The sequence below is a fragment of the Paenibacillus kribbensis genome (assembly GCF_002240415.1).
Lineage (GTDB): Bacteria > Bacillota > Bacilli > Paenibacillales > Paenibacillaceae > Paenibacillus > Paenibacillus kribbensis.
The window spans coordinates 5,477,501-5,535,171 of the sequence record NZ_CP020028.1 but is presented as its reverse complement, the minus strand read 5'-3'; the positions used below and the strand labels follow the sequence as shown (position 1 = coordinate 5,535,171).

Below are 57,671 nucleotides of genomic sequence, written 5' to 3'. Positions count from 1 at the left end.
CAATAATATATTTTCAGAGAGCCTTGATTTGTCCATGTCGGACAGACAACAAGACTAATACAGACTAAACATTTGAAGGAGGATCATCTTGGTGTGGGAAGATAAATTTGGTAAGGAAGGCCTTACCTTTGACGATGTTTTGCTGGTACCTCGTAAGTCGGAGGTTCTACCTAAAGAAGTTAGCGTGGCGACTCGTTTGAGTGATAACGTGAAGCTGAATATTCCTTTGATGAGTGCTGGTATGGATACTGTTACTGAGGCAGTGCTGGCAATTGCGATGGCTCGTGAGGGTGGTATCGGTATTATTCATAAAAATATGTCGATTGAACAACAAGCGGAAGAGGTGGATCGGGTTAAACGCTCGGAGAGCGGTGTAATCACCAATCCATTTTCATTGAATCCAGATCACTTGGTATCCGATGCTGAGGCGGTTATGGGGAAATATCGGATTTCTGGTGTACCTATTGTAAACGAAGAAAACAAGCTGGTTGGTATTATTACTAACCGCGATCTTCGCTTTATTCATGATTTTAATCTTAAAATCAGTGAAGTTATGACGAAGGAAGAACTGGTAACTGCGCCTGTAGGAACGACTTTACAGGAAGCGGAAGTTATTTTGCAAAAGCATAAAATTGAAAAACTTCCTTTGGTCGATGATGAAAATTATCTCAAAGGTCTTATCACTATTAAGGATATTGAGAAGGCTATTCAATTTCCAAACGCAGCGAAAGATGTACAGGGGCGTCTTCTGGTCGGTGCGGCTGTCGGTATTTCCAAAGATACATTTGATCGCACTGAAGCACTTGTAAAAGCTGGCGTAGATGTGATTGTCGTGGATTCTGCTCACGGTCATCATATTAACATTATCGAGGCGGTTCGCAAGTTGCGTAGTGCTTACCCAGATCTGACCATTGTAGCGGGCAATGTAGCTACTGGTGACGGAACGCGTGAGTTGATCGAAGCAGGGGCTTCGGTCGTAAAAGTCGGAATTGGTCCAGGCTCTATCTGTACAACTCGCGTAATTGCAGGTATTGGTGTTCCACAAATAACAGCTATTTATGATTGTGCAACCGTAGCACGGGAGTATAATATTCCGATTATTGCAGACGGTGGTATTAAATACTCCGGCGAGATTACAAAGGCCATTGCGGCAGGAGCTTCCGCGGTAATGCTGGGAAGTCTTTTTGCAGGTACGGAAGAAAGCCCGGGCGAATCCGAAATCTATCAAGGACGCCGCTTTAAAGTATATCGGGGTATGGGCTCAATGGCTGCGATGAAGCAGGGTAGTAAAGATCGGTATTTCCAAGATGACGATAAGAAGCTGGTACCGGAAGGTATCGAAGGACGTGTTGCTTATAAAGGGCCACTATCCGACACTGTTCATCAACTGCTGGGCGGTCTACGTTCCGGTATGGGATATTGCGGTACAGCTAATATTGAGGAGCTTCGCAACGATACAAGCTTTATCCGTATTACTGGCGCAGGTCTGCGCGAAAGTCATCCGCATGATGTACAAATTACGAAAGAAGCACCAAACTACTCTTTATAGAGTTCAGCTTTGATAGACTTGACGACAGGCAGAGCGCATTTCGCTCTGCCTGTCTTTTTTTAGAGATACCCCTGTGATAGAATAGACAAGTGTACGCCATTTTATAGAGTTATTGATAAAGTAAAGACACACCAAGACTCTTGAATGAGTGCCTGCTGGATCAGAGATACGAGCATAGTATGCTCATGACAGATCCGAACTTAGAAGATGAAATCCAATGAACGATAAGACACTAAAACATTAATTACATTTGCCTAGTAGAGGCTATAACCACCGCCTCGTTATACGTAGCGGATCGGGTTGAGGTATGAGAGGAGTTTGTATTCATTTGAAAGCGAACAATCAAAAACAAAATAACAAACGCAGTATGATTAAGAAAAGCGTAACTGCTGTTATGGCGCTCAATTTGATGTATATGTCGGTGTTGCCTGTTGTAGGCCATTTCGATCCGACTGTGGCTACTTTTGCCGCGGGAGCGACAACAGAGGCTACTAAAATCACGGGGACAGGCTCCATTAACCCGCCAAGTCTGGCACTACGTTCCGCTATCCTGATTGAGCCTTCCACAGGGCAGGTGCTGCTGTCCATGAACCCGGATGAGCCGCTTCCGCCAGCCAGTATGACTAAAATGATGACCGAATACATCGTGGCTGAGCAGGTCAAGCAGGGTAAGCTCAAATGGACCGACAAGGTAACTGTTAATGAGAACGCTGCTAAGAGCATCGGATCGCGTATTTTTTTGGCTCAAGGTGATCAACATACGGTAGAAGAGCTTTATATTGCCATGGCGGTAGGTTCTGCTAATGATGCAACGGTAGCCCTTGCGGAGCGTGTATCTGGGACGGAGCAGGATTTTGTTAAATTAATGAATGAGACCGCCCAAAAAATGGGCATGAAAAACACGTATTTCATCAACTCTACAGGATTAGACCGTAAGGATATGCCGACAGCCTATCAGCCGAATACAGATCGGGAGACTGTGATGACAGCGAGAGATGCGGCAACACTAGCGAGCAACATTATTAAGGACCATCCGGATTACACACGATTTACGACGATTCAATCCTATAAATTCCGTCCGACGGACAAGGCACCGATTGTTAACTACAACTGGATGCTGGAAGCAAACAAAAATATCACCAACTTTAGAAAGTTTGCCTATCCGGGTCTGGATGGAATGAAAACCGGCCATACGACCAACGCGGGGAACTGCTTTACCGGAACAGCCGAGCGCAACGGAATGCGCCTTATTAGTGTAGTTATGGGAGCAGACTCTGAACCTCACCGTTTTACGGAGACGGCTAAAGTACTGAACTATGGTTTTGATAATTTTGAAGTGAAACAGGTTGTAGCACCAAAGACAGTAGTTAAGGGTATAGAGAATGTGCCTGTCACCAAAGGTAAAGAAACAGAAGTGTCTGTTGTGACCAAGGATGCAGTAAGTTTTATCGTGCCTAAGGGCGCGAGCAATCCTAAGGTAACTTTCACAACGAACATAACGCCGGCAAGCTCTCTCGTGGCGCCATTGAAGCAAGGGGCAAAAGTCGGAACAATCACGTATACGTACAAAACAGATGGCTCGGATAAAGGCCAGGTAAAAACTGTGGATTTGGTTACGACGACGGCAGTGGAAGAAGGCGGCTGGTTCCGGATGCTTTTCCGGGCAATCGGAGATTTCTTTGGTGATTTGTTCCAGAGTATTAAAAACCTCTTCTAATTAGCGAGAGAAACACAATGCACCTTCTTCATTGCTTATTTTGCAGCTAGAAATGATTGTGTATTTGGCGTCGGTGCGGTAAAATATTAAGTTAGAATCTAAACGTAACGCTTACAGGAGGCAACGATATGGAAACGGGAACTTCGCGTGTTAAAAGAGGTATGGCAGAGATGCAAAAAGGCGGCGTGATTATGGATGTCATGAACGCTGAACAGGCTAAAATTGCGGAGGCAGCAGGCGCTACAGCTGTAATGGCTCTTGAACGGGTGCCTTCAGATATCCGTGCAGCTGGTGGGGTCGCTCGTATGGCTGATCCGACGATTGTGGAAGAGGTTATGAAGGTTGTTTCTATTCCTGTTATGGCTAAGGCGCGTATCGGCCATTTTGTGGAGGCCAAGGTGCTGGAATCTCTCGGCGTTGACTATCTCGATGAGAGTGAAGTGCTGACACCTGCGGATGAAGTTTTCCATATCGATAAGCGGGAGTTCACCGTTCCATTTGTTTGTGGAGCCAAGGATCTGGGAGAAGCACTGCGTCGTATCGGCGAAGGCGCATCTATGATTCGTACAAAGGGTGAGCCTGGAACAGGAAATATTGTTGAAGCTGTTCGACATATGCGTTTTATCAACGGCCAAATTCGGAAGGTACAAAACCTGTCGAAGGACGAGCTGTATGCAGAAGCAAAAAACCTCGGCGTTGCTTACGAGCTGCTGCTGGAAGTGCATGAGCATGGTAAGCTGCCAGTGGTTAACTTTGCAGCGGGCGGCGTAGCAACACCTGCTGATGCCGCATTGATGATGCATCTGGGCGCTGATGGTGTCTTCGTGGGTTCTGGTATTTTCAAATCAGACAGCCCTGAGAAATTCGCTAGAGCAATCGTGGAAGCAACCACTCATTATACAGACTACAAGCTGATTGCAGAGGTATCAAAGAATTTGGGTACTCCTATGAAGGGCATTGAAATTTCCAAGCTGGCATCGCATGAGCGTATGCAGGATCGTGGTTGGTAAGGAAAGAAGGGACCGGCATGAAAATAGGAGTATTGTCGCTGCAAGGCGCTGTAGCTGAGCATATACGTAGTGTTGAATGTGCAGGTGCTGAAGGCGTGGCGGTGAAGAAGATCGAACAGCTCGATGAGCTGTCCGGTCTTATCATTCCCGGCGGCGAAAGCACAACCATAGGCAAGCTAATGCACAAGTATGAATTTATAGATGCTATACGTCAGTTTTCCACGCAAGGTAAGCCTATATTTGGTACCTGTGCAGGATTGATCGTGCTGGCCAAAACAATTCAAGGGCAGGAAGAAGCGCACTTGGGACTGATGGATATTACAGTATCGCGTAATGCTTTTGGTCGCCAACGGGAAAGCTTCGAAACAGACTTGAGTATTAAAGGGATTGAGCAGCCGGTTCGGGCTGTGTTTATACGCGCACCGTTAATCATGTCTGTTGGAACAGGAGTAGACGTACTGTCTGAGTACAACGGCGAGATCGTAGCCGCCCGTCAGGGGCATTTGCTGGCTTCATCCTTCCATCCGGAATTAACAGACGATTACCGGTTACATCAGTATTTTGTGGATATGGTCCGCGAATAGCGGAAAGTCAGGTTGTAGTGTAGGAGGGATTACCTGTGTTAGATATAAAGATTTTACGTAATGAGCTTGGTCGGGTTGAAAAAGCTTTACAGAACAGAGGCAAATCGCTGGATCTGATAAAGGGTTTTACAGATTTGGATGTAAGCCGTCGTGAGCTGCTTCAGGAAAGTGAAGCACTCAAAAATCGCCGGAATGTCGTATCTGGTGAAGTAGCCAAGCTGAAAAAGAACAAGGAAAATGCGGATGATCTTATTGCCGAAATGCGTCAGGTCTCCGATCGTATTAAAGAATTGGATGAGCAAGTACGCGAGCTGGAGGTTCAGATCGACGAACAAGTGATGTCCATTCCGAATATTCCCAATGACACAGTGCCTGTAGGTGCCTCGGAAGAGGATAATGTGGAAATCCGTCGCTGGTCGGAGCCGCGTGAGTTTTCATTTACGCCCAAAGCGCATTGGGAATTGGCACAGAACTTGGACATTCTTGATTTTGAAGCCGCAGCTAAGGTAACGGGTTCTCGTTTCACGTTTTACAAAGGGCTGGGAGCACGACTGGAGCGTGCGCTGATTAACTTTATGATGGATCTGCACAGCAGTGAGCATGGGTATGAAGAAATGCTTCCTCCATACATTGTGAATCGCGACAGTCTCTATGGAACAGGGCAACTTCCGAAGTTTGAAGAGGATTTGTTCAAGCTGCGCGACACCGAGTATTACCTCATTCCTACGGCTGAAGTTCCGGTAACGAACTACCACCGCGAAGAAATTATGAATGCGGAGCAGCTTCCAAAGTATTATGTGGCATACAGCTCTTGTTTCCGTTCAGAAGCAGGATCAGCAGGCCGGGACACACGTGGTTTGATTCGCCAGCATCAGTTCAATAAGGTAGAGATGCTCAAGCTGGTTCATCCGGATACCTCTTACGAGGAATTGGAGAAAATGACGAATGATGCTGAGCGTGTGCTGCAGCTGCTTGGTCTTCCATATCGCGTGCTGGCACTTTGCACCGGGGATATGGGATTTACTGCTGCCAAAACGTACGATTTGGAAGTGTGGCTGCCTGAGAGCGGCATGTACCGCGAAATTTCTTCGTGCTCTAACACCGAAGACTTCCAGGCACGTCGTGCGAACATCCGGTTCCGTCCAGATGCGAAGGCAAAGCCTGAATTTGTACATACGCTGAACGGCTCAGGATTGGCTGTAGGGCGTACGGTGGCCGCTATTTTGGAGAACTATCAGCAGGAAGACGGAAGTATTGTGGTCCCTGAAGTGCTGCGTCCATACATGCGAGGCGTCGAGGTTATAACTCCCAAACAGTAGGCATTGCATTTGTAGAAAGTCTGTGGTAAAATAATTTTGTTGCGCCTGAGTTAGTTTTAAAAGGAAGCAGCTTTATCCATTTACCACCTGGAGAGGTACCGAAGCGGTCATAACGGGGCGGTCTTGAAAACCGTTAGAGTGCAAGCTCACATGGGTTCGAATCCCATCCTCTCCGCCATTTTATAAATAATAACCAAGTCATTCAAATACGATAGCTGATGCATTGGCTTTAAACGCTAAGGATCAGGAATCGTGGAGAATGGCTTTTTTGTTGTATAAAAAGCCTGCTTTTTTCACACGTTATCAGATGTGGAGGTGCTGGCATGAATCGAGAAATGACAGTAGATCAGCAAAAGCTGGTAGAAGCTTGGCAGGAACAACTGCCGATTCTTTTGAATTCAGGAGATAAAGTACAGGTACAGACAGATGAAGCAGACAACCGGGCTATACGAATCCACATTAAGGTTGAGGGCCGACAAATGTACTCCTTTGACTTTGCATGCATCTATGTAGATTCCCGAGAAGTGCAGGTTAGCTTGGTCGATGTAGAACGGGATGGTAAGTCGGTGGATGAACGAACAGATATCATCCAACAGCTGGTATCTGATTATACTCGCCATATTCACCAATGTGCTCAGACGTTGCAGTCATTGACGCATTCGTAGTCATGAAGGAATAAGGGGGAAAAGGCTATATGACAAAAGCCAAAAACGGACTGGACAAGAACCTGTCCAATATTGTAGATGATTTGGAGCAGCGTCCTGTTAATAGTCATCAAGCACAGCAGGTTCAGCAGGATCGTAATGACCGCCGTCATCAGGATTCACTAAATCACGATAAAACGGAGGATCTGCACCATCTTTAGTCCTATTTTAAATGGTAATATACGGATTTTATGATGAATCAGCGTAAAGACTGAGAACGGAGGATGCATAAATGGGCAAATCTAAAGCCATTCCTGTTCCCGAGGCACAGGATTCCGGTGGAAGAAACGAAAAACGTGAGCGTAATCATCAGCAGGAGCCGCTGTCCGGTTCTAAAAAGGTGAAACAACGGAATCATGTCACTCACCATAACAGAGAAGGGTCATAAGCATATAGACTTTTTTCCTAAAAATATATTGCATAATACAGTACACCTTGGTTAAAGAACCAGGGTGTCTTTGTGCTTATTGTAAGAAATTTTTCCAATAAGTGTTTCGTTGTTTGAGAAAATGCGGTAAAATAAAGGGTGTGTATTTTTTGGTTAGTATTATAAAAGGGGTTAATTACGAGAGGAGAGAATTTACACAATGAGTAAAAAGTTATCCGTCTTGGTACTCACGATGGTGTTGCTTTTGACGGTAGCCCTGGTAGGTTGCAGCAAGAAGCTAGAACCGAAAGAAGCAGTTACGACTGGTACTGCAAATGCAATGAAGTTGAACTCTTATGAATTCAAAAGTCAATTCACAGTGAAGGATCTGACAATTTCACTCGCTACTCTACCAAGTGAACAAAGTGCAATGATGACCAATATGCTGAAAAATGCAGACATTACGCTGGACGGTGTGTATCAAAAAGAACCTTTGCAATCTGAAATGACGCTCGGCATTCATTTGAAAGGTGATCTCTCCACCAGCTTCACGATTCCAATGGTTATGACTAAGGATAAATTGTACGTTAAAGTTCCGAATATTCCGTTCTACCCGCTTCCACAGGACGTTGTAGGTAAATTCCTGGTTATCGATCCGCAAGAACTGGCTAAGCAATCCGGACAAGAATTCAACCCTGCAGTGATGGATCAGGAAAAATCGCAAAAATTTGCGAACGAAGTGATTGCCGCAATTATGGGCGAGTACGATCAAGCTACGTATTTCTTTGATATTGATCCTAAAGATGCTAAACTGCCACAAGGCGTTGAAGCTAAACAAGTGGTTCAATTCAAAATTACGAACGACAATGTGAAGCAAGCTACTGATACATTTATTACTAAGGCGCTTCCTAAATTATTTGATATCATGTCTAAAGACGAATATGCTGGCATGCTTCAAGTGAAGAAGGAAGAACTGGCTGAAGCAAAGAAAGAATTGCAATCCAATACCAGTGAAGTTAGCAAAAGTTTGGATGAGTTGAAAAATTATTTGACGGTGAAACAATTTGACATTAACACAGCTTTGAACAAGGATAACATTCCTGTGTATCAAGACCTGAATGCTAATGTGGAAGTAAATGATCCGGATACAAAAGACAATATAAAATTGTCTGTAACAGGCTACACGCAATCCAGCAAAATCAATGAAAAGGCAACATTTAAAGTAGGTATTCCAACAGGCGACCAAGTCCTGACAATCGAACAATTGCAACAAAAAATGCAAACTGTTGCTCCTTAACATTCACCATATGATGCAGGAAAACCGCTCGGCTTAACGCCGGGCGGTTTTTGTTTTAATGCTGTATGATCACCCTGTGCAGTCATTTAGGTCTGCCACACGTCATCCTCGGCTAAAAGTCCGAACATCTGGTGATCCTGCCAGGTTCCCTGGATTTGTACCAGCTTGCGGGCAATACCTTCTGGCTGGAAGCCGCATTTTTCCAATACGCGCTGTGAGCGGGCATTATGCAAGAGAGTACCCGCCTGGAGACGGTGAAGGGAGAGCGCACGGAAGGCATATTGTATGGTCAACTTCAAGGCAGCTGTCATATGACCTCGGCCCTGTTCATGCTGATCCAGCATGTAGCCGATATCGGCAAATTGTCCAACTCCACGCACCAGATTGGAAATGGAAATATATCCGATGAGCCGCTCTTCCTTTAAAAGAAAGATACCTAACATGTACCCTCGGTCCTCTTCGGCTTGACGCAGTCTCTGACGGATGTAGTCCTGCTGTTTCTCTAATCTAAAAAATGAATCCTCGTAAAGCGGCTCGTACAGCGCATGTGACTCCCTGTTTCGCATTCTAAGGGCGAGAAGGGATTCACTGTCCTCCAAGCCTAATGGCCGTAAAAAGATACCTTGAGGCGTATTATACAAGCTCATGGGCATGAGCTGATCTCCTTCCATAGGGAGTTTGCAATCAGATGTATAACGACTGACTACGGTTGTGTGGGAGTAAATGCTTCGGATTTCATCCTCAGGATGAAGACGGAGGAAAAGACAACTTTGCGGCGGCTCTCTTTTGCCGAAGATTTCGAAAGAAACTCGTTAGCAACGAGGCGCATTCCTCTTGAAGCACACCACTGGTTACCTCTGTGCAATGATTGAACCGGGGCTCCTGTAATAAATTCATCAGTGTGCCTGCGCAGCCAGCCTTGGGATCTGTGGTGCCATATATCAAGTGGGGAACCCGTGACTGCACAATAGCCCCGGCGCACATCGGGCACGGCTCCAAAGTGACATACAGCCTGCAATCCAGCAGTCGCCAAGCACCCAGATGTTCACTTGCTTGACGAATGGCAATAATCTCTGCATGTGCTGTCGGGTCTGCATCGGTCTCACGCAAATTATAGCCGCGGCCTATGATTTCATTATCTTTTACGATGACAGCTCCGATCGGTACCTCACCCAACGCTTCTGCCTTGTACGCTTCCTGAATGGCTTCTTTCATCCAATAGGCGTGATCCATAATGGTCACTGGGAAAATGCTCCTCTCAAACGCGGAATTATCCAACGAACAAATATTCCGTTGTTAACATGATGTGAATAAAATTGTGGATAACAATATACTTGTCCACAGATATATCCACAATCTATGATAAAACCTGTGTATTTGTGGATTACTTGTGGATGATTATCTTACTATATTGTAGGCAAACGACTCTATATTGACAACACTATACACATGGTGTGTATTTATGTATAACCGGGAAATGTAAATGCTGGTATCACGGCCGTTATTACGGTATCATTGAGTTAGCAATTGCCAGTAATCGCCAGCATACGGCAAGAGGTGAGAATTTAGTGTGTCAATAAAAATCAAAATAACGATTATTTTGTCGGGGTCAGTCCTGTTTATCCTTTTATTAAATATCGCACTTAATTATTACACGACCCACGAAAATCTAAGAAGTGACAGCGAAACGAAAATGGTTCTGACAGCTAAAATTATCGGAGAAGCCATCGAACAAACCCGGCATAGCTGGGAGGAGGTTGATAAACAGCTCGGATATAATCTGTGGCTTTCTGCCACGTTGGCTGCCAATCAGCTAGATCCTGACATCCAAAAAATACAGCAGGAACAACTTCAACAGATAGCCACACGCCATAGGGATATTAATATTTCTTTGATAGTTCGCGATGGGGAGGGATATAGGGTTGTCAAATCCTCAAATCCCAAAGAAGTAACGTCATCCGATCCATTGAATGGACATTGGAAAAATGCAGTCGACCAATTGTATGCGCATGGACAGGCTAGAATGGCGCAAGGACAGAATTTGGACCATTTTTGGACCGGATCATTTGATTACACAGGTTTAAACTCCTCACATATTAATAAATGGGGATTTTATTATGACCAAAAACGAAACTACTTAATTCGAATTTCCTTTCAGTATACTTCAGTACAAAATTTCGAATCCATCCTAAGCCCCGATGAGATCGTAAAGCAGACTCAGCAAGTGGATTATCGCATCATGGAGATTACAGGTATTAACCCTGCAACCTTTGGTGGCGCTACGATGGACAAGAACGGGAACGATTGGAAATACTATTATATGTACAACAAACCGATCCAATTCGGCACCTATCAACTAACTAGAGTGCAGGAGGATCGTTTGGCCGTGTCCAGGGCTATTCTCTCAGGGGAGAGTATTGTACAAGATTGTTATATTAAAGGCCAGCGGGTTCTCGTCAGTTACATACCTTTTTATCCGAGTAACCGTGAAGCCTATGTCATTCGCATTGTTATGAATTATGATACGATTACCTCTGTTATTTCCAAACAATTGATTAGCTTAATTGCCATTTCCATTGTCCTCCTGGAGGTTGTCATTATTGGGAGCTATGTGCTAGCCAGTCTGTTTGTCCGTCCTATTCAGTCCATTCTGGCGAAGGTGAATGAAATGGCCGATGGACATTTTGATACACGGCTAGAAATTAAGGGTGGCCATGAGCTGGCACGGCTGGGTGAGCGTATCAACGCGATGGCCTACAACCTGGGTATGTATACACGGAGACTCGAACAGATGTATGAGGAGAACCGTTCTGTAAAGGAGCATCTGGAATCGGTTATTAATCAGACAGCCGACGCGATTCTTGTGACCGATCAGGAAGATCGTGTCGTTCGGATTAATCATGCGTTTGAAGCCTTATACGGCTGGACCAAGAAAGAATTGGTTGGACGTACGCTGGAATTTGTACCTCCACAACAACAGGCGGAGTATGAACTGCAGAAGGAGAGCCTGCTTCAGGGTGAAAGCATCGTGTCCATTGAGACTCTTAGATTGCGCAAGGATGGAAGTACAGTAGAGATTAGTATGAGCACGTCGCCCATTCTGGATGAGGAAGGCGAAATTGTGGGATTTATCAGCGTCTCGCGTGATATTACAGGGCGCAACCGGATGGAGGAACTGCTGCGCAGATCAGAAAAACTGACAACAGTAGGACAACTGGCGGCAGGCGTGGCGCATGAGATTCGTAATCCGCTGACCACGCTACGGGGCTTTCTCCAGCTACAGCAGCAAAATCAAGTGCTGAATTTGAAGCACAACGATATTATGATGTCTGAACTGGATCGCATTAATTTGATTGTTGGCGAGTTTTTAATATTGGCGAAGCCACAGGCCGTGCATTTTCAGAAAAAAGATGTTCGTTATATTGTGAGCGATGTCATTTCGTTGCTTGATAGTCAGGCGCATCTGCTGGGTATTGTTTTTAACCTTCAGGTCACAGAGGAGCCTGCTCTTGTATACGCTGAAGAAAATCAGTTAAAACAGGTATTCATTAATTTACTTAAAAATAGTATGGAAGCTATGAGTAAAGGCGGTATGATCACGATTCATTTGTTCTTGGAGGGAGAAAGCGTTAAAATCATCATACAGGATCAGGGGACAGGTATTCCCGCAGAAATGCTGTCCAAGCTGGGAGAGCCTTTTTTCACCAACAAGGAAACAGGTACAGGACTCGGACTTATGGTCAGCCAGCGTATTATACAGAGTCATAAAGGCACACTGGATATTGAAAGCACAGAGGGAGAGGGAACGACAGCCCTTGTGCAGCTTCCGATTGCCAAGTCTGAGTAACGGGATGGACGCAGGAGGAAGCGTGACAGTAGAAATGGAGGGTACACAGGTTGCGCATTAACAAGTTTATCAGCGAAACCGGCTTTTGCTCGCGTCGTGAGGCGGACAAGCTGGTAGAGAGCGGCCGCGTGACGATTAATGGTGAAGTGGCAGTGCTGGGCAGCCAGGCGGAGGAAGGCGATGACGTTCGCGTGAACGGCAAGCCATTACGCGAGAAGTCCAATCATGTATATATTGCATTGAACAAGCCGGTTGGAATAACCAGCACAACAGAGAGTCACATTAGAGGCAACATTGTCGATTTTGTGGGACACCCACAGCGGATATTCCCAATCGGACGTCTGGACAAGGATTCAGAAGGTCTCATTTTACTTACCAATGATGGGGACATTGTGAATAAGATTTTACGGGCCGAAGGCAAGCATGAGAAGGAATATATCGTAACGGTGGATCGTCCCGTCACATTATCTTTTGTGCAGGGGATGTCCAGTGGTGTAAAAATACTCGGCCAGCGGACGCTGCCTTGTGAGGTGACGCGTGTATCAGAGTATGTATTCCGTATTATCCTGACGGAAGGGAAGAATCGTCAAATCCGGCGGATGTGTGCTGCTTTCGGCTATGAAGTCCAAAAGCTGCAGCGACTGCGGATCATGAACATTCGATTGGGATCGCTCCAGAAAGGCGCCTGGCGCGACCTGACAGAGGCTGAAAAGCAGGAGCTTGGTCAGATGCTCGATTATACGCTTAGCTAAGCCAGAGGGGCTTCTCGCAGCCTACAGCCCATGAGGACAGGGCAGCTACATGAATCGCTAAACCAAAAGGCACCAGCTGCATAGAAAATGCGGCGGTGCCTTTGCTCATATAACATATGCATGATCAACCTTCACTCGCACTTGAGGTAGGGCTAATAACTTGTGTACCGTTCTGATATTTGCGGAGAACGGAAATCTCAACACGGCGGTTTTTTGCGCGTCCTTGACCATCTTGGTTACTCGCTATTGGGCGATACTCGCCATAACCGATAGATACAAACTTGGTTGGGTCGAGCTGCGGATTGAGCAACAATATACGCAAGAAATTCAGTGAGCGCTTGGCGCTCAAATCAAAATTGGACGGAAACTGGCTGTTGGAGATGGGAACATTATCTGTATGACCCGATACGATCACATCATAGCCTGGAAACTGCTGGAGCATGTCGGAAATTGACTTGGCCAGCTTTCTCGCTTCCGGCTTAACTTCGGCCTGCCCTGATGAAAATAAGGCATTATCGCTAATAGTGATCATTAGCTGGGATTGGTTCAGCTTGGTGTTCAGCAGTGGAGACAGGCCGTTATCTTGAATATACTGATCCATTTGCTTTTTAAGCTTCTTTAATTCTTCCTCTTCCCGCTGGGCGAGCTGCTTTTGCAGTTCAGAGGTAGAAGTGGCTTTGGATTTTAGGGGTTGGGATACCTGTTCTTTATTTTTGCCCATATCCATGGATTGTGACGACGGATTGGCAGCCGATTGATCCAGCACGCCTGTGCCGCCGCTAAAAGCCGCACTCAGGGATTGAGCCATAGTTTCGAATTTTTTGGCATCCAGCGAGCTCATACCGAATAAGACGATGAATAGTGCCAGCAGAAGGGTCATTAAGTCGGAATATGGCAACAGCCAGCTTTCGTCTGCATGTTCTTCATGCGGTTCATGTCTTTTTTTACTCACTGGAATCGCCATCCTTCTGGGTCATACTAGCCCGTTCGGTAGGAGTTAAGAAGATCGCCAGCTTTTGGCTGATGGCAATGGTAGAGATACCCGATTGGATCGAGAGCAAGCCTTCGACCATCATCAGCTTCAACTCAACCTCTTTTTTGGAGAGTCGTTTCAGCTTATTTGACATTGGATGCCACAGGACATAACCAGTAAATATACCCAGCAACGTTGCGATAAAGGCTGCAGCGATGGCGTGAGACAGCTTTTCCATGTCACTAAGGTCGGCCAATGCCGCGATCAGACCTACGACCGCACCGAGAACCCCAAGGGTTGGAGCATACATACCAGCCTGGGAGAAAATCAGTGCGCCGGCGCGGTGTCTATCTTCGGTAGCGTTAATGTCTTCCATCAGAACATCGCGTACGAACTCCTGATCATTACCATCGATAATCATACGCATACCGCCGCGCATAAAGGGATCGTCGATCTCTTCGACCTTGGATTCCAACGCGAGCAGACCTTCACGACGGGTAATGGATGCCCATTCGGTAAATGTAGTGATAAGCTCCTTGCGATCCAGCAATTTCTGCTGGGTGAAAATAATTTTAAACAGCTTTGGCACCCGTTTCATGTCGTCCATCGGAAACGCCATGAATATACTTGCTGCTGTTCCGACAAAAATAATCATGTAAGCAGCGGGATTGTTGACCAAGTTGACGACTGGCGCGCCCTTCAGGATCATCCCGACGACCAGTGACAAAAGCCCGAGCACAAGTCCAATAATGGTTGTAATTTGCATGATACACCTCATCCATGAGAATAGATTTTGAATCCTTTCATGCCGCCGGGGTCGTCCTTGCCCCAAGCGTGTCATTATGAGACGGATTATAATATTTATCGACAAAACTCCCTTTTTTGTTAAGTACGAATTTCCGGTATAATAAGGTGATTATGTATTGCATGGCGGAACAATTGGAGGAAACGGCATGGGAGTGAAGCATGGGCGGGAGTATGAACAAATTTTGAACGAATTGACAGAGGCTGTAGGCCGCATTCCAGACAGCTATGAATTTTTCGAAATGGAAGCAGAAGATTGGGACAGGCTGGACCCGGCGGGACGTCAGGAGGTCAACGAGGCGTTGGCGGAGGATTTGTTTTATGCGCTGGGTACAGAGCCTGTCATTACTGTGGGCAGCGGCGTTGTGATCTATGAGCCAGAGCAGCACCGGATCTATGTTCTCATTGGAGATGAGGAGCTAACGTCGGTCCCTTTAATCTGAAGGCCATCTTATGGATTTATCAACGGGGCCGTGGTAATATGTACACCACTATATTGTAGTTTTGGCCGCATAAGCGGCTGAAAGGCTTCCGTATAAATGGGGAGGAGTCGTAATATGCCTTTTACACAAGAAGAGATTGAAGCACATCTGGAGAAATTGGAGGGCTGGGAACTGGAGGAAGGACGTTGGATCGTTCGGAAATATAATTTTTCCAGTTTTATGAAAGGGATTGCATTCGTGGATGAGGTTGCTGCTATATCTGAAGCATTCAATCATCATCCGTTTATTACGATTGATTACAAGACCGTGACTTTGCGTTTGACCTCATGGGATGATGGCGGTATTATGGCCGTGGATATTAAGGAAGCCCAACAATATAATGAAGCTTTTGAGAAAATGCGTAGCAGTCATTAAGCATGCAGTCATTAAGTCAGTAATGATCTGCTGGATGATGATAAAAGCGCCTTCGCTATACAACAGAGAAGTTGTATGCCGAAGGCGCTTTTATCATAGAGCCTGGCTCTGGTGGTCGGGCTGATATACCATACAATAAAATGGCTTTTTGCCATCCGGAGTCAGTCGTTCATAGGTATCTGTAAGCTCAAATCCAGCTGCCTTGTAGGCCCGGATGGCGCGCTCATTCCAGGTGAGCACCTCCAGATCAATTTCATTCTGCGGATTGCGCCGTCTGGCTTCCTCAGCAATCGCACGGACAAAATCGGAACCCCTGCCTTGTCCGCATCTGTCGGGATGCATTCCAAGACCCAGCCGGGTTACACCAACCATAGGGAAATATTGCGCAAATCCCGTCAGCTTGCCCTCCTCATCCAATACGGCAACATATTGCTCTTGGCGAAGTGTGGGATTCCCAAATTCGACTTCCAGCGCCTTCATTTGTTCCCAGGGCAGCCAGCCGTAGATATTGTAGGGTGGATCATAGCGCCATTCACAGATTGCAGCTGCCTGATGCTCGTCCATCGGTACGATCCGAAAGTTAGATATTGAGGCAGGCATGTCTTCACATCCTCCTTTTACAGGTACTTAAACTGTTAACAACAGATTGTAGACAAGTTACAGAGGAATGGCAAGCGTGTTTACTTTCTCGTTCGCTAAAATTGAAACCTTTTGAGATGTCAGTTCGTTAGTAATCATAATCATTGCTGATGTTGGGGACATAAAAAACCGCAATTCGATTCCGGCCAGAATCAAATTGCGGCTAAGGTTAGCTTGCTATGCGTCAGTTATTCTACATTGTCGTCATCAGGAGTTTCAGAAGCTACGGCGTGGTAAGCGTCAGTGCTCATGATTCTTTTTGCACCGACATAACGGTTAGCATAATAATTTTCGTTCAGTGAGCTAACTACTACACCACGTGAAGACGAGGAGTGAGCGAATTTCCCTTCACCTACGAAGATACCTACATGGGAAATGCCTCTTCCTGTTGTGTTAAAGAACACCAGATCTCCAGGTCTCATTTCATCGCGGGATACGGAAGATCCCATTTTGAATTGTGAACCAGATTGATGCGGCAGTTTAATTCCCAGTTTGTTAAATACATACATTGTGAAGCCGGAGCAATCGAATCCTTCGAGTGTAGTGCCTCCGCTTCTGTAGCTTGTTCCTTTGGCATCTTGGATGATCTGGTCCATCTTAGAGTCTGCATATGCACTGCCGCCACCGAATGTAAAAGATGTAAAGGCAATGGCAAGACCCATGGCTGCGATCGTTAGCTTCTTCTTCAAAAAAAATATACCCCTTCCAATGCCTGCGAGGTTAGCTTAAGGATTCGGTAGAAGGTTCCCCTATGACCACTCTGTTGCGAGATCAATTCACCCAAACTGGTTCCCCCGCTTCCCAGGTGCCAGGAATTAGGCTTAACTTATGATGTGCACCTTGGAGAGCGTATTCACTATAACGAGCTTTTGAGATAAAGGTTACAATAAAGATTACAAAGTTGTTACTATCAGTTCACTGCGACTATTGTAACAAAGTCCGCTGGCTTTGGCAAATGTTTCATCGCAAAAAGTTACAAAAAAAATCTGTCCCTGATATCTCAGGAACAGATTTTGTTAAAAGTATGCAGTTAGGTGCCGTTTGTGTAGGAATGAACAGAGATTTTTCGACAGAGCTCAGCTTCTGCTGGAAATATCGGTATGCCACAGCCGGTATTGAGAGCTGATGTGCCACAGTCTGACCAGACTGGTAACAAAATGATACGATTGCTGGAGAATGAGTGCCAGCATACCCGTCCAAATCATTGCTACGGTGCCGAATAGAGCGAAGACAAGCAGCACACAAGCACCCAGCAAAAATGATATGCCAATAGCTGGGACGATCTGGCGAAAAAAGGCGAGCAAGGACGACAGTATGGCGTGACCACCGACGGTGCCCAACTGCATGTACAGGATGCACTGCCGGATGAACCAGCCATATGCGATCCATCCGATGGCATATGGCAACATATGCAGAAGGTAAGAGGGAGATTGTAGCGCTCCTGCTACAATAGGGTAGAGCCTCGGCATCACCCAGATAGCGGGAAGCAGTAATAGTCCCAGCTCAATGATGTAATAAAGCAGCGATGACAAGCCATGGCGTTTCATTCCACGGAAGAAGGACAGGCTTTGCGGCTCGGTCGCATAGGTATGCAGACTTTGATATATTCCGGCTCTAATGAAGGGAGTGATCAGCATACGCAGCACCGTCGCTCCCAGTAGTACCCACAAGTATATATGCACTTCCCGGTTGTCCATGAGGGCAATTTGGCTTTCCATCCAGAACAAGGTCTTGCCCAACTCGTTATGCCCCTGATCGGGGTAGCGCAGCAGTAGCGGGATTACGGCGGATTGCACCAGCCTGTAGAGAAATATTCCCCACAGCAGCTGATACAGAAACAGAATAATGACAATATAAAATTGTATGCGCACAAGCGCCCAGCCTTCTTTTATAACCGTCCGCATCTATAGACACCTCACCATGACAGACTTCCAAGCAGTGTCTCCAACAGCTTGGTTACACTTATGCTCCAACGAGTTTGCTGCCTTTCGTTCAGTTCGGCCTTCAGGCTATTGTTGATATGCTTGTTCTCCAGCGCAATGGTATATAGCGGATCAACGGTCACGTATGAAACGGGAGAGGCGCTCTTGAGCCGATAAGTTGTGCTTTTACCCGCCCCGTCCCAGGCCTTGAATATCGTTGTCCCATCCTTGAAGGTAAATTGAACGGGGATTTTGGGATAATCCGCACCTTTTTTGCTCAGCGTCACGACCGCTTCATATCCTTTCTCCAGCTTGTGGTTCGTGATGCGATCCACCGAGAAGTCCGCCATCTGGCCGTCATATACATATTGTTCAAAATAGTGGCTCCATGAGCGTCCGGTGACTCTCTCAACGATACGTTGAAAATCCTGTGATGACGGATGTTTGAAACGGTACGTCTGGACGTAAGTGCGCATGATGCGATCCATTTTTTTTATTCCGACCTGACGTTCAATGCCCTGCAGTACCAGCTTTCCTCGAGAGTAGGCATTCTGCCCATACGCTGCAGAGGAGCCATACTTCCATGACTCGCGGTTTAGCGGTTGAGGAGATGCTATCTGGCCTGATTGTAGCGGCAAGTTGGGGGTGAGCCCGTATTCCTGCTCCATAAGTCGTTCCTCTGCATAGGAGGTGAAGCCTTCATCCAGCCACGGTTCCTCAAATTCATTATTGGCTACCATCCCGTAGAAATATTGATGTCCAATTTCGTGAACTAATGTCCGCTCCAGGTTATAGCCGGGGTTCAGGTTATCTGCGGCGGCGGCCGTGATCAGTGTCGGATATTCCATACCTCCGGCGCCATTGCCTGTTTTGGGTGGAACCACGATGGACAGGGTGGAGTATGGATAAGGCCCGTACCATTTGCTGTAATACGAAAGGGCGGCTTTGACTGCGCTCAAATAGCGTCCCTTGAGTTCCTTGTGCGACGGGTCGAGATACAGCTTGATTTTGACACCGGGGACTTCAGCAGAAGAAAAGGGTTCTTCTACGGTTACAAAGTTGGGTGAAGCGGCCCAGGCAAAATCGTGCACGTCATCGGCATAAAATTGATATATTTTCTGTCCATTTTGTCGGACTGCTCCGCGAGTGGGAAAACCGGTTGCGGCTACGATGTGCGTTTCAGGTACTCGAATCCGTATGCTGTAAATTCCAAAATCGGCATAAAACTCGGAGTTGCCATGATACTGATGGAGATTCCAGCCCTCCTCGGCACGCCCGCGCTGTCCTGCAGTCTCATAAACGCTGAGCTTGGGAAACCACTGTCCTGCCATTACAAAATCATCTGTCGCGCCCATCCGTGCGAAAATGGCAGGCAGCTTGACCTCAAACTTCATATATAGTGTAATTTCTTCGCCACCTCGTACCGGCTTGGGCAGACGTACCTTCATGAGCGAGCGGTCATTTGCGTTACCGTCATCCGGTTGTACATATTGAGTACGGTGCAGAAGGGATAAGCCGTCTTCCGTCTTGAGCTCAGTCAGCGTCATGGAGCCGAAGCCGTCCTTGGGCATGGTGTCTCCGCGCAGCTTGCCCCCGGATTCCTTCATAAAGGTGGTATCCATGGAAGAAAAGGCATTTGGGTATAGATGGAGATACAGATCGTTCACGGTTTTCTTCCCCGGATGCTTCCAGGTCATTGTCTCTGTACCTCGCAAAACCTGTCCTTCTTCCAAGGAAACATCAATGTGATACTCCACCACCCTTTTGCTGAGAATTTCTGAGGCAGGCTGTGGAGGATTCTTAGGCAGCTCAGCCAGGATGTTTGCCCCTGAAGGCTTGCCCGTATCTGGCGCAAGCGCAGACTCAGACTGGGAGCCACGTGCTGGTTGGCCTATGGATTGCGGATCGGATGACGATTGTGGCTGCCAGGCAAACCATAACGTCCCTGCGAGGAGACCGAGGGCTAGTGTAGACAATAAAACGATTTTGGTGCGTGCTGGGGTCATACAATGGATACCTCCCGTTGACAAGCATCTACAGCATGTATATGTTTGCTTTCACGAGATTATTAGTTAAAATATTTGTAGTGTAGAATAGAGTGTGAAGACGGAAAATGGAGGCCTAGTGACGCATGAGTGAAAATCAGCCGGACGGCAAAAAACAGATTGCACTGAACATTGTCAGTGGCAAGAGTAAACATAAGGGCTTCGGTGCAGGCTCAATCGATCTGAACAGCATGTCTCCTGTCATCATTGACCAGGGAGAGGCAAAAATTGATATTGGTGCCATGCATGCCAAAAGTAAAGTGGAGCGTGGAATCAAGTTCTCTACGAATAAAGAGGACGTACCGAACGGACGCCAGGTATGGCTGGTATGGGTAGCCGTGGATCGCACGCCCGAAGGACGTATGTATGGCGGCGCGACAGCTTGCGAGATGCTGATTGACGACGAAGCCAAACGCGGCTGGAAAATTCTCGCCGATCACGTCAACCGTATGGATTACGCGCTCAAGCGTCGTTTCATGCTGGAGGATCTCGGCAGTGAGGATAAAGCAGCGCTCAAAAGCCTGCTGATCTCCCATAACGAGGAATGGTGGGACGCTTCGCCTGAGGAATTGAAGCAGGCGCTGGAAGGGTAAGAAAAGCAAAATTGGAAACCTTATTTAAGCTTTGTGATGCTTTCAATTGTAAGCTTTCAGACCTCATAGAATATGTACCGGACAAGTAAAGTGGAAGGGGAAACCAGTAAAACTTTTGAAGAAAAAAACTGTATTTACGTTATAAAATGAGCTATACTGAGATAAGAATAGTAAAGGAGCCGTGCGTCAACACGACTCCAGTGTACAACCACTGCTTAAAGAGCAGTCGGCAGTAAGGTTCAGAAGTAGATCGATACCTTGTGGGGGGCGGTCTACTTCTTTTTCATGTAGGTAAGCAATGCCAGAATGAACATGCCAAACATGATCATTAGGGAAATTGTGTCTTTAACCTCCATGGGCATCACCTCCCTTCGGGGAGACTAGCCGACCGCCCTTTTAGCCGTATGTTGTACTAGCAAAGTATACCACAAAAAATACTTTTTTGAGAGTTATAATACTTAAATGCGTATTTTTTTAATGAGAAGAATAATGAATGGATATACTTAAAACAACCTGACTGAGATAAACGTTATCTTAGCTAGTCTATTTTTGCGGATCATATGAATAAGGGTTAGGCTCTCAAAGCAACAGCATTTTAATTGTCAAAAATATATGAACAGTAGCGCCTTGACATCCTGGACAGGCACTTACTATAATTCAAATAGAAATCGGTTCCAAAATCCGATTTTTATTTATTTTTCCTGTGGAACCGGTTCCTAAAAGAGTGCAGTTAAGTCCTATTTACTGTTTTTGAATATAATCTGTTAAAAAAGGTGGCATCGTTATGTTTAAATGGTTGAAAAAGAAGACGGTTCCTCGTATTGAAGAATTCGACATGATAGCGCCAGTTAAAGGACAAGTGGTTTCCCTTGAAGAGGTTCCAGACCCTGCTTTCTCTACGAAGGCTATGGGGGAAGGCATCGCGATTCACCCGACTGAAGGGAAGGTCATCGCTCCTTTTACAGGTAAGGTTGCTCATGTTATGGAGAAAAGCAAACACGCTCTGATCATTGAACATGAATCCGGAGTACAAATTTTGATACATGTCGGGATTAATACAGTCTCCCTCAAAGGACAGGGCTTTCATCCTCATGTGCAAACAGGGGATAGCATTAAAGCGGGTCAATTATTGATGGAGTTTGATCTGAATGCGATTCAACGGGATGGATTGCCGATCATTACTCCAGTAATCGTTCCAGACGGGCAAGAGATGATCAGTCATGTGGAAATATTGGAAGGTTCATCTACATCTCCAGATGTACCTGTATTAAGAGTTCATTTGAAAGCCTAGTTGGCATTTTTGCTTCCTGCTGCGCATGCTCATAGGGCGGATTTTTTAGGATTTAACGAGTAAAATATGTAGAAAAAAACTAACCAGGAATTCTTGGTTAGTTTTTTCTTTAGAGGAGTGCTATAGAATTAAATCTACTCTAACCAATGGTTTGGAATGCTTAAAGAAGGGGGTAATTTGGTTTTATGATTGCCTTTGGCCGAATTTAATTGCGCTTGTGTAAGAAAAATACTTCCCTCTAGATTAGCCCCACTTAAATCAGCGTCTCTAAAATCTGCACCGATCAGGTCGGTCCTTCTCAGATCGGCATCTCGCAGGTCAGCGGCAATAAGTAAAACTCCTCTTAAATTGGCACCTCTAAGATTAGTGGCTCTTAAATTAGCACCTATGAGGTCTCTGCTCCTAATTTTTTTACTATATTTATTGTGTTCCATGTTTTTCTTGAATTTTTCGCGCACTAACTCACTTGTTTGTAAAAGTAAATCATTAACTAGTGCCCTATGGGTTGGTACATGAAGATCTATAAGGGATTTTGGATCTTGATCCGTAAGTTGCTCGGTTTTTACCATAGCTTCTTGCAAGTCTGTATAGATGGGGTGAGTTTCTTCTAAACTAAGGGCTTCATTTAAGTAATAAAGCATTTCGTGAAGCTGTTGCATGATGGGAAATATATTGAACATTTCCTCGGCTATTGCCGGGTCGTCTCGCCAACTTTTTCCGTTGTATATAACTTGAGAAATTTTTTGGCCTGCCCCAAAGCAATCATATACAGTACAGCCTCGCAAGCCGCTATTTCTTAAATTCTTATGAATATCACAACGATAATCGGCATTCAGGTTCTGACAAGGAGTCCCTCCATCCTTGTTAAAAGCAAAATCAGCAGATTTTGCATAAGGTAAAGCTACACAGCATAGACCAAAACATTTTTCACAATCTGCACTATACAATGAACACACATCCTTTTACTAGCACCTACTAAATGTAATATTACCAAAAAAAGATGGGGCATAGTCTATTGTTTTTTGTATAAACTTCTCGAAGTCCATTAGATAGTTAGAAAAGAAATTGGAATGCATTCGATTGCAAGCTTTCGGACTTAATAGAATATGTACCTGACAAGTAAAAGAGTGAAGCAATAAGTAAAATTTTTGAAGAGAAAAGCTGTATTTACGTAATAAAATGAGCTATACTGAGGTAAGAATAGTAAAGGAGTCGTGCGCGAACACGACTCCAGTATACAACCAATGCTTAAAGAGCAGTCGGCAGTAGGGTCGAACAATAGACCGGTACCTTGGTTGGGGGCGGTCTATTTCTTTTTCACGTAGGTAAGCAATGCCAGAATCGGAAAAACTTAAATACGTATTTTTTGATAACGAATAACCCGTTTGAGACCAGAGTGGTCTTAATCGGGTTATTTTGCATAGAGCCTATAATAAATTAGCCAGGTTATGATTTTGCCAGATTTAATTGCCATGAAACTCCGTACTTGTCCTCAACCCACCCGAATTGTTGGCTTACGGGCGAGGCCTCTAGGGGCATTAGAACTCGGCCTTCCTGCGATAGCTGATCAAACACTCGGTGAATTTCTTCTTCCGAATCACAGGTGACGAATAGCGATAGAGCCGGGGTAAAAGGGTGCTTGTCCTGATGATTTTGGTCAATAGCCATGAAGGTTTGTCCTTTGAGGGTGAATACAGCATGTAACACGGTTCCGTTCTCCTGATGAAGTACGCTAATGATGTCCGACGGCTTAAACACAGAGGTATAAAATTGCATGGCCTCTTCTGCTTGACCGGAGAACATAAAAAATGTTGTAATTTTTGGGCGAGAATTTTGCATAAGGTCAACTCCCTTGAACTGGATAGTAGATGCTACCATTTTTCCTCTTTTTGAATGAAAGTATTCACAATAAATGAAGCTCTTTATGAGGACATACATAGATGTGAAAGGGGGACAACAGAATGATGGACACGACAACAAGGCTTGTAGAAATGCTCGGTTCTGGCAAGAAGCTGGATGCCAGCATCATTTCCGCCAATACGGATGTGGTTGCCCAATATGGGACAAGCGAGGATGCTTGGGAGCTATACCGACTTTTTGTAGACGATCCCTATCATTATATCAGGGGGCTGCTGCTTCAGCCGATCATGAGGTGCGGGGATGCTGCGTTGGCGCAGGATATGTACGAGCGTTACGTGCGGAATCAGGCATCTCCGGAGCATATACCTGATGGTGTGCTGCATGTGTTAGGGTATTTGGGTTATGCGGAGGCTACGGCTGATCTCGTCGCTTGGGTAAACGGGCAATATGGAGCTGCGTCTGTAGATGCCTGTATGGGATTGGTGCATCTTCCATGTGAATCGTATCGTGAACAATTGGCAGCCGAATTGGAAAAAGCGGTGGACCAGAGCTTGTTTAATGAATTTTTACCTTTATTGAGCTTTAAATGCACTCAGGCAGATATCGTCCCACGATTGGTACATTGGGGGGAGCAGCATGCTTCCGTAGACTGTAATGCGGGAATTATTGCTGGTATTGCCTTGTTTGGAGAAGCACAAAAAGATACAATTCAATCTATTTTGTGGAATCCGCTTTGGGAGGCTCATGGAACGGCTACAGGCAGTTGTGTGTGGTCTTATTTGGCTATGCAGCATGTAGGATTAACCTTTAGAGAGCTTATTTGGGACCTACAAAGCTGTGACGTATCTAAAGTAGGTGTGCAGGCATTGGAGTACCGTTTGGATGTGCTGTATGAAATGCTGGAATTAAAGCTGGGGTATACGGCCCGGCCTATTCGATTCGCTCGCAGCAATGAGGAATCTTTTGGTCAGCTATATAGTGATTTGTTTAGCTGGTCTACCGAGCATCGCGATGATTCTATGATGGGCTGGATGACCGAACAGTTGGGCTACAGGCATCGGATGTTGGATCAGTATCATGAGCTGAGAAAACGAGTTGAGATGAAGATGGTGCATGAAATCGAGCTGAGGCATGTCCGGACAGGAAATTAATTGGGTCAGGATATAAGAATTTCTGATGAAAAGAGGCGAAATAGCGGAATGCGTTGACGGTATGGGGATTCGCCCAGTCCACGGGCTAATGTCCTGCATAGGATACATCAGCCTAGAACACAAGGAGTGAAACACATGTCTTTAATGCCACAGGTGCCTTCACAACCAGGCACTCCGGGTCCACTTACACCGTCAGGTCCTTCGATCCCACAATTTCCTGGCCCGCCACCAGGGGGAGGGGGCTTTGCGCCACAGCCGCAGCCGCCTTTTGGCCCTCCACCAGGGCCGGGCCCGTTCTCGCCGCCGCCAGGACCGATGGGCCCTCCGGGACCGGGACTTCAAGCTCAGGCCCCGACTGCCCCGCCGCCGCAATTTACGCCACCGAGGCCACTGGCCACGGCCTATGCTATTGATCCTTTAGCCATCTCCGGTTGCTTGTTCCGCAACACATTTATATGGCTGACGAATGGTCAGCGCTTCTGGATGTACCCTGTCTTTGTGGGTAGAACATCCGTAGCGGGGTTCCGGTGGAATGGTCGTTTTTGGACTTATTTTGGTATAGACACCAACCGGATTGAGGCGTTTAGCTGCTTTTGGTAAGCGCACCTTTGGGGAAAGCGTGCTGAACCGGGTCGTTGCGGCTAATCGTGACAAGAGAGATACATGGGACATATGAGTAAATAAAAGAAAGCAAAAAGACTGAGAGAAGCGCTTATAACGCTCCTTCAGTCTTTTTTGGCTGTTACTCCATCCACCATCGCTTGAAATTGCTCCACCATGATTTCTTTTCTGCCTGCTGCTCCGCTTGGTCAGTCTGTGTCGCTGCCGGTGGGTTATTCTGCCCAGACAAGGTCTCCTTTGGCTCCGTGCCGCTGACGAATACCTCCAGCCGCTTGTCTGGACTGTCTGGTGCAGCCAGCTTGCCGCTGGCCGGATCAATATAGGCGCTGACGACGCCGTCAGGGATAGGGAAGATCTTGGGCGGCACATTCTCCAGCGCTTTCTCCGTATATTGCGCGAAAATCGGTGCCGCCCGCCGGGCATCCTGCGTGCTGATGGCCTTGCCCTTGTCATAGCCGACCCAGACGGCGGTGGACAGCTCGGGCGTGAAGCCGACCATCCACGCATCGGTGTTGGTCGTGCCGCTCTTGCCGGCAACCGGGCGCTTGATCAGCTTCGCGACCCGGTTGCCGGTGCCGCCTTCCTCGAACACGCCTTCCATCAGGCGTGTGAGGACGTAGGCGGAGGCGGGCTTCACCACCTGCACCGGAGCGGCCTGCGGTGCTTCGTAGAGCGACCGCCCGGCCGCATCGGTGATGCGCAGCACCGCCACCGGAGCGACCTTTTGCCCGCCGCTGCCGATGACCGAGAAGGCCGAGGCCATCTCGAACGGGCTGACGGGCGATACGCCCAGCGCGAGGGAAGGTACGGGCTTCAGCTCGCTCGTAATGCCCATTTTGCGGGCGAGGTCCATGACTTTATCTGTTCCGATCTTCAAAATGGTGCTTACAGCATAAATATTATCGGATGCTGCAATTGCCCGCCGCAGATCGATTTCGCCCAAATATTTGTCGCCAAAATTTTTGGGCTTGTAGGTTTTGCGGTTGTTGTCGTAGTGGAACAATGTCGGCCTGCTTTCGAACTTGGACGTACTCGTCAATTCGCCGGAATCCAGCGCGCTTAGATACATAATCGGCTTAAAGGATGAGCCGGGCTGCCGGGTTGTTGCAAGCGCATGATTATATTGATTGCCGACATAATTGGTCCCGCCAACCATGGCCTTCACATGCCCGTTGCGCGGGTCCATGGAGATCAACGCTGTTTCCAGTCCGTTGCTGTCCTTCATGCCCTCATTTACGGCCGCCTCGGCCGCCTGCTGCATATGCATGTCCAATGTGGTATAAATGCTCAGGCCGCCATGCTCCAGCACACTTTCACTGATTCCCAGCTGATTCGTTGCAAGCTGGCGGACATAATCGCGGAACCAGGGAGCGGCTTCTACCGTCCGGCGCTGGCTCTCGGGCCGCAGGGCGAGCATTTCCTCATAGGCCCTGGTAGCTTGGGCCGGCGTAATTTTGCCGGTGAGCGCCATGGAATCCAGCACAATTTTTTGCCGATCCTTTGCATTCTTCATATGATTATACGGCGAATAATAGGTCGGTCCCTTCGGAATACCTGCCAGCAGGGCGCTTTCAGCCAAATCCAGATCTTTTGCGGATTTGCCGAAATACATTTGCGATGCGGCTTCAATGCCGTAGGCACCGTGCCCATAATAGATTTCGTTCAAATACATTTGCAGCAGCTCGTTCTTGGTGTACTTCATTTCAAGCTGTGCAGTATAAATGGCTTCCTTGGCCTTGCGTGTCCACGTTTTCTCATGAGACAGGTACAGATTGCGTGCTAGCTGCTGTGTCAGCGTGCTGGCTCCTTGCGACATATCCCAATGGGTCAGATTGACAAGCACGGCCCTGCCCAGGCCTTTGAAATCAAAGCCGAAATGATCGTAAAACTTCCGGTCTTCCACAGCCAGCGTAGCTGCAATCAGATCGGGTGAAATTTGATCCAACTGGACGGGAATAGATTCCTTGCCTCCGGCAGAGAAGGTGGCAATGACTTGGCCCTGGCTATCGAGCAGACGCGAATTCCGGTCCGTATCCGCGAGCGGGAGACTGGTGGTATATAAATAGGCGAGCAAAATGCAGGCGGCGATGACCGTCAGAATGGTGAGTGACAGCAGTCCCCGAAACCATCGAAGCCAGAGTGGCTTGCGTTTGGGAAATTGCCCGGTTGTAGCGGCCATCTTGCCACCTCCTTCCATGGTTGATGTTCTCAGTATGGTCAATCCGAAAGCGTCTATTCATCAGATGCGTATACGTATGTATTTTAAACATGCTTGAGCCTGAAAATGCCTTTGCAGTCTATCCAGGTATCTTTTATGATGCAAAAAGTGTGAAAGCACAGCGTGTTTGGTACAATAAATATAGCAAACTCGGCGTTTGCGTGTTGCATATATAAGGAAAGCCAACGTTTATGCTGGCGCGACTGAGATGTAAAAGCGCGACCTGGACGATACAGGGATGGCCGGACACATACTTTGATCAGAAAGAAGGTTGATATGATGGACTTGTGGTTTACGGAGAAGCAAACCTCCTCTTTCGGCATTACAGCAAAAATCAAACAAACGTATGTCTCTGAGAAAACGGAGTATCAGGATCTGGCGATGATCGAGACAGAGGAATTCGGCAATATGCTCGTACTGGATGGTATGGTGATGACCACCGTGAAGGATGAATTCGTTTATCATGAAATGGTAGCACATCCCGCTCTGAATACCCATCCGAATCCGAAAAAGGTACTCGTTGTGGGCGGCGGCGATGGCGGCGTCATTCGTGAGGTTATCAAGCACCCAGAGGTGGAAAAGGCTGTGCTGGTTGAGATTGACGGCAAGGTGATCGAATATTCCAAAAAATATTTGCCTGAAATCGCCGGGAAGCTGGATGAGCCTAACGTGGAAGTGCTGGTCAATGACGGATACATGCATATTATTGAACATAAAAATGAATACGATGTGATCATGGTTGATTCGACAGAGCCGGTTGGTCCGGCAGCCCCGCTGTTCGAGCGCGGATTTTATCAAGGCATTTTTGAAGCGCTGAAGGAAGATGGCATTTTCGTGGCGCAGACGGACAACCCTTGGTTCAAGGCTGATTTGATTCAGAAGGTCAACAAGGATGTGAAGGAGATTTTCCCGATTGTACGTGTGTACGGAGCGAACATTCCGACCTATCCGAGCGGTCTATGGACATTCACGCTGGGCAGCAAGAAGTATGATCCGCTCGAAGTAGACGAGACGCAAATTCCAGAGATGGATACGCGGTATTATAGTCCACGTTTGCACAAGGCGGCGTTTGTTTTGCCTAAGTTTGTGGAGGATTTAACGAAGTAGGGAGCAAAGCGAGCTGGATATACATCCGACGATTTTGCAAAATCCTGATCCAAGTAGAAGCGTGTTATGACATAAAATAAATGTAACTGATAGGTTAAGAAGCGTCGCAGTGTTCTATATCGCTTGTTTTTAGGTGAAAAAGAGCGCTACAGACGCTTTTTTGTTGTGGATAAAATTGAAAATAGGCATGAAAGTCTTACTGGACACTGAATTTCCTTTAAAGATAAAAGAAGGAAATTTAAGGGTGTGTGTAGAATATACAAAAAACCAGACATTTGACAGAATTGTAATATCAACAGGGGAGGTTTGGTTATGGAAATACATAACTCGGCAATGTACCAAAGAGGGGGAAAATTTTTTGATCAAACGCTCTTTTTATTATCTATGGGGATCCCAGACGGTTTCCAATGTGGCGGATATTATTTATCTGCTGAGTATCGTGGTATTGGTGTTTACTTCAAGTGATTCATTAATGACGACCATTTTGATCCCGTTGTTTCGTTTGTCTTCGCAGGTTCTTAGCGGGCTGGTGGCACCGATTATTCTCAGTCGCTTCCGGTTGAATCGGGTTCTGTTGTTTTCTCAGCTAGGGCAGTTTGTAATTTTCACGCTGTTATTGTTGTACCTGTGGAATACGCCTGGGCAGAAGTCTTTTTTCTTTATTTTTATTATGGTATTCGGCATGTCTTTTCTGGATGGATGGACCAATCCTGCTCGTAATGCGTTGGTTCCTCGTCTGGCTACGGGTGAAGGACTCATGCGCGCGAACGGTATGGTGTCAGTCAGTGATCAAGTAGTTAAATGCGCAGGCTGGGCACTAAGCGGTATTGTCATTGTCTGGCTAGGCTCGTTGAATACGCTGATGGTCGCATCGTGTTGCTATTTCGTGGCCGCTATCGTCACGTCCTTCATCCGTGATCCGCTGGTACAAGAGGAAGTACGTTCTGAATCGTCTGATCCTTCTTCGAATGAAGCTGGGTTGGCCCAAGAGAAGAAGAAGGGGGCATACTGGAAGGAGCTTGGAGAAGGGTGGAAGATCATTTGGCATAACCGCCGCATCCGTTCTCTGATGATCGTGGATAGTGTGGATACCATTGGAGGAACCTCGTGGGTTGGCGTGTTCATCCTGGCATATGTGACACAAGTGCTGCATCAAGATGAGAGCTGGTGGGGCTTTATGAATGCCTCCTTTTTTTCGGGCATGATTTTAGGCGGGCTTCTCGTCGTTGGTTTGGTGAAACGGTTACAAAAGAACAGCTTTCTGTATATGCTGGGGGCGTTAATGGTATATGTACTGATTACCGTTGTGTTTGCGCTCAATACGATCCCGGTCGCTGCACTGGTTCTTTTTGCAATATCCGGTATACCCGTTCAAATGGCTGGAATTATTCGCCGAACCTTGCTGCAAACGAGCGCCCCAGCGGCTCAGCTCCCCAAAGTAATGGCGGGTATTGATGTGCTTACGAATCTCGCCTTCGGTCTGTCTTTGCTGTTCCTGGGTTGGTATGCAGACCGCTTCGGAATGGTACAGGTGTATCTGCTGGCTGCGGTTATGACGACCATTGCTGTCTTGATCGGCTGGTTCTATCGCAGGGATTTTCAGGAGAATGAGCAAGTGGACCATCCAACCGCTACAGGCGCAGGGATTTGAAGCTGAGGCATTCGTATGACAGGTCATATTGGCAGGTGCCATGTTCCTCTCCACGCTACAACCCAAAAAGCCGATTGCATCAGAGCAATCGGCTTTCCTCCTCAACCCGTCCTGCTAGGCTGTAGTAAACTGGCTATTATAGAGCGAGGCATAATGGCCACCGCTTGCAAGCAGCTCCGCATGGGTTCCACTTTCGACGACATCACCGTTTTTCATGTATAAAATCAGATCTGCTTCACGAATGGTCGATAGTCGGTGGGCGATCACAAAGCTGGTTCGTCCGGCGATCATTTTCATAAATGCTTTTTGGATACGCGCCTCTGTCAGGGTGTCTATGCTGCTGGTCGCTTCATCCAGTATAAGCATAGGCGGATCTACCAGGATCACCCGCGCAATGGTGAGCAGCTGCTTTTGCCCTTGGGACAAGTTGTCGCCTGAGCCGCTGATGACGGTGTCATAGCCATGAGGCAGACGTTTAATGAAGCTATGCGCATTGGCAGCTGTTGCAGCCGCGATGACTTCTTCTTCTGTGGCTTCCGGCTTTCCGTAGGCGATATTGTCCCGAATGGTGCCGCTGAACAGCCATGTATCCTGAAGCACCATGCCAAAATTCGTCCGCAGGCTATCCCGGGACATGTCGTTGATATTCACTCCGTCGATGGATATGGAGCCGCTGTCCACATCATAAAACCGCATGAGCAGGTTGACGAGTGTCGTTTTGCCTGCCCCGGTCTGACCAACAATCGCGACCCGGGTACCTGGCTTAACTTCCAGACTAAAGTCCGTAATCAGTGTACGTTCCGGGTTATAGGAGAATTTGACATGATCAAAAAGAATCGTACCTTTGCTGCGCTCCAGTTGCACTGCGTTTGATTTTTCCGGCTGCTCTGGCGGCGAGTCCAGGATGGCAAATATGCGCTGAGCGGAAGCTGTAGCCGATTGGAACTGGGTAAGCACACCCGTAATTTCATTAAAAGGCTTGGCGAACAAATTCGTATAAATCAGAAAGCTCGACAACCCGCCTACCGAGATCACACCCAAAATGATGGATATACAGCCAATCATCGCGGTAACGGAAAAAGTCATGTTGTTTACCAATCGGGTGGAGGGGTTCGATAATGATCCATAGAATTGTGATTTTACCCCGGCTTGATACAATTGCTCGTTTTTGGCGGAAAACTCCTCGAACGTGCGGTTTTCATAATGAAAGGCGGTCACCACCCGCTGTCCGCCGATCATTTCCTCCACGTAACCGTTCAGGCTTCCTAAAATTTTGGCCTGTTCGCGGAACATGCGTTGGGATCTTGTGGTAATAAATCTGGCCACGCCATATGTGACGGGGGCTGATACAAGTACCACCAGCGTCATCATGGGACTGATATACAACATGAGTACAATGGAGCCTATGATGGTAACAATTCCGGTAATCAAGGTAGAGAAACCTTGTAACAATCCATCTGACACAGCATCCATATCGTTCACAAATCGGCTAATGCTGTCTCCTTGAGGGTGATTGTCATGGAAGCTTAGCGGAAGGATGTTAAAATGATCAAATAACTCCCGCCGCATATCATTTACCGTCTGAAAAGCAATCCGGTTCGTCAAATACGTGAGCAGCCAGCTAAACAAACTGCCTGTGGCATATACAATGCCTAATCCGGCTAGAATTTGTGCGACACCTTTAAAATCCACGACTCCCTGACCCACCATATGGTCGATGGCCCGACCAATCATATAGGGACCGATCAGACTGGCAAGCACACTGATAATCGCACAGACGACGACCCCGAATGCTGTATTCTTATATTGATTCACATAGGTTAACAGTCTTTTCCACGTTTCCTTGCCGCTCATTGATCTACCTCCTGCGTTGAGAGCTGAGAACGATTAATTTCCTTATATATATCCGAGCTGCTCATCAACTGATCATGTGTGCCGATGCCGGCAATCCGTCCTTCATCAAATACAATAATTTTATCGGCATGCTGCACGCTGCTTACTCGTTGCGAGACCAGCAGGACCGTCATATGGGTGCTATGGTCCCGTAGCGATTGACGCAGGGCGGCGTCGGTTGCAAAATCAAGTGCGCTTGAGGAATCATCCAGAATGAGGATTTGCGGATTCCCGACAATAGCTCTTGCAATCGTAAGTCGCTGCTTTTGGCCACCCGACAGATTAAGACCACCTCGGGTAATCGGGGCATCGTATTTTTCAGGCAAGCTGGAAACGAACTCTTCCGCTTGAGCGATGGCGGCCGCCCGCGCCACTTCCTCATCGGTGGCGTGTTCATTGCCCCAGCGAATATTATCCGCTATGGTGCCGGTGAACAGCAGCGCCTTCTGCGGGACAATCCCGATCTTTTGCCGCAACTGCTTAAGCTTGTAATCCCGGACATCGATTCCATCGACCCGTATACTGCCTTCCACCACATCATAGAATCGGGGAATGAGGTTCACAAATGTAGATTTTCCCGAGCCTGTTCCTCCAATGATGCCGACCGTTTCACCCGGATAGATATCCACGTCTACATCGCTTAGCGCCATTTGCCCCGTTGTATTGTAGCCAAAGGAAACATGGTCAAAAGAGATAGCTGGTACGGTGTCTTGTGGAGATACGCGACTGTCTGCTTCATCTCTGTGTTGAGCAGACACTGGAGCTGGCTGACCTCCAGATGTGACAGCATCAGAGATAGAAGCCTGCGTATCCAGCACTTCCTGAATCCGTGCTGCTGAGGTGGCGGCCTTGGTGAACAAAATAATTAAATTGGTCACCACAATCAGAGCCAGTAAAATCTGCGTGATATAATTAATAAAGGCTATAATTTCCCCTTGTGAAAGAGATCCGTATTGGATATGGATGCCCCCGATCCACAGGATTGCAATAATGGCTCCGTTAACCACCAGCAAGGTGGTCGGACTCAGCAAAGCGGAAATACGACCGACACGAATGGCCGTCTGGGTCAGATCATCGGAGGCTGTAGTGAACTTTACTCGTTCAGTTCCTCTTTTGGCAAAAGCCCGTATGACCCGTACTCCGGTCAGATTTTCGCTTAGCACCAAAGCGATTTTATCCAGCTTTGTCTGATATAAGCGGTAGAGCGGCGAAGCCTTCGTAATGACCAGATATAAAATCAAACCCAGGATCGGCGTAGCCGCCAACAGCACCAAAGCCAGACGGAAGTCCAGGATCATCGACATAATGATAGCTCCGATACAAATAAAGGGAGCGCGAATAACCAGACGAATCAGCATCGCCACTGCCGTCTGGAGCTGATTAACATCGTTTGTAATTCGGTTAATAAGCGAAGGTGTACCAAACTTATCGAGATCCGCATAAGAAAGCGAAGAAATGTGCTGAAACATCGTATTGCGCAGCGTCGTACCAAAGCCCTGAGAGGCCCGGGCTGCATAAAACTGACACACCATTGAACTGCCGAAGCCCAATATGCTCATAAGCAACATCAAAAGGCCCATCTGCCACACATAATGGGTATCTTCTTTGCCAACGCCATGATTAATCATGAGAGCAACCATGGTAGGCAGCAATAGTTCCAAGATGGCCTCAACGAGCTTGAACAGGGGCCCAAGGATGCTTTCCTTTTTATAAGGCTTCAAAAAAACAGCGAATTTCAGCAAATAAACCATCACCTAACCTAAATAATATATAAAGCCTGTTGACCCAACGCGATAACTGAATTGATTATGGCATATCCCAACCTATATGAATAATATTTAATATATATTAGAGGTATATGTATTACATATATCAGTACCGGAGGTTCAGGATGGAATTGAGACATCTCAAGTATTTTTTGGCGATTGCAGAAGCCGGACAAATTACGGCAGCAGCGAAAAAGCTGAAAATAGCCCAGCCTCCCTTAAGTCAGCAGCTCATGCAGCTGGAGGAGGAGCTTGGTGTGAAACTCGTGCATCGAGGTCCACGAAGCCTTCACCTGACGGAGGCGGGCATCATTTTGCAGAACAGGGCCAAGCAGATTTTGGAACTGACAGAGGCTACGACAAGAGAAATCAATGATGTTGCCATGGGCATGAAGGGCACCCTTACGATTGGAACCGTCTCCTCCTCCGGGGCAGCCCTGATGAAGGACAGGCTTTCCGAATTCCATAAAAACTATGCGGGTGTAAAATTTGAAATTCATGAGGGAAATACGTTCATGATCCTCGACCTTTTGAACAAGGGAATTGTAGAGGTTGGTATTGTCAGAACACCGTTCAATACCACCGATCTGGGCTGCAGATATGCAGCCTCCGAGCCAATGGTCGCAGTAATGACAGAAGAGCACGACTGGAGCCCTGATCAGAAGACCATCACATTGTCAGAGTTGAAGAACAGGCCGTTAATTGTATACCGCCGCTTTGAGCAATTGATCCACGATACCTGCATGAAGCATGGCTTTGAGCCGAACTTCTTTTGCAAAAACGATGATGCTCGCACCACGCTTCACTGGGCTAATGAAGGGCTGGGTATCGGCATGATTTCGCGGTCTGCGTTGTCACTGGGCAGCAACAACCAGTTAATCGTGAAGGAAATTATGTGTGAAGAATTGCATACTCGTGTAGCGGCTGTGTGGCTCAAGGATAAATACATGTCATCCCTGGCTTCGCGATTTATCGAAAGTTTTAGCCGGGCATCCGATGAGGACAACCTGCGGTAGCTGATTTTTTTAAGAAAAACTCCCGCTAAACGCGGTCTGGCTTCCGTGAAAGTACGTCGATAGACGTTTTTCTTATGTATGAAAGCATCTTTTTGTAAAATCTCATTTGAATTGCAAACGGGAACTGGATATAGTAGTACAGTAGGATAGCGATAGAATGGAGTTTTGAACACATGCCACACAATGCGGAGGTCCAAATCCGTCTTCATAGTCATCATGATGGGGAAGATGTGGTTCAGGAGCTTTCCGGAGAAGCCATCGTGCGTGGGAAGCATCTATATATAAGGTACGATGAGCCGGCAGAGAGCCCTCAGGGGGGAACGATACGGAATACGGTCAAAATCGGACCTGATGAACTTAAACTGATCCGTCACGGTGAGGTGCAGTCGGAGCAGTCATTTGCGCTGGGGCGCAGATTGCCGGGATTTTACCGATCACCTTTTTTGAGCCTGAACATGTCTGCGCATACGCAGAAGCTTGATATTCGGATGGATGGATTTACCGGATATGTGAGCTGGACCTATGATTTGTACGTATTTGAGGATTTCTCGGGGCATTTTGCCATCAGTTTGCATATACAGGAGGAGCAACAATCATGACAAGCAATCCACTGGAACTTATTAATCAAAAGGTGACTTCGGCCATCGAGGCCGCGATCCTGGCTGCCGGAATCGTGAGCCGCGAAGAGCTGCCGACCATTACGCTGGAGGTGCCAAAGGACAAATCACATGGTGATTTGGCTACCAACGCGGCGATGCAGCTTACCCGTATTGCGAAAAAAAATCCGCGTCAAATCGCTGAAGAGCTGATCGCAAATATGGATCTGGCTGCCGCTTCTATTGAGAGTGCAGAAATTGCCGGACCTGGCTTTATCAACTTTCGCCTGAACAAGAGCTACCTGTATACAATTATTCAACAAGTACAAGAGCAGGGAGCAGATTACGGACGTGTGCAGGTAGGTGCAGGCAAAAAGGTCCAAATCGAATTTGTCAGCGCGAACCCGACAGGCAGCCTCCACCTGGGCCATGCGCGTGGCGCAGCAGTTGGGGATGCTCTTTGCAACGTGCTTGATTATGCCGGATATCAGGTTACTCGTGAATACTACATTAATGATGCGGGCAACCAGATTTACAACATGAGCCGTTCCATTGAAGCTCGTTATTTGCAGGAACTGGGACAGCCTGCGGAGATGCCGGAGGACGGTTACCATGGTGAGGATATCATCGGGTTTGCCAAAGAGCTGGTGGCCGAGAAGGGTGATGCTCTGCTGTCCATGGAACCCGGGGACCGCGCCGCTTATTTCCGTGAATATGGTCTGGAAAAGGAACTGAACAAGATCAAGCGTGACCTTGAACGATTCCGTGTACCGTTTGACTCCTGGTTCAGCGAAACATCGCTGTACGACAACGGCGAAGTGCTCAAGTCGCTGAACGAGCTCCGTGATCGCGATGAAATCTACGAGAAAGACGGGGCTACGTGGCTGAATACGACCAAATACGGCGACGATAAAGATCGCGTTTTGATCAAAAATGACGGTACCTACACATACCTGACTCCGGATATCGCTTACCACAGCGACAAATATGCTCGTGGTTATGACACGATCATCAACATCTGGGGCGCGGATCACCATGGCTACATTCCACGGATGAAGGCAGCTATGGAAGCGCTGGGGAATGACCCGGATAAGCTTAAAGTGCTGATTGCCCAAATGGTCAGCCTGTTCCAAAACGGGGAAAAGGTGAAAATGTCCAAACGTACCGGCAAGGCCGTGACGATGGAAGATCTGATGGAAGAAGTAGGCGTGGATGCGATTCGTTACTTCTTCACGATGCGCAGCATGGATTCGCATCTGGATTTTGATATGGATTTGGCGATTTCTACCTCCAATGAAAATCCGGTATTCTACGTGCAATATGCTCACGCACGTGCGTGCAGCGTATATCGTCAGGCCGAGGAGCAGGGCATTGCTGTACTGCCACTGGCAGAGGTAGACCTGTCCAAGCTGACGGCTGAGCATGAATATGACCTGTTGCGCAAAATCGGCGAGCTGCCGGAAGAAGTGGCTGTAGCAGCTGCGAACTTTGCGCCGCACCGTATGATTCGCTATGTCTACGAGCTGGCTTCACTATTCCACAGCTACTATAAGGCAGAGCGCGTTATCACCGAGGATGCTGCTCAGACGCAAGCTCGCTTGGCGCTGTTTGGCGCGGTGCGTACTACCATTGCCAACGTACTGAAGCTGGTGGGTGTGTCTGCGCCGGAACGTATGTAAATGCCGTAACGATAAAAGGAACCGTCCGTATCATCCTGAACAGGGTGGCACGTGCGGTTCCTTTTTATATGGAAGCAGCTTGGCTTAGTACCGTTCCAGCACCAGATTCGTTTTCAGGGAATCGGCAGGAACCAGCCATCCCTTGGATTGCAGCAAGTTGATCAGCTTGGCGCGGTTGCTGGCCGCAGTGCTGTAGTCCGAGGTTTTAAAAGAAATTTCGATGATGGTATCCGTGCCGGACCCGTTCGCACTACGGATAGGCCAGACTTCAACGTCGGTATCCAGTCCTTGGAAGCTGCCTTCATATTTGCTGACCTGTACCGGACCGCGTACTCTGGAGTCTGCCAGAGCTTTCTTGCCCCAGTTGCTGGATTTCCAGTTTTGCAGCTTGCCTGGAAGATTGTCCAATAGTTGCTTTAACGCCTGATCCGGGGAAGGAAGAGTTAATCCTTTGGAAGCGTTCGTTTTTTTATCATTGGAAAAGCTCAGTGTCTGTTTGCTATAACCCCAATCCACCTCAGCATCATAGTTATCGTCGGATGCGCTAAAACCTTCTTTATTGGCTTGAGTGAGAGCCGAGTCGATATCTCCGTTCGTGACCGTGTACCGCTTCTTGTAGGTTAATTCATAATTCTTTTTATCCTCTTTTTTGCGAAATCTGACGTTCCAGCCCTCACCGTTCAATTGAAGCTGATCGGTATCGAAATACTCTACGCTCAATCTTTGCACCTCATCGTTAATTTGGAACTCATTTACTATGCTGCTTTTCAAGGAACCATCTGCGTTGAGAACCTGAGCTGTATCCAGCAGCAGCTTTACCTCATAGCTTGGAGTGGCATTAGCTGCGGCCTGTACAGGCTCGGCCCCCTTCCATCCCGTTATGAGCAGTGCTGCGCTCAAGGTTAAGACCGACAATACTTTTGTAAAACGAAGACCCGTTTTCATTCCATCCTCTCCTCTTCGTCCGAATAGTAGGTACACGCTACACTTTACGGGCTCATTGTCAGTCGTATGTCAAGGCAAGGGGGGGATCCGGTAAAAAAATAACATAATTTCTATATGACGGGTAAGATTTAATCTTGGTTCGATGACAAATATTCAGCGAAGCGGCGAATCAGTGCCGAACGGTGGCGATCTTGGTTGCTGACCATATAGATGTACCTTTCAACACGGTGACCCGGAATGGGCCGGATCACCAGCAGCCCGCGTTCAACCTCCGACTGTACGGCAATGCGGGAGACGAAGGAGACGTGTTCTCCCAGCATGACCGCCTGTTTGATCGCTTCAAGCGAATCCAGCTCCAAATAGGAGGGAAGACGACGTCCGCCATGCTCCAGCCATTTGTCGGTCATGTGCCGTGTGCTGGAATCTTTGCCGTGCAGCACGAAGGAGGAAGAAGCGATACGCTCGGGCGTAAGCCCGACTTCGCTTGCGAGCGGGTGGCCGGGTGCGCAGATGAGTACCAATTCATCCTCGCTCAAGGACTCCGGCACCAGTGTTGGCGTTTGAAATGGCTCTGCCGAGATGACACCCAGGTCAATTTCGTGGCGAGCGAGCATGTCCTTGATCACCGGAGCCGTTTTCACTGACAAGGAGATGTTGATCCCCGGATGCTCACGGGCAAAACGGTGCAACACAGCAGGAAGCACATAGGTAGCGGGGACGTAGCTTGCTCCAATTCGAATGCTTCCCCGCTGGAGCGTGTCGAATTCGCAGACGACCCGCTTTGCCTCGGCAGCGAGTGCGTTGATCTTGGCGGCATAGTGGAGCAGCGCATGACCGGCATCCGTCAGGATGATCTTGCCCATCCTTGTGTCAAACAGCTTTACACCGAATTCGCGCTCCAGATTTTTCATATGAAAGGTAACGGTTGGTTGTTTCAGACCGAGAAGCTCGGCCACGGTAGTAATTTTATGGTGCTTGTCCAGCAACTCTACAATGTGTAGCTTTAGAAGACTCAAATTCACTTGGGATGCCCCACTTTCTGATTGGTTGGAAACTTATGCTTGCCTTTGGTGCCATGGTATCAATCCCCTCTATATAGATTAAATCTATGAGTATTAACACTATTCATTGAAATAATTAATTTTGTTTTAACTTTCCAATAACACAGGCGGCGAATTCAAGCTTTACACTGGGGTCAGTCAGAAGAACAGGCGGGTAATGCGATGAATCAGGATCTATATATTCAAGGGTTGAGTAAAACCTTCGGTCATATGACCGCATTGTACGAGACCAATCTGCTTGTGCGGCGGGGGAAATTCACAACACTGCTCGGTCCGTCCGGCTGCGGGAAAACAACGCTTCTGCGCATGATCGCCGGGCTGGAGACACCAGATAGCGGCACGGTCACGTTGGGAGAGGAAATTCTGTTTTCGGCTGAACGTAAAAGGGATGTGCCTGCACATCTTCGTCATTTCGGCATGGTATTTCAGGACTTTGCGCTGTGGCCGCATATGACGGTGTTTGAAAATGTGGCCTTCGGCCTGCGTGCAGGCAAACAGGCAAAACGGTCCAGTCGCGGGCGCGGCAACGAGCTGCGAACAGCTGTCTTGGAGGCGCTCGACAAGGTCAGACTGTCGGGGATGGAGGATCGGTATCCTCATCAGCTGTCTGGTGGTCAGCAGCAGCGGGTCGCTTTTGCCCGCGCCGTTGCCAATCGGCCCCGGCTCGTACTGTTTGATGAGCCGCTCAGTGCATTGGATGCGGTGTTGCGGGAAGAAATGCGCATTGAAATGCTGTCGCTGGTGCGCGATCTGGGTCTGACCGCCTTGTACGTCACCCATGATCAAGTCGAGGCTATGTCGATGTCTGATGAGGTGGTCGTCATGAAAAACGGGCATATATTACAGACGGGAACGCCGGAGGACATCTATGGTCGTCCAGCTCATCCAGAGGTGGCGAGGTTTATCGGCAAATCGAACTGGCTGGAGCCGGAACGGATGCTCTTCCGCCCTGAGCATGTCCGCTGGGAACAGGATCAAGCAGAGCAGCATGCTTTTATAGTAGAGGTTCAGCATGTCAGCTATGTGGGGGAGCGATACGAGATTCGTATGCTGGCTGAGAATGGGGAGCTATGGAGCGCTTATCATTCTACCCGCTTGTCCATAGGGGAACGAAAGCAAATTTGGGTATCACCGCAGTACGTCCACCAACTCGAACCATAGGAAAAGGGGTATACACAAGATGATGAACAGACATGTTTTTCGTACAGGTTGGAAAAAAGGCGCAATGCTTGCCTTAACATTAACCTTCGGAATGGCTGTGGCAGGCTGTGGAGCGGCGACACCCTCCAAGGATGGAGCGCAAGCGACAGGGACAGCCGGACAAGCCGGGGCGGCATCCAGTGATCAGAAGCTAGTCGTCTACAGCGCAGGCCCGGATGGACTGGCGAAAAAGCTGGTAGCAGGATATGAGGCGAAAAGCGGAGTTAAGGTTGAGCTATTCCAGGGAACGACCGGTAAAATTCTGGCTAGGATGGAAGCCGAGAAGACGAATCCGGTAGCAGATGTGGTGGTGCTGGCATCTCTTCCGTCTGTGCAAGGCTTGAAAAAAGATGGACTCACGCTGCCCTACCCTGAGGCCCAAAATGCGGATAAACTGAATCCCGACTGGTCTGACAAGGAAGGCAATTATTTCAGTACCAGTGCCTCGGCGTTAGGTATCGCGTACAACACGAACCTGGTGAAGACGCCGCCGACATCATGGGCTGATCTGGCCAAGCCAGAGTATAAGGACCAAGTTAACATTCCAGATCCGTCGCTCTCCGGCTCGGCGCTGGATTTTATGACAGGCTATCTGAGCGCCAAGGGCGATGGGGGCTGGACGTTGTTTGAGCAGTACAAAACTAACGGTGTTGCCATGGCAGGCGCGAATCAGGAAGCGCTGGACCCGGTCATTACCGGAGCCAAAAGCATGGTTGCAGCTGCGGTCGATTACATGACCTACAAAGCCAAAGCCAAGGGCGAGCCGATTGACATTGTTTATCCAAAGGAAGGAACAGTGATCAGTCCCCGTCCGGCAGCCATTCTCAAATCAACGCAGCATGAGCAGAATGCCAAGGCATTCATTGACTATCTGCTGTCAGACGAAGCACAGAAGCTGGTAGCGGATGCTTCTCTGCTTCCGGGCCGCACGGATGTCAAAGCCGACAAGCGTGCCAATCTGGATGAGATCCCCTTGCTGGACACCAATTGGGAATGGATGGGCGACAACGGGGCTGACGTGACGGAGAAGTTCACGCAAATATTCAAGTAAGCGGATGGGAGTTTTATCCGTCAAACAGATCCGGGCATGGTGTCTGACGCTCGCCCTGATCGTGCTTGCTCTCCTGATCGTAATGCCGTTGCTGCAAATTTTTATCCAAAGTGTGTATGTGGATGGGACATTTCAATGGATGGCACCTTTTCGGACGTTGGCTGAATCCCGATTTGCGAGTGTTCTATTCAGCTCCATTTGGCTGGGCATCTGTGTTATTGCCGGAACGACTGTGCTTGCACTTCCGTTGGCGTGGGTTATGTCCAACACTCGTCTTGCAAGATGGCGCTGGTTGGACGTAGTGCTGCTGATACCGTTTATGACCCCGCCCTATATCGGGTCCATGGGCTGGATTTTGTTTATGCAAAAAAACGGGTATCTGGTGCAGCTGCTTCCAGAGCTTCACGTCTTCATGTCGTCCTTTTTCAGCTTTGGCGGCATGGTGATGATCATGAGTCTGCATCTATTTCCGTTCCTGTACCTGCTGCTGCGCGGTGCGCTGGTGAGAATCGGCGGCAGCCTGGAAGAAGCGGGTGCTGTGATGGGCGGCAGTTTTGGGTACAGGTTCCGCCGGATCATTTTACCCCTGCTGCTATCGTCTTACGGAATGGGTGCCTTGCTTATTTTCGTCAAAACAATTGCGGAGTTTGGTACCCCCGCCACCTTTGGACGGCGTATCGGATATGAGGTCATGACATCGGAAATTCACAAATATATTTCCAGCTGGCCGATTGACTTCGGCAAGGCGACGTCACTGGCTTCGGTGCTTTTAACGGCCTGTCTGCTGGTCTGGTATATGCAATCGGTAATCAACCGCAAATACACGTATAGACTGGTTGGGGGCAAGGGTTCTCGTCCTTCCCGTCTTCGTGTGTCGAGCCTGGCGACAGGGCTAAGTATTGCTTTTATTCTATTATTGCTTGTTGCGTCTATTGGCATCCCTTATTTCTCGATTATCGCTGCTTCTACCATGAAGCTACGGGGAATCGGACTGGCTTGGGGCAACTTTACGCTCGATTATTACAGGGAGTTGCTGTCATGGGGCTCGGAAAGTATGGAGGCATTGCTGAACAGCGTATTTCTGTCTTTGGGCGCGTCGACGATTGCCGTCCTGCTGGGCACATGGTTTGCGCTTGTCGTGGGTCAATCGCGTACTGTGCTCCAGCGGACGGTGGATGCCTTCAGTCTGCTGCCGAACACAGTTCCAGGGATTGTGATGGTCGTCGGTCTTATTTTATGGTGGAACTCGCCATGGATGCCCATTCCGTTATACAACACTTACGGCATGGTTATTCTGACGTATGTGATCTTGTTTGTGCCTTATACCGTCCAATATGTCAAAAGCGCCTTTACACAGGTAGACACAGCTCTCTTTCAGGCAGGTCAGGTGTTTGGCGGACGTCCATTTTATGTATTCCGCCGGATTGTGTTGCCGCTGATTTTACCGGGGATGCTGGCGGGGTGGATGATGACCTTCACCATCGCCTCGCGCGAACTGGTGGGTTCATTACTGATTCTGCCGCCATCCGTTCAGACGTCTGCGACCTACATTTTTGCCCAATTTGAACAGGGACAGGTGTCGCTCGGCATGGCGATGGCAGTCATATCCGTCGGATTGACTACCCTGCTGCTGATGGTGATGGAGATTCTAAACTCGCAGAGAAAGTGGAAATAATAATGACCAAGCTTCGAATTTGGGGCGGAGCTGGTGAACATGGCCGCTCCTGCTATGTTTTTGAAGGAGAACAGCACCGCATTATGCTGGATTGCGGTGTGAAAAAGGAAGGGATCGGACAATACCCGTTATTCCCGCCTCAGGAAGCGCAGAGGCTATCCGCAGTATTGCTGTCCCATGCGCATGAAGATCATTCGATGGCGCTGCCCTTACTCTATAAGTATGGATATCGTGGAGAGGTCTGGACGACCAGAGCTACCGCAGAGCAGCTGGGTTCCTATTTTTGCTCCTGGCATTCTTATGTAGCATCGAGAGGCGGACAGCTTCCTTACGATGAACGGGATATAAAAGCTATTACATACCGCTTTCTGGAGGACGATGTGCCGTCAGGTGTATGGCGGGAGGCTTGTCCGGGTATGCAAATCATGTGGGGGCGCAGTGGGCATTTGGCTGGTGCAGTGTGGTTTGGGGTAGAATTGGAAGGAAAGCGATTGTTCTTTTCGGGAGATTACAGCCGAGAATCTGAGTTGCTCGCTGCGGATACGCCAAGTATGGGCACAGGGAACGGTGCACCTGGCAACCCTGTCATGATGCCGGATATCAATCTGGCGGATGTCGCCATAATGGATAATGCCTATGGGATGGATAAGGACCCGCAGCCTGTGAAGCTGGAGCGGCTGCGGGCCGAGCTGGAGCAGATATTAGCATCTGAGGGTCATGTGCTGCTGCCTGTGCCAGCCTTTGGCCGGGGGCAGGAGCTGACTGTTTGGGCCAGAGAGCAGTTCCCCGGACAGACCCTGATTGTAGAGCCGGATATATGGCAGGGCTTACGGCGTTTAAGCGGCTGGAAAGAATGGCTGCGTCCGGAAGCTCCTGCTCGAATAGAACAGGTGCTGAATAATGACAGGGTCTTTGTGCCCCGTAATAATGAAGAACGAATGAGACTGCTGGAACAGAACACTGCGGCTATTATCGTAACTGGAGACGGCATGATGAACTCACCACGCGCACGCTGGTACTATCAGTACCTGTCTGATCATCCGAGTAAGGGTGGTGATACGAACAGTAGAAAAATCAACAATAATGGAGTTATATTGACTGGACATGCTTCAAGGGGATCTTTTGGCAAATATCTGCTGGATTGCACGAATCAGAAGACGGATCAAAAGGATCGCTGCGTCGTTCGGCATTTGATTTACAAGGTGCATCAGGGAGTGGTGGATGTGAGGCATATGTTGAAACGATTGCCCAGCAAGCAGGTTGTGCTCGTTCATGCGCCGAAGTCGCAGACCGATCTTGTATGTGATGAGCTAATCAGAGAAGGCTGGACCCGACATGAAGGGCCTGTAAAAGCTATTTACTCTCTGGAGCCGGGCGCAATGTTAAAGGTTTAGCTTTACTTCGTGCCCTCCTGCATTAATCGGAAGGCGTCCACCTCTCCAAGCTTGGTGGAGATAGAGCTACGGCCGTTGCTTTTGCGAAGCCGCAGCGGTGTGGCGGTTCGTTTGAGCAGTGCTTTGATTTCTGCAGGTCCCAGTTCGGGTCTCAGGGAAAGAAGAAGTGCAATGCTCCCGGTTACATGGGAAGTAGCCATAGAGGTACCGCTCATTTCGTGATACCTGCCGTGTATCCAGGAGGAGATGATTTTTTCGCCAGGGGCGTACACGTCTACAAACTGTCCCCGATTGCTGAAGGGTGCGATGCGTCTGTATTTGTCGGTAGCTCCGACCGAGATGGTCTGGGAATAGCGGGCAGGATAGTCAATACTGCGGCGCTTGCCCTCATTGCCCGAGGAAGCTACGATCACGATCCCGTTATGATAGGCTTTATTCACCATATCAAGCAGTGCCTTGCTGCGTGACTTCATGCCAAAGCTCATATTGATGATATCGACACGATTTAACACACACCAGTCGATACCGAGAATAATATCAGAGACGTAGGCGGCTCCATTATAGTCGAACGCTTTTACTGGATGAATCAAAGCCCTTGGTGCTACGCCGACCATACCTCCATCATAGTTGGATGCAGCGATAGTACCGGCAATATGAGTACCGTGACCGTTATCGTCATAGGGTAACATCGTCCGGTTAAGCAAATTAATGCCTCTGCCAAGAGAATGACGAAGATCAGGATGTTGAAAATCTGCTCCTGTATCGATCACCCCGATTCTGATCCGATTGCCTGTGGAGGAAGGCCAAGCCTTGTATGCACGGACCTGTTTGACCCCCCAAGGCATGGGGAGGTTTCTCTCTGCTTTCGGTATATGGGCTGTTTCTGCGTGAATCTTCATGCGCGTATCTTCTTCAACGGTAACGCCGTTGTGATATTTGCCCAGCCTGTCCCCCGCTGGAAACGGGGCGATTAGAGCGCGGATCAGTCGGGCCGATTGTACTTGCCTTAATCCCGCAAGCTCAGGTTTCAGCTTCCTGAGATAGGAGAGGCATTCCCGGTATTGATGAGGCTTATCGAACGTAATGATCTGTTTGTGCCGTCCACTGCCGGACGGCTCCGAAATACCCTCATGCAAACGCTGCAAAAAACCCGGATAGTCCATTTGAGACGGTCCCCCTCCGATGAGCCATGCTGAGGTATTGTATGAGCAAGCGTTAGCGACTGCATGGGAAACCTGCCCCTTTTTTATGGAAATAGGCCTGCTTGTCGTGTCAAAGTGATAGAGGACACATACGATACATGGAGGGCATAAGCTCTTGTGCAACAACTTTGGGGGCATCTCCCGAAGCGGGTACAGTCGAAGACGGGGGAGACCCCGTCTTTTTACATGTACCGTCTTATGTATTGGGGTTTTTTTTGGAAATTGTGTCGATACCCATGTTTAACTTGCAATTTGCTTCCAAATAGGTTTTACTTAGTTTTGATAATGGATATGTTAGTATTGCATGTATCGTATATGCACTGAAACATGTTCTTGTGAATTACGTGTGAGAGGAAGTGTCCCTAGGTGAGTACCCCACTCAACTTAAAGATTGACCAGGAGAAAGTCCACGAGACCCCGATGGTGGATTTGGCATTTATGGTTTTGAAAGCGGCCAATACTCCATATTATTACCGTGACCTGATGAATGAAGTCGCCAAATTGCGTGGCTTGTCCGACGAGGAAATCAATGACGTTATCGCTCAGCTATATACTGAAATCAACATTGACGGGCGTTTTGCCTGTGTCGGTACGAATCTGTGGGGCTTGAAACGTTGGTATCCGGTGGATAAATCCGAAGATGCTCTGACAGGCGCCAAGCGCCCTCGTATTATTAACGACGAAGACGATGATGACGAAGACGACTATCATGAGGAAGAAGAAACCTACAACTCTGATGACGACTTCGATGCAGATAGTGAAGACGAGGACGGCGAAGATGAGCTGTTCGACGGTGAAGATGACGATAGTGATGAAGACGTAGTCATAGATGACGAAGACCTCGGTGATGAGGATGACACAGAAGATGAAAATGATGAGGATTCGTTGGATGACGATGACGACTCGCTTCGTTAGGAACGAATTGTAAGGGGAGACGTGTTCTCCCTTTTTTCGTGACCGTTTTCTTGAAACCCATCCTGATTTGAAGCTTTCAGGTGGATTCATTCCAATCTTGCGCAAAGGGTAAATTAACACAGATAACTTCCTTGACAGGGGATTGGACACGGGGTAAACTATTGCTTGGGCTTATGATTGATTCACTTATATGTTTGCTTTTTTGTATAAAAGTGCCCCGTACTACGGGAGTGCTTTTTTGTTTTTTATAGGGGTGTTTTCACTCATGAAAGAGGGCTAAGGGCGGCGGTGTGGAAAATAAATCCGCTGCCTTCTTCATGGATGATAATCCGTGTAAACGGGTTACGATAACATCATAATGTCGCCTGAATTTTGCATTTTATCTAGGAGGGTTTTGAACAGTGACAAAGTATATTTTTGTGACAGGCGGGGTTGTGTCTTCCTTGGGCAAAGGGATTACGGCAGCTTCACTGGGAAGGCTTTTGAAGAACAGGGGGCTAAAGGTAACGATCCAAAAATTCGATCCTTACCTGAATGTCGATCCGGGTACCATGAGCCCTTACCAGCACGGTGAAGTGTTTGTAACGGATGATGGTGCGGAAACGGATCTTGACTTGGGACACTATGAACGCTTTATTGATATTAATCTGTCCAAGAACAGCAATGTCACAACAGGCAAGGTATATTCCAGCGTAATCAGCAAAGAGCGTCGTGGAGAATATTTGGGCGGTACAGTACAGGTTATCCCTCACATTACGAACGAAATCAAGGAGCGCGTGTACCGTGCAGGCCGCGAAGCGGGTTCGGACGTCATTATTACAGAAATTGGCGGTACTGTGGGCGATATCGAGAGTCTGCCATTTTTGGAAGCCATTCGTCAGCTTAAAAGCGAAGTTGGACGCGAAAATGTAATGTACATTCACGTAACGCTCATTCCTTATATCAAAGCTGCTGGTGAGGTGAAAACCAAACCAACCCAGCACAGCGTAAAAGAACTGCGCAGCATTGGCATTCAGCCAAATGTCATTGTTTGCCGTACAGAGCATGAGCTGTCCTCTGATATGAAGGCCAAAATTGCGCTGTTCTGCGATATCGATGCGAACGCTGTGGTAGAATGCCGCGATGCTTCGACTCTCTACGAGGTTCCGTTGAACCTGCGTGAAGAAGGCTTGGACGAAATCGTCGTGAACCACCTGAAGCTGACAACCCCTGCACCGGATATGACCGAGTGGGAAGGGCTGGTTGATCGAATCAGCAAGCTGGATAAAACGGTTGAGATTGCCATTGTTGGTAAATATGTCGCATTGCATGATGCGTATTTAAGTGTGGTTGAGTCACTCTCCCATGCCGGATTTGATGCCAATGCGGACGTGAAAATCCGCTGGGTAAACGCTGAAGAAGTGACAGACGAGAACGTAGCGGACATGCTGGGCGGCATTGGCGGCATTCTCGTACCGGGTGGCTTCGGCGATCGCGGGATTGAAGGTAAAATCAGCACGATCCGTTATGCCCGTGAGAACAAAATTCCGTTTTTCGGCATTTGTTTGGGTATGCAGGTATCTGTCATTGAGGTTGCCCGTTCCCTGGCTGGTCTTGAAGGAGCCAACAGCTCGGAAATCAACCCGGCTACAGATTACCCTGTTATCGACCTGCTTCCTGATCAAAAGGACATCGAAGATTTGGGCGGTACGATGCGTCTTGGCTTGTACCCGTGCAAACTGGTGGAAGGCTCCCTTGCTGCGGCTTGCTACAACGACGAACTGGTATACGAAAGACACCGCCACCGGTACGAATTCAATAATGAATACCGTGAAGTTATTGAGAAAGCAGGTCTTCGTATTTCTGGTACTTCACCGGACGGACGTTTGGTGGAAATTGTTGAGCTTCCAGAGCATCCGTGGTTCCTGGCCGTACAATTCCATCCGGAATTTACTTCCCGTCCGAACCGTCCACAGCCTTTGTTCCGTGAATTTGTAAAAGCAGCATTGCAGCTTCAAGGTTAATGCAATAATGGTTTAAAAGGCCTCCTCTGGAGGTCTTTTTTCACATCATGATTCCTGTTTATGAAAGAAAATTCCACAATTATGTATAAGAGAAGGATTTTCTTTTTGCAGGATCGAATATAGTTTTAGGTATGGGACGGATATTGTACGTCATCGGACGCTGTTATGGCAATAGCTGCATGATCCACGTTTTAAGATCTTAGGAGGTTAAAACATTGGAAAAGAAAAAAGTATTAATCGTCGATGACCAGAATGGAATACGAATTTTGCTGATGGAAGTGTTCGGAAGTGAGGGTTATGAGACCTTTCAAGCAGCGAACGGAAAAATTGCACTTGAAATTGTTGAAAAGGAACCGCCTGATCTGGTTCTGCTGGATATGAAAATTCCGGGTATGGACGGACTCGAAATCTTGAAGCATTTAAAGGCCATGAATCCCGATATCAAGGTTATTATGATGACAGCGTATGGTGAACTGGACATGATTAAAGAGGCGACGGAGCTAGGTGCACTTATGCATTTTACCAAGCCTTTTGATATTGACGAAATGAGAATTGCTGTGAACAAACAACTCAGGAGTGACTAGATCAGTCACTTTGGTTGAGAACTCTGTTAGCCAAACAGGGTTTTTTGTTTGTGTTTATGGGAAATACTGAAAGTAAATCCTCTCCTTATACAATTCTATGATAAAACGGCGTCCTGAGCGTGATTTTTGTATGTGTTGATATGCAAAAGCTTGTTTAGTATTTAACATGGGTTGTGGTATAATAAGCCCGTATGTGATGTCGGCTAAAAAGATAGACAAACCCAAACACCTTTAGGAGGACTGTAACCATGCCATTGGTATCTATGAAAGACATGTTGAACAAAGCACTCGAAGGAAAATATGCAGTAGGTCAATACAACATTAACAACCTGGAGTGGACTCAAGCTATTCTGGGCGCTGCTGAAGAAGAAAAATCCCCTGTAATCCTGGGCGTTTCTGAAGGTGCGGCTCGTCACATGGGCGGTTTCTACACTGTTGTTAAAATGGTAGAAGGACTTATTCATGACATGAAAATTACGGTTCCAGTTGCAATCCACTTGGACCATGGTTCCAGCTTTGAAAAATGTAAAGAAGCTATCGATGCTGGCTTCACATCTGTTATGATTGACGATTCCCATAGCCCAATTGATAAAAATATCGAAACAACGAAGAAAGTTGTTGAATATGCACATTCCAAAGGCGTTTCCGTTGAAGCTGAAGTTGGAATGGTTGGCGGTCAAGAAGATGATGTTGTAGGTGACGTAATGTACGCTAAGCTGGACGATTGTGTACGTATCGTTAACGAAACTGGCATCGATACACTGGCTCCTGCACTGGGTTCCGTTCATGGACCATACAAAGGCGAGCCAAACCTGGGCTTTAAAGAAATGGAAGAAATCCGCAATGCTGTGAAACTGCCGCTCGTTCTTCATGGCGGAACAGGTATCCCTACACATGACATCCAAAAATCCATTTCCCTGGGTACTTCCAAAATCAACGTAAACACTGAAAACCAAATCGCATTTGCGAAAGTGGTTCGTGAAGTGCTTGCTGCGAAACCAGATGCTTACGATCCACGTACATTCATCCAACCAGGCCGTGAAGCAATCAAACAAACGGTTATCGGTAAAATTCGTGAGTTCGGTTCCAACAACAAAGCGTAATAACGAGTGAACTGGTCGTGCTTTTGCACGAACTAGATCCATTTTTGGGTTGTAGATGTAGTTCTGCTGCACAAAATATTTAATTTTATATAGCTGAATAGTTTGATATGGAAAGCACACCGCTTAGCCGGTGTCTTTCCATTTTCAACACTAAAAAGTTGAAGTTTCGTTGTTTTAGTTCTTGGTTTGACCGACTGCAAAACACGTAGGGGGACCCTCAAGCTTATGGAAAAATTGATGATCACCGGTGGACGACCGCTTCAAGGTACAGTTTCCATCAGCGGTGCCAAAAACAGTGCCATCGCCTTGATTCCCGCCGCCATTCTGGCAGAGTCGGAAGTCATTTTGGACAATTTGCCGCTGCTTAGCGATGTGGCGGTGTATTCCGAAATATTAGAGGAACTTGGTGCAACAGTTGCCTGGGAAGGCAGCCAGATGAAAATTGATCCGTCCTCTATTAAATCCATTCCCATGCCGAATGGACCGGTTAAGAAATTACGAGCTTCCTACTATATGATGGGAGCCATGCTGGGCAGATTCAAGGAAGCGATTATCGGTTTGCCAGGAGGGTGTAATTTTGAACCCCGGCCCATTGATCAGCATATCAAAGGTTTTGAAGCGCTGGGTGCTACGGTGACGAATGAGCACGGTGCTATTCATTTGCATGCCAAAGAGCTGCGCGGCAACAAAATTTACTTGGATGTCAGCAGCGTAGGGGCTACGATTAACATCATGCTGGCGGCCGCACGTGCCAAAGGCGCCACAATTATCGAAAATGCGGCTAAAGAGCCTGAGATTATAGATGTAGCAACTCTGTTAAACTCCATGGGGGCCATTATTAAGGGCGCCGGCACGGAAACGATCCGTATTGAAGGCGTGTCCGAGCTACATGGCTGCCGTCACTCTATCATACCTGACCGCATACAAGCGGGCACATATATGATTGCTGCTGCGGCTACCCGTGGCAATGTATTAATCGACAACGTAATTCCCAAGCATATGGAGGCCCTTACTGCAAAAATGCAAGAGATGGGTATCGGTATCGAGGAATATGATGAAAGTATTCGTGTACTCGGTGCGCCTCGTTATGAACATGTCGACGTTAAAGCCTTAGTTTACCCCGGATTCGCCACGGATTTGCAATCTCCTATGACCAGCTTGCTTACCCAGGCGCAGGGTGTTAGTGTATTGAGCGATTTTGTGTACAGCAATCGTTTCAAGCACGTTCCTGAACTGGTGCGAATGGGGGCTAAGATCCGCGTAGAGGGTCGGTCTGCCATTATTGAAGGCGGCCATTTGAATGCGGCGAAAGTCAAAGCGGCTGATCTGCGAGCCGGAGCAGCACTTGTCATCGCCGGACTTACGGTGAGTGAAGGTGTAACCGAGGTGACAGGTGTTGAATATATTGACCGTGGTTATGATCACCTTGTCTCCAATCTGCGTCATTTGGGCGCGGACGTATGGCGGCAGACAGAATAATTTGAACATACACTATTTTGAACTCCGAAATGGATGAACAATAGAATGGGTAAGCTCTGTGCAGCCGCTGCTTGATACAAGATTGTGGTTCATACGTAACAATCTTTTATCGGAAAACCGGAATAATTCGGTATAATTCAGGCAGACGGCTGCATAACTTTATTTGTTTTGGTTAAAATTATATTAGTGGTGTTTATGATATCATTGTCTATCATTTAGATGTATGAATGGACTTAATAATTGAATAGGTGGTTATTATATGGATCTGCAAATTTCCGATCTGGAAGAAATGAAGCTGACCGACCTGTACAAGCTGGCCAAGCAATACCAGATCCCGTACTACGGAACGCTCAAGAAGAAAGAATTAATTTTTGCCATCCTGCGTGCGCAAGCTGAGAAGAGCGGATTGATGTTTATGCAGGGGGTTCTGGAAATACTTCCTGAAGGTTATGGCTTTTTGAGGCCAATCAATTATCTCCCGAGTACCGAAGATATTTACATCTCTGCTTCACAAATCCGCAAGTTTGACTTAAGAACAGGCGATCTTGTATCCGGTAAATGCCGAACGCCAAAAGAAAATGAACGATATTTTGGATTGCTTCAAGTTAACGCAGTCAATGGAAGAAGTCCTGAGCAAGCTGCTGAGAGGCTACATTTTCCTGCACTGACTCCACTTTATCCGCAAACCAAATTAGTCCTTGAAACTTCCCCCAACCATTTGTCTACGAGAATTATGGATGTACTGGCCCCTGTCGGACTTGGACAGCGCGGACTTATTGTAGCACCTCCCAAAGCTGGGAAGACGCTTCTCCTCAAAGAAATTGCCAATAGCATTTCTACCAACAATCCCGAGATTGAGCTTTTTGTCTTGTTGATTGATGAACGCCCCGAAGAAGTGACCGATATGCAGCGTTCTGTTAAAGGTGAAGTAGTGGCTTCTACATTTGATGAGCTTCCTGAAAATCACATCAAAGTGGCAGAACTGGTATTGGAGCGTGCGCTGCGTCTCGTGGAGCATAAAAAGGATGTTGTTATCCTGCTGGACAGCATTACACGTCTGGCTCGTGCGTACAATCTCGTTATTCCTCCATCCGGTCGTACTTTGAGTGGGGGTATTGATCCGGCGGCATTTCATCGTCCGAAGCGCTTTTTTGGCGCGGCACGGAACGTGGAGGAAGGCGGCAGTCTGACGATCCTTGCTACAGCGTTGATTGATACGGGATCACGCATGGATGATATTATCTATGAAGAGTTTAAGGGTACTGGCAACATGGAGCTTCATTTGGACCGCAAACTGGCAGAACGTCGCATCTTCCCTGCCATTGATATCCGCCGTTCCGGCACACGTCGCGAGGAAGTGCTGTTGAACAAGGAAGAACTGGATACCATTTGGGCTATTCGTAAAAATATGACGGAAAGCCATGATTTTGTGGAAGGCTTCCTCAAAAAGCTGCGCAACAGCAAAAATAACGCCGAATTTTTGGCTTCGTTTGATTTGACGACACCTTCTGGTGGATCGCCAAGCAGTTCGGGCGGTCAGCAACGGAGAACCACGCGTTCAACCGCAGCGTCAGTCCCGGCCTCGACCAACTAAACCCAATTCATGTATTTTATCTGTTCCGCAAGATCGTGGCCGTTACGGTTCATTCTGTTAATGGTGTGTTATTGACGGAGCGAAAGGAGTTCCATAATGTATTTGGTGTATGCCGACGAAAAAGGCAATGTATATGATCATGCTTCTTTGTATGGGCTTGCCCGCAGTGCAGACATGATTGTCGAAATCATGGAGGATGAGCTTATTCCGCTACCGGAAGGAGCTACGCTGGTAGGTTTGCCCAACACCCGCCCGGTCGGTATGAACCCTGATACTGGGGAAATGGTTTCTCTTCCTGGAGACATGCAGGCGGTAGGGGCATTGTTGCCGCAAGGTTTTACACGTTTGTGTCTGCCGGGGTATGTGAAAACCGATAAAGAATATAAGCTCCCCTTGTTCGGTTATTCTGCCGTAGTCTGGAAAGATGGAGCATTTTATGTAACCGCAGAGCAGAGTGACAGTCCGTCCAAATGGAATCCTGAAAACTGTGACCGTCATCAGGTCAAGCTGGGGGTTCAGCGGATGACGGAGCAATATCCGGAAAACCGACTCTACCAACATTTGTCCAACTGTGCGTTAGGCTATGAATGCCTTACTTCCTCGAACACATTCCTGAATCGCTGGGAAGGAGGGGTCCCAGTATCTTATTCTTGTAATGCCGGTTGCTTTGGCTGTATATCTGAACAGCCGGATGACAGTGGCTTTGTGTCTCCGCAAACAAGAATGAATTTCCGCCCCCGTGTCGAAGAAATTGTAGAGGTCATGCTGGAACACTTGAAAACACCGGAGTCCATTATCAGCTTCGGGCAAGGTTGCGAAGGTGAGCCTTCCACTCAAGCCAAACTGATTATTGATGCAATCAAAGAAGTGCGTTCCGTTACCGATATGGGATATATCAATATCAATACGAATGCGGGCTTGAACGATCATATCCGGGGCATCGTAGATGCAGGTCTTGATCTGATGCGGGTCAGCACCATTAGTGCGCTGGACGATCATTACAATGCTTATTACAAGCCTAGGGGCTATACGTTAGCCAATGTAGAAAAATCACTCCGATATGCCTCTGAGCAGGGTGTATATACGTCGATTAACTATCTGATATTCCCTGGTGTAACTGACCGGGAGGAAGAAATTGAGGCGATGATCGAGTTCGCCAAACGTACTAAGCTCAAGCTGATTCAGATGCGTAATCTGAATATTGATCCTGAGAGCTATTTGGAGTTGATTCCACCTGCTCAAGGAGACATACTTGGCATGAAGCAAATGCTTGAGATTTACCGGGAAGAGCTGCCTGATGTCGTTATCGGGTCTTATACTCATGTACCGCCACCGGGACAGGCACGTCCCAAATTTGCCAGAGCCTAAAACGCTCAATAGCAACCCGAAATACACCTGTTTCACGTCAGTTTGAGTGCGCAAAACAGGTATTGAAACACTTATATTCAAGTGCTATAATTTGAACATGTGTTCATACAACTCTGGACTGATAGGACGTTCAGGGCGGAAAGAGGTGAAAGTTAATGCAACAGGCTATTCAACCGAAGTTTAACGTAACTAATGTTACTTGCGCTTGCGGGAATACGTTTGAGACTGGTTCAGTAAAAGAATCTCTGCGTGTAGAGATTTGTTCCGCTTGCCACCCGTTCTTCACAGGTAAGCAGAAGTTTATTGATGCTGGTGGACGCGTGGATCGTTTCAAAAAGAAATACGGTATGTAATAAGTTGCCGCAAGTTATAAAGTTATTAGAGCCTTCTGCAATTGCAGGAGGCTCTTTTTGTCGGTATTTGCTATTTGCTTTTTGTACAGCCATGAGATATACTTATTTTCACCGTGCTAGATGGGGAGGTAGCGGTGCCCTGTAACTCGCAATCCGCTATAGCGAGGTTGAATTCCTGTTAGAGGTGTTGTTGATGTGAGGCTGGTCCCTGCGCACAATGTTGACGGTTGGGTCCTCCGCAATGAGTACTTGTGAACCTGGTCAGGTCCGGAAGGAAGCAGCCATAAGCAAGCCCACTCTTGTGCCGGAGGGTTGCCTAGCCCGAGTTGTTGTTCAGGGTTGCCGCTCGGATCACAACGATCAATAACAGGTGCACGGTTTATATCAGGAATCAGAACATCTTGGCAGTCCATGCGAAGGTGTTTTTTTGTGTTTATAAATTGGAAGGTGTTCGGTTTAGATTCGGACGGGAGTATAGTATAATGAAGTGACTGTGAATGGTCATGAAAGTGAATGGGAAAGAGGGTAACGCGCATTGGAACATATAGCGTTGTACCGTGCTTGGCGGCCTCAGGCCTTCAAAGACATGGTAGGACAACAGCATATTATCCAGACATTGCAGAACGCCATTCGTGAAAATCGCACGTCCCATGCTTACCTGTTCAGTGGTCCGCGAGGAACGGGGAAGACAAGTGCAGCCAAAATTTTGGCAAAGGCAATCAACTGTGAGCATGGACCTGCACCGGAACCTTGCAACGAATGCGAGGCCTGCAAACGGATCACGGCCGGGGCAGTTATGGATGTACAGGAAATTGATGCAGCCTCCAATCGGGGCGTTGAAGAGATTCGTGATTTGCGCGATAAAGTCAAATATGCGCCGACAGAAGTGCGGCACAAGGTTTATATCATTGATGAGGTGCACATGTTGACGACGGAAGCGTTCAATGCGCTGCTGAAGACGCTGGAAGAGCCGCCGCCACACGTCATGTTCATATTGGCCACGACAGAGCCACATCGGATCCCGGCGACGATTATTTCACGCTGTCAGCGTTTTGACTTCCGGCGAGTATCGCTGGAAGAGCAGACAGAACGGCTTGATCTGATATGTCGACAGGAGAACATACAAGCTGATGCAGATGCACTGCAGTACATTGCGCGTCTTTCAGATGGCGGGATGCGGGATGCGGTTAGCGTTTTGGATCAGATATCCTCGTTTACAGACGGCCCGGTTACCTATCAGCAGGTGCTGGATATGACGGGAGGCATTGCGTCCGAACAATTCGGCAAGCTTGCGTTGGCGCTGCTGAAAGAAGACGTGGGCACGGTGCTTCAAATGATCGAGAACTTTATGCAGGAAGGTAAAAGCGCGGATAAGTGCATGGAGAATCTCCTGTACTATTTCCGGGATTTGCTTATGATCAAGATGGTGCCACAGGCCACTAAAATGACGGAGCGAGTTCTGGATTCGGAGCAGTTCAGGGAAGTAGCAGATGCCTTTACCAAGGAGCAACTCTTTGCGATGATCGACACCCTTAATCGTTATCAGAGCGAGATGAAATATGCTGTTCAGCCGCAAACTCTGTTTGAGGTAGCTCTGTTGAAGCTGTGCAGCATTCCCGGGGAAACGGTAGCTGTTGCTCAGCCGACTGCACAGCGATCTGGCGCTGTTGCCGCTGATCAGGGAGATGTAGCGGCGTTGAAGCGTCAGCTTGCTGAGCTGGAGAAGAAGCTGGAACGCGCGTTGCAAGGTGGATTGGCCGTCGGGGCGGGCCAGGAGGCCTCATCGGGTGGGCGTCAGGCTTCCGGTGGTCGTGCCCCTGCTCCGCGAATTTCTGCTCCAGCCAAGCTCCCCCCTCAGCTGGATCGTTATATCGCCGAGAAGTCGAGCGAAGCATTTGCAGCAACGGGGCGTAAGT

52 protein-coding genes, 1 tRNA gene, 1 other RNA gene, 1 pseudogene and 1 riboswitch (1 of these 56 cut by a window edge) are annotated in these 57,671 nt (G+C 47.8%); of the genes and pseudogenes, 38 read left to right on the top strand and 17 right to left on the bottom strand.

Annotated features, from left to right (window positions below; all coding sequences use genetic code 11):
* Positions 1-91 precede the first annotated feature (91 nt).
* From guaB to B4V02_RS24740, 10 genes are all read left to right on the top strand, one after another.
* Positions 92-1,549: an IMP dehydrogenase gene (guaB, locus tag B4V02_RS24780; protein ID WP_094156804.1), complete on the top strand. Its 1,458-nt coding sequence runs from the start codon at positions 92-94 to the stop codon at positions 1,547-1,549.
* A gap of 328 nt (positions 1,550-1,877) precedes the next feature.
* Positions 1,878-3,266, top strand: a complete 1,389-nt coding sequence (locus tag B4V02_RS24775) for a D-alanyl-D-alanine carboxypeptidase family protein (RefSeq protein ID WP_007428068.1) — start codon at positions 1,878-1,880, stop codon at positions 3,264-3,266.
* A gap of 128 nt (positions 3,267-3,394) precedes the next feature.
* Positions 3,395-4,276 carry a pyridoxal 5'-phosphate synthase lyase subunit PdxS gene (pdxS, locus tag B4V02_RS24770; RefSeq protein ID WP_094156803.1) on the top strand — a complete coding sequence of 294 codons (882 nt, stop codon included), beginning with the start codon at positions 3,395-3,397 and terminating at the stop codon, positions 4,274-4,276.
* A gap of 17 nt (positions 4,277-4,293) precedes the next feature.
* A complete protein-coding gene (pdxT, locus tag B4V02_RS24765; protein ID WP_007428070.1) occupies positions 4,294-4,860 on the top strand; it encodes a pyridoxal 5'-phosphate synthase glutaminase subunit PdxT in 567 nt (188 codons plus the stop codon).
* A gap of 35 nt (positions 4,861-4,895) precedes the next feature.
* A complete protein-coding gene (serS, locus tag B4V02_RS24760) occupies positions 4,896-6,179 on the top strand; it encodes a serine--tRNA ligase (RefSeq protein WP_094156802.1) in 1,284 nt (427 codons plus the stop codon).
* An 89-nt stretch (positions 6,180-6,268) separates the two neighbouring features.
* Positions 6,269-6,357: transfer RNA gene (locus B4V02_RS24755), tRNA-Ser, on the top strand.
* Between the two features lie 145 nt (positions 6,358-6,502).
* Entirely contained in the window at positions 6,503-6,844 is a 342-nt protein-coding gene (locus tag B4V02_RS24750) for a hypothetical protein (RefSeq protein WP_094156801.1), read from the top strand.
* Positions 6,845-6,873: 29 nt separating this feature from the next.
* Positions 6,874-7,044: a hypothetical protein gene (locus B4V02_RS26235; RefSeq protein WP_007428073.1), complete on the top strand. Its 171-nt coding sequence runs from the start codon at positions 6,874-6,876 to the stop codon at positions 7,042-7,044.
* Between the two features lie 71 nt (positions 7,045-7,115).
* The gene (locus tag B4V02_RS24745) at positions 7,116-7,271 is read left to right on the top strand and encodes a small acid-soluble spore protein P (protein ID WP_007428074.1); all 156 of its coding nucleotides are present in this window, start codon (positions 7,116-7,118) and stop codon (positions 7,269-7,271) included.
* Between the two features lie 199 nt (positions 7,272-7,470).
* Complete coding sequence (locus B4V02_RS24740; protein WP_094156800.1) at positions 7,471-8,547, top strand: hypothetical protein; 1,077 nt, start codon at positions 7,471-7,473, stop codon at positions 8,545-8,547.
* Positions 8,548-8,633: 86 nt separating this feature from the next.
* Here B4V02_RS24740 and B4V02_RS24735 read toward each other — a convergent pair whose 3' ends face one another.
* Together B4V02_RS24735 and tadA are read right to left on the bottom strand one after the other, a co-directional pair.
* Positions 8,634-9,200 carry a GNAT family N-acetyltransferase gene (locus B4V02_RS24735; protein ID WP_094156799.1) on the bottom strand — a complete coding sequence of 189 codons (567 nt, stop codon included), beginning with the start codon at positions 9,198-9,200 and terminating at the stop codon, positions 8,634-8,636.
* 88 nt (positions 9,201-9,288) lie between these two features.
* Entirely contained in the window at positions 9,289-9,789 is a 501-nt protein-coding gene (gene tadA / locus B4V02_RS24730; protein WP_007428077.1) for a tRNA adenosine(34) deaminase TadA, read from the bottom strand.
* Between the two features lie 328 nt (positions 9,790-10,117).
* On the opposite strand from tadA, the gene B4V02_RS24725 reads away from it, so the two are divergent.
* Complete coding sequence (locus tag B4V02_RS24725) at positions 10,118-12,394, top strand: PAS domain S-box protein (RefSeq protein WP_094156798.1); 2,277 nt, start codon at positions 10,118-10,120, stop codon at positions 12,392-12,394.
* A gap of 50 nt (positions 12,395-12,444) precedes the next feature.
* The gene (gene rluF, locus B4V02_RS24720) at positions 12,445-13,146 is read left to right on the top strand and encodes a 23S rRNA pseudouridine(2604) synthase RluF (protein WP_007428079.1); all 702 of its coding nucleotides are present in this window, start codon (positions 12,445-12,447) and stop codon (positions 13,144-13,146) included.
* 124 nt (positions 13,147-13,270) lie between these two features.
* On the opposite strand, the gene motB is transcribed toward rluF, so the two are convergent.
* Together motB and motA are read right to left on the bottom strand one after the other, a co-directional pair.
* Positions 13,271-14,098 (bottom strand): flagellar motor protein MotB, encoded by an 828-nt coding sequence (gene motB, locus B4V02_RS24715; protein ID WP_010346543.1) that lies wholly within the window; start codon positions 14,096-14,098, stop codon positions 13,271-13,273.
* Complete coding sequence (motA, locus tag B4V02_RS24710; RefSeq protein WP_007428081.1) at positions 14,091-14,885, bottom strand: flagellar motor stator protein MotA; 795 nt, start codon at positions 14,883-14,885, stop codon at positions 14,091-14,093. Before motA ends, motB begins: the two co-directional genes overlap by 8 nt.
* Positions 14,886-15,072: 187 nt before the next feature.
* On the opposite strand from motA, the gene B4V02_RS24705 reads away from it, so the two are divergent.
* Positions 15,073-15,366: a hypothetical protein gene (locus B4V02_RS24705; RefSeq protein WP_007428082.1), complete on the top strand. Its 294-nt coding sequence runs from the start codon at positions 15,073-15,075 to the stop codon at positions 15,364-15,366.
* A 114-nt stretch (positions 15,367-15,480) separates the two neighbouring features.
* A complete protein-coding gene (locus tag B4V02_RS24700; protein ID WP_007428083.1) occupies positions 15,481-15,780 on the top strand; it encodes a 4a-hydroxytetrahydrobiopterin dehydratase in 300 nt (99 codons plus the stop codon).
* Between the two features lie 93 nt (positions 15,781-15,873).
* On the opposite strand, the gene B4V02_RS24695 is transcribed toward B4V02_RS24700, so the two are convergent.
* The 4 genes from B4V02_RS24695 to B4V02_RS24680 all read right to left on the bottom strand — a co-directional run bounded on the left by B4V02_RS24695 (position 15,874) and on the right by B4V02_RS24680 (position 20,347).
* Positions 15,874-16,380 (bottom strand): GNAT family N-acetyltransferase, encoded by a 507-nt coding sequence (locus tag B4V02_RS24695; RefSeq protein WP_094156797.1) that lies wholly within the window; start codon positions 16,378-16,380, stop codon positions 15,874-15,876.
* Positions 16,381-16,607: 227 nt separating this feature from the next.
* Positions 16,608-17,108, bottom strand: coding sequence for a C40 family peptidase (locus B4V02_RS24690; RefSeq protein ID WP_007428085.1), 501 nt, complete (start codon positions 17,106-17,108; stop codon positions 16,608-16,610).
* Positions 17,109-17,113: 5 nt separating this feature from the next.
* Positions 17,114-17,251, bottom strand: a riboswitch (cyclic di-AMP (ydaO/yuaA leader).
* A gap of 244 nt (positions 17,252-17,495) precedes the next feature.
* The gene (locus B4V02_RS24685) at positions 17,496-18,323 is read right to left on the bottom strand and encodes a hypothetical protein (RefSeq protein WP_094156796.1); all 828 of its coding nucleotides are present in this window, start codon (positions 18,321-18,323) and stop codon (positions 17,496-17,498) included.
* 11 nt (positions 18,324-18,334) lie between these two features.
* On the bottom strand, positions 18,335-20,347 hold the full coding sequence (locus B4V02_RS24680; protein ID WP_094156795.1) for a M1 family metallopeptidase: 2,013 nt from the start codon (positions 20,345-20,347) through the stop codon (positions 18,335-18,337).
* A gap of 125 nt (positions 20,348-20,472) precedes the next feature.
* Here B4V02_RS24680 and B4V02_RS24675 point away from each other — a divergent pair, with 125 nt between their 5' ends.
* Together B4V02_RS24675 and B4V02_RS24670 are read left to right on the top strand one after the other, a co-directional pair.
* Positions 20,473-20,979, top strand: coding sequence for a YwhD family protein (locus B4V02_RS24675; protein ID WP_007428088.1), 507 nt, complete (start codon positions 20,473-20,475; stop codon positions 20,977-20,979).
* Positions 20,976-21,068 (top strand): annotated as a pseudogene (locus B4V02_RS24670) (helix-turn-helix domain-containing protein); the annotation flags it as partial. The gene B4V02_RS24675 and the pseudogene B4V02_RS24670, both read left to right, overlap by 4 nt.
* A gap of 183 nt (positions 21,069-21,251) precedes the next feature.
* Here B4V02_RS24670 and B4V02_RS26895 read toward each other — a convergent pair.
* On the bottom strand, positions 21,252-21,302 hold the full coding sequence (locus B4V02_RS26895; protein WP_229716897.1) for a putative holin-like toxin: 51 nt from the start codon (positions 21,300-21,302) through the stop codon (positions 21,252-21,254).
* A 461-nt stretch (positions 21,303-21,763) separates the two neighbouring features.
* Here B4V02_RS26895 and B4V02_RS24665 point away from each other — a divergent pair, with 461 nt between their 5' ends.
* Entirely contained in the window at positions 21,764-22,270 is a 507-nt protein-coding gene (locus B4V02_RS24665) for a PTS sugar transporter subunit IIA (RefSeq protein WP_094156794.1), read from the top strand.
* A gap of 134 nt (positions 22,271-22,404) precedes the next feature.
* Here the strand turns inward: B4V02_RS24665 and B4V02_RS24660 are convergent, their stop codons facing one another.
* On the bottom strand, positions 22,405-23,217 hold the full coding sequence (locus tag B4V02_RS24660; RefSeq protein ID WP_094156793.1) for a pentapeptide repeat-containing protein: 813 nt from the start codon (positions 23,215-23,217) through the stop codon (positions 22,405-22,407).
* 499 nt (positions 23,218-23,716) lie between these two features.
* Positions 23,717-24,109 carry a VOC family protein gene (locus tag B4V02_RS24655; RefSeq protein WP_094157084.1) on the bottom strand — a complete coding sequence of 131 codons (393 nt, stop codon included), beginning with the start codon at positions 24,107-24,109 and terminating at the stop codon, positions 23,717-23,719.
* 122 nt (positions 24,110-24,231) lie between these two features.
* Between B4V02_RS24655 and B4V02_RS24650 the strand changes: the two genes are divergently transcribed.
* Both B4V02_RS24650 and B4V02_RS24645 read left to right on the top strand, forming a co-directional pair.
* Complete coding sequence (locus tag B4V02_RS24650) at positions 24,232-25,281, top strand: hypothetical protein (RefSeq protein ID WP_094156792.1); 1,050 nt, start codon at positions 24,232-24,234, stop codon at positions 25,279-25,281.
* Positions 25,282-25,416: 135 nt separating this feature from the next.
* A complete protein-coding gene (locus B4V02_RS24645) occupies positions 25,417-25,881 on the top strand; it encodes a transporter (protein ID WP_094156791.1) in 465 nt (154 codons plus the stop codon).
* A 142-nt stretch (positions 25,882-26,023) separates the two neighbouring features.
* On the opposite strand, the gene B4V02_RS24640 is transcribed toward B4V02_RS24645, so the two are convergent.
* On the bottom strand, positions 26,024-28,081 hold the full coding sequence (locus B4V02_RS24640) for a transglycosylase domain-containing protein (RefSeq protein WP_094156790.1): 2,058 nt from the start codon (positions 28,079-28,081) through the stop codon (positions 26,024-26,026).
* Positions 28,082-28,399: 318 nt separating this feature from the next.
* On the opposite strand from B4V02_RS24640, the gene speE reads away from it, so the two are divergent.
* A complete protein-coding gene (gene speE / locus B4V02_RS24635; RefSeq protein ID WP_094156789.1) occupies positions 28,400-29,227 on the top strand; it encodes a polyamine aminopropyltransferase in 828 nt (275 codons plus the stop codon).
* 358 nt (positions 29,228-29,585) lie between these two features.
* Positions 29,586-30,878, top strand: coding sequence for an MFS transporter (locus B4V02_RS24630; RefSeq protein WP_094156788.1), 1,293 nt, complete (start codon positions 29,586-29,588; stop codon positions 30,876-30,878).
* 114 nt (positions 30,879-30,992) lie between these two features.
* Here the strand turns inward: B4V02_RS24630 and B4V02_RS24625 are convergent, their stop codons facing one another.
* Complete coding sequence (locus B4V02_RS24625) at positions 30,993-32,732, bottom strand: ABC transporter ATP-binding protein (protein WP_094156787.1); 1,740 nt, start codon at positions 32,730-32,732, stop codon at positions 30,993-30,995.
* Complete coding sequence (locus tag B4V02_RS24620; protein ID WP_094156786.1) at positions 32,729-34,513, bottom strand: ABC transporter ATP-binding protein; 1,785 nt, start codon at positions 34,511-34,513, stop codon at positions 32,729-32,731. The genes B4V02_RS24625 and B4V02_RS24620 overlap by 4 nt, the downstream gene beginning before the upstream one ends.
* Before the next feature lie 149 nt (positions 34,514-34,662).
* Here B4V02_RS24620 and B4V02_RS24615 point away from each other — a divergent pair, with 149 nt between their 5' ends.
* The 3 genes from B4V02_RS24615 (at position 34,663) to argS (ending at position 37,828) form a co-directional block, all read left to right on the top strand.
* On the top strand, positions 34,663-35,553 hold the full coding sequence (locus B4V02_RS24615) for a LysR family transcriptional regulator (protein ID WP_094156785.1): 891 nt from the start codon (positions 34,663-34,665) through the stop codon (positions 35,551-35,553).
* Positions 35,554-35,726: 173 nt separating this feature from the next.
* A complete protein-coding gene (locus B4V02_RS24610) occupies positions 35,727-36,152 on the top strand; it encodes a YwiB family protein (protein ID WP_094156784.1) in 426 nt (141 codons plus the stop codon).
* Positions 36,149-37,828 (top strand): arginine--tRNA ligase, encoded by a 1,680-nt coding sequence (gene argS, locus B4V02_RS24605; RefSeq protein ID WP_094156783.1) that lies wholly within the window; start codon positions 36,149-36,151, stop codon positions 37,826-37,828. The genes B4V02_RS24610 and argS overlap by 4 nt, the downstream gene beginning before the upstream one ends.
* Positions 37,829-37,912: 84 nt before the next feature.
* Here argS and B4V02_RS24600 read toward each other — a convergent pair whose 3' ends face one another.
* On the bottom strand, positions 37,913-38,773 hold the full coding sequence (locus tag B4V02_RS24600; protein ID WP_094156782.1) for a hypothetical protein: 861 nt from the start codon (positions 38,771-38,773) through the stop codon (positions 37,913-37,915).
* A 128-nt stretch (positions 38,774-38,901) separates the two neighbouring features.
* Complete coding sequence (locus B4V02_RS24595; RefSeq protein WP_094156781.1) at positions 38,902-39,795, bottom strand: LysR substrate-binding domain-containing protein; 894 nt, start codon at positions 39,793-39,795, stop codon at positions 38,902-38,904.
* A 201-nt stretch (positions 39,796-39,996) separates the two neighbouring features.
* On the opposite strand from B4V02_RS24595, the gene B4V02_RS24590 reads away from it, so the two are divergent.
* Genes B4V02_RS24590 through B4V02_RS24575 form a run of 4 tightly spaced genes read left to right on the top strand, consistent with a single transcriptional unit; the run spans position 39,997 to position 45,154 of the window.
* Positions 39,997-40,995, top strand: a complete 999-nt coding sequence (locus B4V02_RS24590; protein WP_094156780.1) for an ABC transporter ATP-binding protein — start codon at positions 39,997-39,999, stop codon at positions 40,993-40,995.
* Positions 40,996-41,014: 19 nt separating this feature from the next.
* The gene (locus B4V02_RS24585) at positions 41,015-42,085 is read left to right on the top strand and encodes an ABC transporter substrate-binding protein (protein WP_010346576.1); all 1,071 of its coding nucleotides are present in this window, start codon (positions 41,015-41,017) and stop codon (positions 42,083-42,085) included.
* Between the two features lie 4 nt (positions 42,086-42,089).
* Positions 42,090-43,760: an ABC transporter permease gene (locus B4V02_RS24580; protein ID WP_094156779.1), complete on the top strand. Its 1,671-nt coding sequence runs from the start codon at positions 42,090-42,092 to the stop codon at positions 43,758-43,760.
* Positions 43,761-43,762: 2 nt separating this feature from the next.
* The gene (locus tag B4V02_RS24575) at positions 43,763-45,154 is read left to right on the top strand and encodes an MBL fold metallo-hydrolase (RefSeq protein ID WP_208618694.1); all 1,392 of its coding nucleotides are present in this window, start codon (positions 43,763-43,765) and stop codon (positions 45,152-45,154) included.
* A gap of 2 nt (positions 45,155-45,156) precedes the next feature.
* On the opposite strand, the gene B4V02_RS24570 is transcribed toward B4V02_RS24575, so the two are convergent.
* Positions 45,157-46,317: a S8 family peptidase gene (locus B4V02_RS24570; protein WP_094156778.1), complete on the bottom strand. Its 1,161-nt coding sequence runs from the start codon at positions 46,315-46,317 to the stop codon at positions 45,157-45,159.
* A 405-nt stretch (positions 46,318-46,722) separates the two neighbouring features.
* On the opposite strand from B4V02_RS24570, the gene rpoE reads away from it, so the two are divergent.
* From rpoE to dnaX, 10 genes are all read left to right on the top strand, one after another.
* On the top strand, positions 46,723-47,271 hold the full coding sequence (gene rpoE / locus B4V02_RS24565; RefSeq protein WP_007428112.1) for a DNA-directed RNA polymerase subunit delta: 549 nt from the start codon (positions 46,723-46,725) through the stop codon (positions 47,269-47,271).
* A 401-nt stretch (positions 47,272-47,672) separates the two neighbouring features.
* Positions 47,673-49,274 carry a CTP synthase gene (locus B4V02_RS24560; RefSeq protein WP_007428113.1) on the top strand — a complete coding sequence of 534 codons (1,602 nt, stop codon included), beginning with the start codon at positions 47,673-47,675 and terminating at the stop codon, positions 49,272-49,274.
* A 215-nt stretch (positions 49,275-49,489) separates the two neighbouring features.
* Positions 49,490-49,858 (top strand): response regulator, encoded by a 369-nt coding sequence (locus B4V02_RS24555; RefSeq protein WP_007428114.1) that lies wholly within the window; start codon positions 49,490-49,492, stop codon positions 49,856-49,858.
* A 248-nt stretch (positions 49,859-50,106) separates the two neighbouring features.
* Complete coding sequence (fba, locus tag B4V02_RS24550; RefSeq protein ID WP_094156777.1) at positions 50,107-50,961, top strand: class II fructose-1,6-bisphosphate aldolase; 855 nt, start codon at positions 50,107-50,109, stop codon at positions 50,959-50,961.
* A 225-nt stretch (positions 50,962-51,186) separates the two neighbouring features.
* On the top strand, positions 51,187-52,440 hold the full coding sequence (locus tag B4V02_RS24545; protein WP_007428116.1) for a UDP-N-acetylglucosamine 1-carboxyvinyltransferase: 1,254 nt from the start codon (positions 51,187-51,189) through the stop codon (positions 52,438-52,440).
* Between the two features lie 259 nt (positions 52,441-52,699).
* Positions 52,700-54,034, top strand: coding sequence for a transcription termination factor Rho (gene rho / locus B4V02_RS24540; protein WP_007428117.1), 1,335 nt, complete (start codon positions 52,700-52,702; stop codon positions 54,032-54,034).
* A gap of 96 nt (positions 54,035-54,130) precedes the next feature.
* The gene (locus tag B4V02_RS24535; RefSeq protein WP_007428118.1) at positions 54,131-55,402 is read left to right on the top strand and encodes a radical SAM family protein; all 1,272 of its coding nucleotides are present in this window, start codon (positions 54,131-54,133) and stop codon (positions 55,400-55,402) included.
* A gap of 155 nt (positions 55,403-55,557) precedes the next feature.
* Positions 55,558-55,755, top strand: coding sequence for a 50S ribosomal protein L31 (rpmE, locus tag B4V02_RS24530; RefSeq protein WP_007428119.1), 198 nt, complete (start codon positions 55,558-55,560; stop codon positions 55,753-55,755).
* A 111-nt stretch (positions 55,756-55,866) separates the two neighbouring features.
* Positions 55,867-56,133, top strand: an RNA gene (ffs, locus tag B4V02_RS24525) — signal recognition particle sRNA large type.
* 157 nt (positions 56,134-56,290) lie between these two features.
* On the top strand, positions 56,291-57,671 hold the 5' portion of the coding sequence (gene dnaX / locus B4V02_RS24520) for a DNA polymerase III subunit gamma/tau (RefSeq protein WP_094156776.1). The gene runs 374 nt beyond the window's last position; 1,381 of the gene's 1,755 nt are visible here — the first part of the coding sequence; it begins with the start codon at positions 56,291-56,293; its stop codon lies beyond the right edge, outside the window.

Coding starts and splice junctions, on each gene's coding strand:
- rpmE (WP_007428119.1), top strand. CDS start 55,558: ATGCAACAGGCTATTCAACCGAAGTTTAACGTAACTAATGTTACTTGC.
- B4V02_RS24695 (WP_094156797.1), bottom strand. CDS start 16,380: ATGCCTGCCTCAATATCTAACTTTCGGATCGTACCGATGGACGAGCAT.
- argS (WP_094156783.1), top strand. CDS start 36,149: ATGACAAGCAATCCACTGGAACTTATTAATCAAAAGGTGACTTCGGCC.
- B4V02_RS24615 (WP_094156785.1), top strand. CDS start 34,663: ATGGAATTGAGACATCTCAAGTATTTTTTGGCGATTGCAGAAGCCGGA.
- speE (WP_094156789.1), top strand. CDS start 28,400: ATGGACTTGTGGTTTACGGAGAAGCAAACCTCCTCTTTCGGCATTACA.
- B4V02_RS24665 (WP_094156794.1), top strand. CDS start 21,764: ATGTTTAAATGGTTGAAAAAGAAGACGGTTCCTCGTATTGAAGAATTC.
- pdxT (WP_007428070.1), top strand. CDS start 4,294: ATGAAAATAGGAGTATTGTCGCTGCAAGGCGCTGTAGCTGAGCATATA.
- B4V02_RS24545 (WP_007428116.1), top strand. CDS start 51,187: ATGGAAAAATTGATGATCACCGGTGGACGACCGCTTCAAGGTACAGTT.
- fba (WP_094156777.1), top strand. CDS start 50,107: ATGCCATTGGTATCTATGAAAGACATGTTGAACAAAGCACTCGAAGGA.
- B4V02_RS24625 (WP_094156787.1), bottom strand. CDS start 32,732: ATGAGCGGCAAGGAAACGTGGAAAAGACTGTTAACCTATGTGAATCAA.
- B4V02_RS24705 (WP_007428082.1), top strand. CDS start 15,073: ATGGGAGTGAAGCATGGGCGGGAGTATGAACAAATTTTGAACGAATTG.
- pdxS (WP_094156803.1), top strand. CDS start 3,395: ATGGAAACGGGAACTTCGCGTGTTAAAAGAGGTATGGCAGAGATGCAA.
- B4V02_RS24745 (WP_007428074.1), top strand. CDS start 7,116: ATGGGCAAATCTAAAGCCATTCCTGTTCCCGAGGCACAGGATTCCGGT.
- B4V02_RS24645 (WP_094156791.1), top strand. CDS start 25,417: ATGTCTTTAATGCCACAGGTGCCTTCACAACCAGGCACTCCGGGTCCA.
- B4V02_RS26235 (WP_007428073.1), top strand. CDS start 6,874: ATGACAAAAGCCAAAAACGGACTGGACAAGAACCTGTCCAATATTGTA.
- B4V02_RS24535 (WP_007428118.1), top strand. CDS start 54,131: ATGTATTTGGTGTATGCCGACGAAAAAGGCAATGTATATGATCATGCT.
- B4V02_RS24740 (WP_094156800.1), top strand. CDS start 7,471: ATGAGTAAAAAGTTATCCGTCTTGGTACTCACGATGGTGTTGCTTTTG.
- B4V02_RS24750 (WP_094156801.1), top strand. CDS start 6,503: ATGAATCGAGAAATGACAGTAGATCAGCAAAAGCTGGTAGAAGCTTGG.
- motA (WP_007428081.1), bottom strand. CDS start 14,885: ATGCAAATTACAACCATTATTGGACTTGTGCTCGGGCTTTTGTCACTG.
- B4V02_RS24650 (WP_094156792.1), top strand. CDS start 24,232: ATGATGGACACGACAACAAGGCTTGTAGAAATGCTCGGTTCTGGCAAG.
- B4V02_RS24735 (WP_094156799.1), bottom strand. CDS start 9,200: ATGCCCATGAGCTTGTATAATACGCCTCAAGGTATCTTTTTACGGCCA.
- rho (WP_007428117.1), top strand. CDS start 52,700: ATGGATCTGCAAATTTCCGATCTGGAAGAAATGAAGCTGACCGACCTG.
- B4V02_RS24700 (WP_007428083.1), top strand. CDS start 15,481: ATGCCTTTTACACAAGAAGAGATTGAAGCACATCTGGAGAAATTGGAG.
- B4V02_RS24570 (WP_094156778.1), bottom strand. CDS start 46,317: ATGGACTATCCGGGTTTTTTGCAGCGTTTGCATGAGGGTATTTCGGAG.
- B4V02_RS24640 (WP_094156790.1), bottom strand. CDS start 28,081: ATGGCCGCTACAACCGGGCAATTTCCCAAACGCAAGCCACTCTGGCTT.
- B4V02_RS24610 (WP_094156784.1), top strand. CDS start 35,727: ATGCCACACAATGCGGAGGTCCAAATCCGTCTTCATAGTCATCATGAT.
- B4V02_RS24585 (WP_010346576.1), top strand. CDS start 41,015: ATGATGAACAGACATGTTTTTCGTACAGGTTGGAAAAAAGGCGCAATG.
- B4V02_RS24680 (WP_094156795.1), bottom strand. CDS start 20,347: ATGACCCCAGCACGCACCAAAATCGTTTTATTGTCTACACTAGCCCTC.
- B4V02_RS24580 (WP_094156779.1), top strand. CDS start 42,090: ATGGGAGTTTTATCCGTCAAACAGATCCGGGCATGGTGTCTGACGCTC.
- B4V02_RS24600 (WP_094156782.1), bottom strand. CDS start 38,773: ATGAAAACGGGTCTTCGTTTTACAAAAGTATTGTCGGTCTTAACCTTG.
- B4V02_RS24575 (WP_208618694.1), top strand. CDS start 43,763: ATGACCAAGCTTCGAATTTGGGGCGGAGCTGGTGAACATGGCCGCTCC.
- B4V02_RS24590 (WP_094156780.1), top strand. CDS start 39,997: ATGAATCAGGATCTATATATTCAAGGGTTGAGTAAAACCTTCGGTCAT.
- B4V02_RS24655 (WP_094157084.1), bottom strand. CDS start 24,109: ATGCAAAATTCTCGCCCAAAAATTACAACATTTTTTATGTTCTCCGGT.
- B4V02_RS24675 (WP_007428088.1), top strand. CDS start 20,473: ATGAGTGAAAATCAGCCGGACGGCAAAAAACAGATTGCACTGAACATT.
- B4V02_RS24685 (WP_094156796.1), bottom strand. CDS start 18,323: ATGCGGACGGTTATAAAAGAAGGCTGGGCGCTTGTGCGCATACAATTT.